The sequence below is a fragment of the Arthrobacter sp. MDT1-49-2 genome (assembly GCF_059090185.1).
Genome location: NZ_JBNHFK010000006.1, coordinates 113,023 through 167,700 on the forward strand (window position 1 = coordinate 113,023; position 54,678 = coordinate 167,700).

Sequence of the window (54,678 nt, forward strand, 5' to 3'; positions counted from 1 at the left end):
CGGCCGAGGACGTCGCCCTGTAAACCCAGTCGCCCTGTAAGACCACAGGCCGCCAAACGCGAACGGCGCCGCTCTCCGGTTCAAACCGGAGGCGGCGCCGTCGTCGTTCTGCCGGGAAGTGGGAAACCCGGGAACTGCCGGTTAGCGGAAGTTAATGAACCTCTAGCCCATTATTGGGCGTGACGGTCTGAGTCGTTTTACCGCTAGTTTCCGGGCTTCATATGGTTGGCCGTGCATGCCTGAATAGGTGTGTTTGTGGACCTGTTGCGGACTTTCTGCGGACTAGGGGATCATCCCTGAGCCCGGCGGACGGCCACGGGCGTCATGGCTCGGGATCCGGTGAGGACACTGGTTTCCGGCATCGGCTGGCCCTCGATGCTGTATTCCTGACCGCGGAGGATCAGCTTGTCCTCAGGGGTGAGCTGGTCCGCATACTGGGCCGGCACGAAGACCACCATTTCCGTTATGACCAGGTGCGGGCGTCCCGGCTCTGTGGGCTCGGTGCTGACTCCCTGCTGTATTGAGCAGCCCGGAATGGTCTGGTCCGTATCCATAGCGTTCCGGGCCTTGCGGGTAATCGTTTCTGCGAACAGGTACGGTGCCCCGATCATGATGCCCGCCTGCGGTACTGGTTCAGGACAGCTTTCTCGGCCAGTGTGAAGCCTTCCAGTGCGGCGTAGCTTACGGACTGGTTTCCCAGTGTCTGCCGGGTGAGCTGCTGCGGGTTCAGGAGGTAGCGGGCTGCAGCGGAAACGATCACGTCCGCCAGATCCACGCCGGGAAGCCCGTCCAGATCGAAGCCCTTGCCTCTGGTGTACGCCCGGACAAATGTGGTCACCACGCGGACGTGTTGCCGTGCCAGTGCGAGCGTTTCCGGTGTTGCCGGGATTCCCATAAAGGCCAGGACCGTGGGCGGAAGGTCGCCCGGTGCAGGGTCTGACGGCGCGGGGTCTTCCGTGGGCGGTTCCGGTTCAGGGGCGGGCGTCGGGTCCACCACTGTGAGGGGGAAGTCGACGGGGTTGCCGTAGCGGTCTGCGAGGGGGAGCGTCCAGGATCCGGCCTGCGTCGGCGTGCCGGTGAGCATTTCAGAGGTGAGCCACATTCCCGGAATCTCAGGAACGTCGCCATAGGCCGTTTCGAAGGTGTAGCCGGTGCCTGTTTTCCCTAGAGCTGCTGCAGCCTGGGCGGCGGTGAGGGTCGCCGGCGTGTTGATGATGAGTTCCATATGGTCCCCTTTCCCGGAACCAGAGGAAGGGTCGCGTTTCAAACGCGACCCTTCCCGCGGCGGGTCTCTAGCGGCTGATCCCGGAGAACGTGACGATTGCCTCAGGGTTCACTGGGGCGGCGTCCAGGCGGTAGACAACTCGGATGGCCTGCTGGTCGTAGTCCCCGAACGTCTGGTCGAGGAGCTTCACGGCCGGGGCGACGTCGCGGGCCACGGTAATCTGTGAGAAGTCCACCAGCGCGGCGCGGCCGGTCGGGGTCGCTCCGGTCGTGTTCGGGACGCGGTTGGAGATGATGACCGGGACTCCGAAGAGGGTAAAGCCTGCGCCGCGTGCGACGTCGGGCTGCACGAGGTAGTGGCCCTGGGTGTCCTTCAGTTTCCGCAGCTTGATGAAGTCGCCCGAGGTGAATACCCACTTGGCGGCGTCCACGTTCGCGTTGGCTCCCATGAAGAGGCCCTGGGCGTCGAGGAGGTGGTCCAGCGTGAGGGCTCCACCGACAGCGAGGGCCTGGGTTCCCGTGTAGGCAAAGAGGCCCTTGGGAGTCGTGATGCCATCACCCGAAGCGGAGAAGAGCTGGGTATCCATCGCCGCAGCGACGTCGGAAACCAGCTTCTGCTGAATGGCAGCATCCAGGGCGATCACCGACTGCCGGCTGAGTTCGTTGCTGAACTTCGTCAGCGTCTTGAGGGACTTCATTGTGGAGGGCAGGAGCTGGATCTCATCGAAATCGATGTCGGAGTCGGGGATGAGTTCGTTCTGCGCGATCCACGGGGTGGAGACTGTGGAGCTTCCCAGCTTGGGGATGCGGACGGGGCCGGCCGTGTCGATGATGCGGGGGCCGGCGGCGAGGAACTGCGAGGAAGCCGAGAGCGGCTGGACAAGCTGCTTGATGACCGTTTCCTGGGTCAGTTCCGCAGCGTCGGTAGTGGAGTCAAGTGCCATGAGGGTGTTCCTAACGTGAAAAGGGGTTTGGGTTTTCACGCTGGCCACCGGGACAAGCGAAAGGGACAGGCACCGGGCCTGTCCCTTTCATGATACCCCTAGGGGTATACGTTCACAACTACTGCTCTGACTGGCCTATGCCGTGCTGAGCGATCAAACTCAGCTCCTCGGCGATGGCAGCCAGTGCGATCACGTTCGCGGCGGCAATCCTTTGGTCGACAGTCAATCCGTCGAGCCTTTCACCGATCCACGAACTACTCGGACCGCCGTTCAGCACTTCGTAGATTTTCTCGTAGCTTGCCACTGGTTCCCCTTAGCTCGCGTGGGCCCTGAGTAGCCCAGCAAGACCAACAGTAGCGCCAGCCTCAGGTGTGGCTCCCTGATGGATGAAGCCGGAAGGGCGGCGGCTGGCAAGGTGGGGCTTCGCTGCCAGCAGGGCGTCAATGGCCGCTGTGAGGGCTTCGGGATCGTCCAGGTGTTCCAGCTCGTAGGGCAGGTCTGAGGGATCCTGCAGCCGTCCGTCCGTCTTGACCAGGGCAGTGTGCAACCGGGCTCCCAACTCGTCCACGCGCTTGGCCTTTTCCCGGTAGCCGGCTGATTCCTTCCGCAGCGCTTTGACGTAGCTCTCGTCATAGGTCTTGGGCTCCGGTGCAGGTTCCGGCGTGGCTTCCGTTTCCTCAGCGGCGGGGGCGGTTTCCTCAGTGCTTTCCGGGGCGGTTTCTTCGGTCTGCTCGGTGATCTGATCAGTCATGGGTTATACCTTTCGATTGACTACGGGAACGGGGTGACAGGTGCAGCCGGGATGCCGGTGCATAGGTTTGGTGGCGGGGTATTCGTAACCGTCTTTGTAGAGCCAGACGCAAAGCTCGCACGCGTTGGATTCCAGTCCGCGGGTGTACCTGTCCACGTGCGGGCTGCGCCTGACAGCTTCCTCGAAGCCGGTGGCCGCAGCGTCCAGGACTTCCGAGCGGGCCAGCCGGTCCAACTGCATCCCGGTATCCAGGTCCGATGCCGTGATGGTGGCCAGCGCCTTAACCAGCCGGGACGCGGCATCTTCCGGGGTGATCCCGGCGAAGGCCGGCACGTATCCCAGTGCCTTTTCCAGATAGCCGCCTAGGGTCAGCTCTGCCAACGTCACGCCTTTGGCCTTGGCCGTGTTGATCAGGGTGGATGCGGCGGTGCTGAAGTCGTCCTCGTCCAGCCGGTCTGCGGCCAGTGCCTCGAACAGGGCTCCCACGGCGCTGGCGGTCTGCTCTGCCAGCGCCGTGACGTTGTCCTCGTAGGTCATGCCACCAGCCGCCCCAGGTCCGCTGCAGCCGTTGTGAGCTGCTCAGCGCGGCGCTTGTCCATGATGTCCTTGACCTTGTCCGGGTCGTATCCCAGTTCCTCGCTCAGCAGGGATTCCAGCGGGACGCCGATGCCGGCCAGCTTGGCGGCACTGTCCGATGCCTGCGCCTGGGTGCGGGTTTCCGGGTTGGCGAACACACTCTGTATGTCCACGGTGTAGGGGTCCACTCCATCCCTGACCGCGATTGCCAGGGCGGCGATCCATGCGAAGTCAGCACCGAACATGCGGATCAGGGCGTGTGCGTGGCTGACCAAGGATGCCTCAGCGGAGCGGATCGCGTCGGCGCTCGGGGGCTGATCGGTCTGCAGTCCGATGTAGTGGGAAGGGAGTCCCTTGATCGCGCCGATCTGGCAGATGATCAGGTTTGCCATTGTCTCGAAGCCGGACATATCCGCCTGGGTGAACTGACCGAACTTGCCCTCGGTGGCCTCGTTGGTCCAAACCTTCCGGGGGCCGTCACCGAACGGATCCACCGGATTCCCGTCCTCGTCCTCCATGATTTCCAGCCCGGTGGCCCAGCGGCGCGGGCGGGCATAGTCCTCACTGGTGACCATTGCATCGGCAAGGATCTTATTCAGCGCGTCGGTCAGGTCCAGGATGCCGGACATTTCGCTGATGCCGTCGAAGTCGAGCAGCCGGTCACGGTTCAGGATCTGCCCGATGGGCGGGACTCCCAGAGGATTGGGGAGCGGTTCGCCGTGCTGCTGCCAGTCCCCGGCGCCCACGCTCTCCCAGTCGTCCGTGACCTTGTTGGCGGTGCGGTAGGTGGTGATTTCCGTGCCGGTGTAGAGGGTGCACCAGCCATAGCCGTCAGCCTTCCAGCGCTTGATCCCGTCCACGATTTCACGGGTTGCCGGGTCACGGCGGACGGTCATCTGCCGGGGGGATTCCACGGTGATCTGTACGCCGCGGGGGCCGGCCCAAACCACCACGTAGCCGCGCCCGTAAACAAGTGCGTCCTTGATTGCCTCGTTCTGGCCCTCAAGCATCCCGTTCATGCGCCAGAGCTTCCAGAGCGCCGGGTCTGCCTGCGTGCCGCCGTCCAGGATGAAGCCGGTCAGCCGCAGTCGGTCCACGATGGACGTGACGGCAAGGCGGGGATAGTTCACGCAAAGGGACCGCAGCCGGCCACCGATAGCCTGGGCGGACTTGGGGCTCAGGAAGGCTGCAGCCTGCTCACCCTTCCAGTAGGAGTCCAAGAGGTTGAGGCGGGGCTGTTCCCCGGTCAGTTTGGTGTGCAGCTTGTGCAGGTTAGATTCAGTCATTAGAAGGCCATTACCCGTTTCTTTTTTGAGGTGTTGGAGTGGTGCTGTGCCCGGTCCACGGCGGCAATGGTTGCCACCGCGGCATCGATCTTCTTCTTGCTCATGCGCTTGTCCTTGGTCACGACGGTTCCCTGAGGGGTCGACTGGGCCACGCAATTCGAGAAGTGCTTTACCAGGGCCGGATCCCCGTCATGGGTGATCTGCTTGGAGGCGATCAACTGATAAAGCCGGTCAGTTGCCGGTGCCATACGTGTCCGGCGGCTGGTGTCCCATTCGAGGATCCGTTTACTGCCGTGCTTACTGGCCCACTGCTCCATCTCGGAGCGCCAGCCCCAGGGATCGCAGGCCATGTCCACCACGTCGAACTGGTCAAAGGCCATCTCTACGTGAGCGGTAACCTCCTCCCGCGGCACCCTCCAACCGGGCGTGCCGGGGTTCTCCCAGATGCCGATAACGAAGATGTGCGGGTCAGGCTCCACGGTGCAGGCAACGAGGGCTGTGGAGTCCCCGGAGCTGGAACCGTCGAAACCGAGCGTGACTTTCATCCGGTCAGGAACCGAGCGCATAGGGTCCGCCAGCGCCTCGAACTGACCAAACTCCAACCAGGAATCCACCTGCTTGGCCCACAGGCCCATTCTTAGCTGGCGAAAGGCCGGCTCGCGCAGCGTCTTACGCGCCGCCAGCAGCCCGTCAGGGCTCAGGAACGGCTTAGCGCAGGTCATGGCAGGGTTGGCCTGCTTCCACGCTTCCCGGTCGTCGCTGCTGGCATCCTCAGGGGCGGCAAACTCGATCAGGAAGAAAGCAGGATCCTCACCTGAGCGGCCCAGCTTCACCAGATCCCACATGATGCTGTCCTCAGAGGTTCCCGGCGTTGAGATAGCCAGGGTCAGGGACTGCGGACGCTTGCCCGATGCGGACGTGATCGCTTCCCAGACAGCGCGGGTCACCACGTGCAGCTCATCCACGATGATCAGGGTTGCGTCCCACGAGTTCAGGGCGTCCGGTTCCGCCGGCAGGGGCGTCAGTGTGGAGTCCGTATGCGGGACATAGATCCGATCGCTGAACACCTGAACACGCTCACTGAGCAGGGGGTTCAGCTTGATCATGCGCTCAGCCTGCTTGACCGTCACCGCCGCCTGACGCTGATCTGAGGCCACCACCAGCACCTCAGCGGAGAACTGGCCAACAAACATCTCAGCCACCGCCAGCATGGCCGCCAGGGACGTTTTTCCATTACCCCTGCTCATGGAAGCAAGAGCGTTACGGATACCGGGTGCGAAGCTGCCCCGGATGATTTCCTGCTGGAAGTCCTGCAGCTCTACCGGCTCACCCTGACCATGACCGCGGGGCACGATCAGATAGTCATGGATGAACCGGATACGGCGCTCTGCGGGGTCCGCAGGATAGTCCGTGAAGTCCAGGGGCTCAGCCTTAATAGAGGCCTTAGGACCGGCTACCAAGTGCTGCTCAGAGCAGGGTCAGCGGGCGTGCCAGGAGAGTTACTTAAACTTTGCCTTGCCCCGGGGATCAAAGACTGTGCGGTTGACCCCTTCCCCCCTGGGCGCAGCAGCCGGCCTGTTGGTCGGGCGCGAATCTGTACGGGTTCGGGACGGTCCTCTGAGGTCCGTTGTCCGGGTCCGGGGCGTGCTTGTCCTGCTGCTCTATTGCATGGGCCGCAAAGCACGCGCAGATCCTGCAACCGGATTGCCAGTCCTTTGGCGCGGCGTTCCCATGCTTCGGGGGTGTGGTCTGCCTGCAGGTCTGTGGTGGCGTTGCACCAGAGGCAGAAGGGCTGTTCCTTGCGTGCCTGCTTGCTGATGCGGTTCCACTGGGAGTCGTAGGCTGCCTGGTTGGCCTTGGGTTTGGGCTTGGGTGTGGGCCGATGCTCGGGGCAACGCGACTGCTCGCTCAGCTCGTCGCATACTTCGCAGGGCTTCATCATGACGCCAGTCCTGTGCGTTCCTCGTACTCCGGGAACAGTTCAGGAACAGGGACCATGTGCCGCGTTGGCGCTGTTCCTGTTCCTCCACCCTCTGTGTGAGGAACAGGAACAGGAACAGGCGATCCCTGCTGACGGAATACCCTCAGGGCTGCGCTGGCGCGGTCGCTGCTCCACTTGAGACGGTCTTTCACATCTCGAACACTGGAAGGAGGAGGGGCAAGTCGCTGCAGCTCGGCTAGGTCGATTGCTGGGACTGCTTCGGGTGCGCGTTCACCGTCGGTTGCTGGGTAGATGGAGAAGTGGTTGTCCGGGAACAGCTTGAACGTTCCGCCTAGAGGTTCTTTGTCCCCTCGTGGCGAGGAGGCCCGTAGACCGCCGTGCCGGTCCTTCTTGACGTTTAGGTAGCAGGCTCCGCCGTGACCAGGAGTGAAAGCGTCCTTGATCGTCACACGCAGCATGGTTCCGCCCACGGCTCGGGATTTCGCAGCCGTTCCTGTTGGGCCTTGCGCCTTGGAATCAGTGTTCTTGGCTACATGGTCAATCGCCACGACGGCGGATCCCACCATGGCTAGGGGTTTCATCACGGATGTGTGAGCCAGGGTGAAATCATCCGGGCTGTTGGAGCTGAGGCCCATGGTTGGCATGAGTTCTCCGATACTGTCCAGGACAGCGATGTCAGGCCTCCAGCGTTTTAGATCCCAGATGGTCTCCATGAGGTCTTGGCGGTCTTCAGGCTCCTTGTACCGGAAGCGCTCAGTGTCGGCCAGTACTGAGGCATCGGCTCCCAGATCCAGTAGGCGCACGATCACCGACTGCATCCCGTTGTGGTCCATATCCAGGAACACGGCGCGGCCTCCGACGCTCAGGCATTCCACGATCCCGGCGAGAGCAACAAACGTTTTGCCCGATTCAGGCTCACCAAAGATGATGTTCACCTGGCCGCTGTAGAACAAACCGATTCCATCGGTCCTCTGGAGGACTTCAGGAAGGGGAGCAGGGGGCAGGTCTCCGCTGAGGAGGGCAGCGACGTCGCCGTACTGGATGTTGGTGTTCCTCGTTCCTGACACATGGGGTGCAGGAACAGGAACATCGCTGTAGCTCTCAGCGGCAAAGTAGTCCGGGACAGTGGTTTCAGAGTTCAGCAACGGGGGCTCCCTCCAAAAGGTTGCGCCACTCCATGAGCGCCTGGGCGTCCCTCCCGATGACCTGCCAGATCAAGTCCTTACGGAAGAAATCCGAAGTGGACAATGGTCGGTAGCGGTGGATGTTTAGCCGGACGTAGGTTCCGGGGGCGAGTTCGGCGATCTGACAGTACTCGTGGCGCTCGAACTGGTAGGCGTCGTACCAGCCGGCACGGTCGCCGGGGTAGTCGGCTAGGTCGAGTTCAAGGACGGTCTGGATCATTTGTGGCCCTGCCCTGTAGTCTTCATGTTGAGACCTGCTCCCAAGTAGTTGTCTTTGCCCTCACTGGAATTGCCGTTCCGGTGGGGGTTTTTTGCGTATGCAGCGTCTGAGTTGCCCATACTCAATTGCCGGCCTCAAATGCCTGGTTTACCCAGTCGATGACGTCAGCTTCCCTGTAAACGATTCGGCCACCGAGGCGGGCGGATCGGGGGCCAGTCCCGTTGTGGCGCATCCAGCGCATCTGTGCGGGTGACTTCCGCAGCATCTCTGCCACCTCGTCCAGAGTTAGCAGTTTCATGGCGCGTACCGTTTCCATCCTGATCCCATCAGTTTGTGTTGAGGAGCGAACACAAAGGACCGTAACACTAGTTTGTGTTGACTGTCTAGTCTGATCTGTGGGACCGTTGGGGAATGATGAAGAATGAAGACACTCGTGGTCCAGGAGCGGATGAAGAAGCTAACTTCATCGCGTCTGTGAAGCGGATCCGGGAAGAGCACGGTTGGTCTCAAGGCGAGCTGGCTAGGCTGATGACTGAATCTGGATGGGAGGGTTTCCACCAAACAACCATCTCCAGAATCGAAAAAGGAGAGAGGCCGGTACGGCTCGGGGAAGCCCGCGGTTTAGCAAAGGCCCTGGGTGCTCTAGTGGGACAAATGATTCTTCCGGCAGAGGAAAGCAAGATGCTGCGGGACGTAGAGCTTTCAGTCATGGCTGTTGAGCGGGCTGCCAACAACCTCTCACGGAATGTTGAGGACCTATTGGGGCAACAGATGACCCTCAGGCATGACTTGTTGGAGGCGAGCAACATTTCTGTCAGTGACAGCACCGACGAGTGGGTCAAGGAGCGTTACAGCTTCGTCATGGAAGCGGCTGATCGGGTTCTCAAGCTGACCCCTGAAGGCGTCTTGAAAGAATGCTTGGAGGCCTACTATGGCCAGCATCAAGAAGAGGCCTGACGGGCGCTGGCGTGCCCGCTACCGTGACGAAACCGGCAAGGAGCATGCCAAGCATTTCCCTCGAAAGATAGACGCGAAGCGGTGGCTGGACGAAGTCACGGCGTCTGTTGTCACGGGGACCTATGTGGATCCGAAAGCAGGGACCATCACCTTCGCGCAATGGTTCACGCAGTGGGAAGAGCGTCAGATCTGGTCCCGTGGGACAAAGCTGTCCGCGGCCCAAGCGCTGCAGTCGACAACGTTCGCCGACGTGCAGATGAAGAAGATCATGCCGTCGCACGTACAGGCGTGGGTTAAGTCGATGACGCTGCCCGCGGAGACGCGAAAGTCCGGGTTGTCCCCGGCTACCGTCAAGGTCCGCTACAACCTGGTGCGTTCCGCTTTCAAGGGCGCCGTAGCAGATCGAGTGATCGCACTGGATCCATCCGACAATATCAAGCTGCCCAGGGAGCGCCGGGCCGAAGTTGCGATGACCATACCGACTACTGAGCAGGTGGCAGCCGCCCTAAGCGCTGCCCCGGAATGGTTTGAGGCCTACATCGCGGTGTGCGCTTTTGCTGGTCTCAGGCTTGGTGAGGCCGCCGGCCTGCAGGTGGGGGATATCGACTTCCTGCGACGGACGCTGACGGTCAACCGGCAGGTGCAGGGCGAGAACCGCAAGGTGGCGGAAGTGGTAGCCCCTAAGCACGGTTCAGAGCGAGTCATCTTTGTCTCTGCCCGCCTCACCGAGATGATCGCCCGACACATTGAGCAGGTAGGTGTTCACGGTGATGAACAATGGCTGTTTTCAACCGGAGGGCATCTCTGGAATCGGGGAATGGCCGGATATTACTGGCGCGAGGTCCGCGAGGCCTGCGGGATGGAAAACTTCACCCTGCACGATCTCAGGCACTTCTATGCCTCGGCCCTGATCGCCTCAGGCTGCGACGTCGCAACCGTTCAGCGCGCCCTGGGCCACGCACAACCATCCATCACACTGAATACCTACACGCACCTGTGGCCGACTGCGGAAGACAAAACAAGGACCGCAGCCGATGAACTCATGGCTGCGGTCCTTGACGGTCCTGCGGACTCTGTGCGGACTGAGGTCCAATAATCCGCGTCTGACTAGGTGATACGCGCCCTACCTAGCGGAAGTTAATGAACTGCAGGTCCACGTCCAGTTCCGCGCCCTTCAGCAGCGCCATGGTGGCCTGCAGGTCATCGCGGGACTTGGAGCTGACCCGCAGTTCGTCGCCCTGGATCTGGGACTTGACGCCCTTGGGGCCTTCATCGCGGATCAGCTTGTTGATCTTCTTCGCCTGGTCCTGGGCGATGCCCTCCTTCATGGAGGCCTCAATCCGGTATTCCTTGCCGGAGGCGAACGGCTCGCCCGCGTCCAGGGACTTCAGCGAGATGCCGCGCTTGACCAGCTTGGACTGCAGCACGTCCAGGACGGCCTTGACCCGGTCCTCGGAGTTGGCCTTCATCAGGATCTTTTCGCCGCTGAAGTCCACCTCGGCTCCGACGCCCTTGAAGTCATACCGCTGGGCGATTTCCTTCTGCGCCTGGTTCAGGGCGTTGGCTACTTCCTGCTTGTCGATCTTGCTGACGACGTCGAACGTGGACTCGCTGGCCATGTCTGGGCTCCTTGGGTCGGTGGCTTTTCCTGGTACTTAGCGTAGTAGGTTCGCCGTCCGGATGCGCCCGGTTCCCAGTCTGTATCCAGTAAACGCCCGGCGATGTCCCATGGGCATGGGAAAGGCTGAGGGGGTGGAAAACATGCAGTTACCAGCTCCCCGCCCTTCAAACCGCCGTCCCGCAGCGCTGCGGTTGCGCACTGCTGCCGCCGGGTCGTTCCTTGCCGCGGCCGCGGGATTGGGGACTGCGGCCGCCGTACCGGCGCAGGCGGCCGACAGCAGCCCTGTCTCCGCCCTGGCGCCAAGCCCCTCGGCCCTCCCGGAGCCCGACGTCGAACGCGCCGACAGTGCCGCCGAGCGGCTGGGCGGTGTACGGGCGGACCTGGCGAACGCGGTGGCATGGGGATCCGTGACGCAACTGCAGGCGGACCGCTTCTATGCGCAGGTTCAGGCCCGGATTGAGCGCGGACTGTAGGCCGTTTTCCGGGCGGGCAGGCGGTGTGGAACCCCCGATTCGTAACTTCGGAAAATGTTCGGTAAAGTTGTCTTGCCCGCAGTTACTGCGGACAAAGTCTTCACTTGAAGACGTTCGGCAGATTACCCGAGCGGCCAAAGGGGGCTGACTGTAAATCAGCTGGCAACGCCTACGGGGGTTCGAATCCCTCATCTGCCACCGACTAACCCGTCCTCGCCTAACCGGTGAGGGCGGGTTTTTCCGTACTCCGGGGTGCTTGCGCCCACCGCCCCAAAGACATTAGGCTCCCTAAATATGACGACCGATCCCGCTCTGGATGAACTCGCGGAGAATTTTCGCGAAGCGCTCCGGCTGGCACTGTACATTGCCCGCAACATGGATGCGGATACAGATCTCAGCTCCAGTCAGCTCAGCGTCCTGAGGATGGCCTCCGGCGACGGCATGCGGGTTACGGGGATAGCCCGGAACCTGGGGGTCAAGGTCCCCAGCGCCACGGAGCAGATTATCCGGCTTGAAGCGGCCGGACTGCTGCTGCGCAGCCCGGATCCCGCTGATTCCCGCGGCGTCCGGGTCACCCTCACTGCCGAGGGCGCCAAGGCGCTGGCGGAAGGTGAGCGCAACCGGACGGCCCTGATGGCGGGCCTGCTTCAGCAGCTTGGTCCGGAAGACCGGGCTGCGCTGGCGGCAGCACTGCCGGTGATCCACCATCTGACCGAGCTGCCCCGGGCCTAGGGCCGCTTCACCGGTCAGCGAACAGCTAGAGACATTGCCCGTCCTCCCCGCTAGCGTTGGGGGATGGCTACTATCGACATCACCGAAGCAACCTTCCCTGAAACCATCGAGGAAAACGACATTGTCTTCGTGGACTTCTGGGCGGATTGGTGCGGGCCCTGCAAACAGTTCGCACCGGTTTATGACTCCGTTTCGCAGCAGCACGAGGACATCACCTTCGCCAAGGTGGACACCGAGGCCGAACAGGGGCTCGCCGCCGCCGCCGGAATCACCTCCATCCCCACGCTGATGGCGTTCCGTGAAAAGGTCCTGGTGTTCTCCCAGCCCGGTGCCCTCAACGCCAGCCAGTTCAGCGAGCTGGTGGATGCAGTGAAGGGCCTGGACATGAAGGCCGTACACGAGCAGATCGCCGCGCAGGAACGCGAAAGCGCCGCCGGTTCGAACGGGCAGCCCACCCAGAGCTAGCTCCCGCAGGATTTTGCGCCTGAAGGCAGGCACCCGCTCGGGGTGCCTGCCTTCAGGCGCTTAATGCGGAACCGGCTGAATGAGATGCCGCTGCCTTCCGCTACTGTCTACCGCCGCTGCCCCGACGGTTGTACCCTCTCTCGCAAGGGCGCTCTGCCCGGGGGAGGAACGCCTGCAAGCAGTCAACGACGACAAGAGACAGCGAGGCCGCCATGAGTTCCAACCGAGGAATTGCCTACATCGAACCCGGTGTGGTGGAAGTGCAGGACATCGACTACCCCACCTTTGAACTGCGGGACGGTCCGGGCGTGAATCCCGCCAACGTCGGCAGGAAACTTCCCCACGCAGCCATTCTGAAGGTAGTCACCACCAACATTTGCGGATCGGACCAGCACATGGTGCGCGGCCGGACGACGGCGCCGCCCAACCTCATCCTGGGCCACGAAATCACGGGCGAAGTAGTGGAAACCGGACCGGACGTGGAGTTCATTAACGTGGGGGACCTGGTGTCGGTCCCCTTCAATATCTCCTGCGGGCGCTGCCGCAACTGCAAGGAACGCAAAACCGGGATCTGCCTCAACGTGAATCCCGACCGGCCCGGCAGTGCCTACGGATACGTGGACATGGGCGGCTGGGTGGGCGGACAGGCGGAGTACGCACTGGTCCCGTATGCGGACTGGAACCTGCTGCGCTTCCCGGACAAGGACCAGGCGATGGAGAAAATCCTGGACCTGACCATGCTTTCGGACATTTTCCCCACCGGCTACCACGGAGCGGTCACGGCGGGAGTGGGTGTCGGCTCCACCGTCTACATCGCCGGTGCCGGGCCTGTCGGGTTGGCCGCCGCGGCGTCGGCCCAGCTGCTGGGCGCTTCAACCGTCATAGTGGGCGACCTCAACAAGGAACGGCTGGAGCAGGCCCGCAGTTTCGGCTGCGAAACGGTGGATGTGTCCCTGGGTGACCCGAAGGACCAGATCGAATCGATCCTGGGTGTCCCGGAAGTGGACTGTGCGGTGGACGCCGTGGGGTTCGAGGCACGCGGACACGGTTCCGGTTCCAACTCCGAGGCACCGGCCACGGTCCTGAATGCGCTGATGGACGTCACGGCCGCCGGCGGCGCGCTGGGTATTCCCGGCCTCTACGTGACGGGGGACCCGGGTGGAATCGACGAGGCAGCCCGCAAGGGATCACTCAGCCTGGATCTGGGGACGGGCTGGGCAAAGTCCCTGTCCTTCACCACCGGCCAGTGTCCGGTGATGAAGTACAACCGGGAACTGATGATGGCGATCCTGAGTGACCGGGTCCAGATAGCCAAGGCGGTGAACGCAACCCCCATCAGCCTGGACCAGGCACCGGAGTCCTACCGGGAGTTCGACTCGGGCGTGGCCCGGAAGTACGTGATTGATCCGAACGGCATGCTCTCCGGACACTGACGGACCTGCAACGGCCGGCGGGACCCACGCACTAAATGGGTCCTTCCGGCCGTTGTCTGTGCCTGCACTCTTCTGATGCCCATCTGCCCGGCGGTACGCTCATTTGGCTATCGGAGCCGGATTCCGCGGCCCCGGCCACCTGAATACTCACACCTGATGGACGAGTCGGAAGCGGGGACAGCATGTGCTGTAGCAGCGGAAAGAATCGGAACACGGCGGGAGGCTCCTCATGAACGGAGCGGATACCGCCTGGGTCCTGGTCTGTGCCGGACTCGTCCTTTTTATGACACCGGGGCTTGCCCTTTTCTACGGCGGCATGGTGCCTGTGCGTAACGTGCTGACCATGATGATGCAAAACATCATTCCGCTCGGAGTCATCTCGGTGACCTGGGTCCTTGTCGGGTACACGCTCGCCTTCAGCAACAAGGGCAACTCCGTACTCGGCGAGTTTGACGCTTTCGCCCTCATCGGCGTCGATACACCGCAGTTCCATACCGTGGCCACCGGCGTCACCATTCCGGCGCTCGCCTTCGTGGCCTACCAGATGATGTTTGCGATCATTACCCCGGCATTGCTTACCGGTGCCACGGCGGGACGGCTGCGGTTTGCCGGCTGGGTAGTGTTCCTGGCGGCCTGGTCCATCCTGGTGTATCCCCAGGTGGCCCGCTGGCTGTGGCATCCGAAGGGCTGGCTGGGCCAGCTCGGTGCCCAGGACTGGGCGGGCGGGATGGTGGTCCATGCCTCGGCCGGTGCCGCTACCGTGGCGGTCCTGCTGGTGGTGGGCCGCCGCCGGGGCTGGCCGAACCTGAAAACCTCGCCGAACAACCTCCCGCTGATGCTGGTGGGCGGCGGCATCCTGTGGTTCGGCTGGTTCGGCTTCAATGCCGGGGACGGGCTGCAGGCGAACGGGATTGCCGCCCAGGCGCTGATCAACACCCATATTGCCGGCGCGGCGGCCATGCTGACCTGGTTGCTGGTGGAACGCCTGACCAGCGGCCACAGCACCCTGGTCGGCGCCGTTTCCGGAGCGGTGGCCGGCCTGGCAACCATCACCCCCTGTGCCGGCTTTGTCGGTACCGGGGCTGCCCTGCTGATCGGTCTCATCGCCGGGTGCGTGTGTGTGCTGGCCGTGCGGCTCAAGCAGATTTTCCGGTACGACGACGCGCTGGATGTTATTGCCGTGCACTTTGTGGGCGGCGTCCTGGGCTCCTTCCTGCTGGGGTTCTTCGGCGACAGCACGGTCAACCCCGTGGGTGCCGACGGCGTGTTCTCCGGCGGCGGCGGAACGCTGTTGTGGCACCAGGTGGTTGCCATCGTGTGCGTTGTACTGTTCTCGTTCGTGCTGAGCTGGGTTATCGCGGCGGTTATCTCCCGCACCATGGGGCTGCGGGAGCCCGGACCCGAGCAGGAGGATCTGGACCGCGTCCAGCAGGGAGCCTCGGCCTACTCGCTCAACGGCATCACGGCCCGGCCCACGGCTGCGGGCCGGGCCGCGGACTCCGGCACCGCCATCGAATCCGGGAAGCGTTCACGGCCCAACCACCTGGTCAGCGCCGTGGTCAACACGGAACGGCTGGACGGGCTGCGTGACGCGTTGCTCATGGCCGGGGCGCGCTCCCTGGAGCTCGCCGAGGCCTCCGTATACACCGGACGAATCCGCACCGAGGCATTCCGCAGCGAAAAGCGGCGGATGGACTTCGACGACTGGCTGCGCGTGCAGGTAGCCGTGGATGACGAACACGAGGAGGCCGTGGTGGCCGTACTGAAGCGTTTCGGTGCGGAGCCCGATTCGATCTACCGCGTGGCCATCACGCCGTACTGAGTCAGCGGACCTGCTCCACCTTCAGGGGCTCGGCGAGCAGGGCGCTCAGCGACTCCTGCAGGTCCTGCAGTGCAGGACCGCGGGCATGGCGTTCGAGGTCCTCTTTGGAGGCCCACCGCTCGGCGAGGACTATCTCCTGCTCGGAATCCTCCACAATTTCGTACCGCAGGCAGCCCGGCTCGGCGAGGACCTGTTCCACGGCAATATCCAGGGCAAGCCGGACCCGGGTACGCTCACCGGGGTTCGGGACCAGGGTGGCACGGAGATCAATGGCGTTATTGGCATCAGTCATGTCCCTACCTTAGGGCCCGGTCCGGTGCCGGACGCGGCTGCCCACGCCGCTCTTCGCAGGAAGAGCAACTCTTGGTAGCGTGGCGCCACTGTATGTTCCGCAGCCGAAGGAGTCTGCCTTGCCCTCATATGCCGCTTCCGCTTCCGATACCCCGCTGTTGGACGAGACCATCGGTGCCAACCTGGAGCGCACCGTACAGCGCTTTCCGCACGCCACCGCCCTGATCGATGTCCCCACCGGCCGCACCTGGACATACGCGGAATTCAACGCTGAGGTCAACGCCGTAGCCGCCGGGCTGCTGGCACGGGGGATCGGGGCGGGTGACCGGGTGGGCATCTGGTCACCGAACTGCCCCGAATGGACCGTGGCACAGTATGCCACCGCCAAGGCCGGGGCCATCCTGGTGAACGTGAACCCGGCATACCGGCAAAGCGAGCTGGACTTTGTGGTCCGGCAGAGCGGGATGCGGATGCTGCTCACCGCCCCCAGCGACACCCGCAGCGACTATGCAGCCATGGCGCAGGCCGCCCTCGAAAACGGCGGGACCCTCACCGACCTCGTGGTCCTGGCCGGCGGGGGAGGCGACAGCTTCAATGCCCTGGCCCGGGCGGGGCGGGATATCGGCGCCGCGGGGGAAGCTGCGCTGACTGAACGGATGGCGGGGCTGCAGCCCGGGGACCCCATCAACATCCAGTACACCTCCGGAACCACGGGTTTCCCCAAAGGCGCCACCCTGACGCACACGAACATCCTGAACAACGGATTCTTCATCGGCGAGATGCTGGGCTATACGGAAGCGGACCGGGTGGTCCTGCCGGTGCCGTTCTATCACTGCTTCGGCATGGTGATCGGGAATCTGGCAGCACTCTCCCACGGGGCCGCCACCGTTATTCCTTCCCGCACGTTTGACGCCGGGGCCGCCCTGGCCGCGGTCCAGAAGCACGGGGGGACCTCGCTGTACGGGGTGCCGACCATGTTCATCGCCGAGCTGGGCCTGCCGGACTTCGACCGATATGACCTCTCCTCGCTGCGGACCGGCGTGATGGCGGGCTCACCCTGCCCCGAAGAGATCATGAAGCGCGTTATTGCGGAAATGAACATGGACGAAGTGGCCATTTGCTACGGGATGACTGAAACCTCACCGGTTTCCACCATGACCCGGCCCGGGGATTCACTTGCCCGCCGCACCCGTACCGTGGGGCGCACCATGCCCCACCTGGAAAACCAGGTGGTGGATCCGGGGACGGGTGAACAGGTCCCGGTGGGGGAGATCGGCGAACTGTGCACCCGCGGCTACAGCGTGATGACCGGGTACTGGAACCAGCCCGACGCCACGGCCGAGGCCATTGATGCCGATGGCTGGATGCACACCGGAGATCTGGCCCGGATGGACGGGGACGGCTATGTCAGCATCGAGGGCCGGATTAAGGACATGGTGATCCGCGGAGGAGAGAACATCTATCCGCGCGAAATCGAAGAGTTTCTCTACACCCATCCGGACATCCAGGACGTACAGGTGATCGGCATTCCGGACGAGCGCTACGGAGAGGAACTGATGGCCTGCATCATCCCCGTCCCGGGCGCACCGGCACCGGATGCCGACTCCATCGCCGCCTTCTGCAACGGAGCGCTGGCGCACTACAAAATCCCCAGATACGTGCAAATCCGGGGCAGTTTCCCCATGACGGTGTCGGGAAAGATCCGGAAAGTGGCGATGCGGGAAGAAGCCGTCAGCCGGTTGGCCGGCAGCGGGCCGGCAGTGTCCTAGCGGCGGCGGTGGTCCATGGGTGCCAGCTTCGGTCCGTAGGTGGGTTTGCGGTAGCCGCTGAGCATGATCATCCGTACTACCCGCTGACGGTGCCCGCGCCAGGGCTCAAGCAGTTTCAGCATGCCGGCGTCATCGGTGCGGCGGCCGGTCAGGGCGGCTCCCACATAGGCAGCGAGGTGATAATCGCCCACGGACACCGAGTCCGGTGCGCCGTGCGTGCGCTGGGTGATTTCCGCTGCACTCCAGGGGCCGATACCGGGGACCGAGCAGAGCTTCGCGGTCAGGTCCTCCCCGAGCGGGAGATCCGCCAGGCGTTCCAGACCGGATGCCAGCGAGCAGGCCCGCAGGATGGTGGTGGAACGGGAATGGTCAACGCGCGCCTTGTGCCAGTCCCAGCTCGGGATCCGCCGCCAGGTCTCCGGTGCCGGTGCCGCCTTCATGCCGGCCGGTGCCGGGCCCGGTGCATCCGTTCCGTACCGGGTAACCAGGTAGCGCCAGGCGTAGTACGCCTCCAGCACCGTGACCTTCTGCTCCAGGACCACCGGAACCAGCGAATCCATGATGCGGCCCGTGCTGGGCAGGCGGAGGGAGAGGTTCCGTCGGCGGGTTTCGCTCACCATGCGTGGCAGGCCGGCACGGAAATCCTCGTTATCGAAGCCGGACCAGTCATCCTTTTCGCCCAGCAGGTCCGGTACGGATTCCAGTGCCCAACGTGCACCGGGACCCCAGGCGCGGGCCTGGACCCGGGCGCCGGGAGCAGGCACGGGTTCTTCCCGCAGGTTCAGCGTTGCCGGACCCTCGGGGGTAAGGAACGCCAGCCAGGCAACGCCGTCACCAAGCCGGATGGTGGGGTCCTGTTTGCCGCGGACCAGGATGCGCAGCGAGGTCTGCAGGCAGTACGGCGCGGGCGACTCCCAATACGCCACCGCGGGGCCGGACGGACCCGAAAGGTTCGCCCCCGGAGAAGACGGCACCACGGGAACAGCTGCGGTGAAGGACATGCAACCATGGTCGCACGCGCCACCCCCGGTCCTGCGTTCCCCGCAGGTCCGGGCGGGTGTGGGATTTGCTACGCCGCGTTCCGCCCCCGCTGTCCGGAGACGGGATAAGAAGTAACGTGGGGCACATGAAGTATGCGAACACCGTCATTGACCTGATCGGCAACACACCTCTGGTGAAGCTGCACAACGTGACCGAGGGAATCAGCGCCACAGTCCTGGTGAAACTGGAATACCTGAACCCGGGCGGCTCCGTGAAGGACCGCATTGCCGTGAAGATGATTGATACGGCGGAGCGTGAAGGCAAACTGAAGCCCGGCGGCACGGTGGTGGAACCCACCAGCGGCAACACCGGCGTTGGACTGGCTCTGGTGGCCCAGCAAAAGGGCTACAAATGCATCTTCGTCACGCCGGACAAGGTTGGCGTGGAGAAGCGTGACGTGCTGCGGGCCTACGGCGCCGAAGTAGTGGTTACCCCTACCGCGGTCGCCCCGGACAGCCCGGATTCCTACTACGGTGTCTCGGACCGGCTGGTGCGCGAGATTGACGGCGCCTATAAGCCGGACCAGTTCTCCAACCCGTCCGCGCCCGCAAGCCACTACGAATCCACCGGACCCGAGATCTGGGCGGACACCGATGGGCGGGTGACGCACTTTGTGGCCGGTGCAGGGACCGGGGGCACCGTCACCGGCACCGGACGCTACCTCAAGGAAATCTCGGCGGACCGTGCCTCCGGGCCGGTGCGCGTCATCGCCGCTGATCCGGACGGCTCCGTCTACTCTGGCGGCACCGGACGGCCCTACTTTGTGGAGGGCGTGGGTGAGGACATGTGGCCGGACAACTATGACCGGTCCGTCCCCGACCAGGTGGTTGCCGTGAAGGACGCCGATTCCTTCGCGATGACCCGCCGCCTTGCCCGCGAAGAAGGCCTCCTGGTAGGCGGTTCCTCCGGCATGGCCGTAGTGGCGGCACTGGAGGTGGCCCGCGGCCTGGGGCCGGACGACGTCGTGGTGGTCCTGCTGCCGGACAGCGGCCGCGGCTACATGGGCAAGATCTTCAACGACGAGTGGATGCGCTCCTACGGGTTCCTTAAGGACGACGGCGGGCAGGCCACCGTCCGGGACGTCCTGGCCACCAAGAACGGATCGCTGCCCGATCTGGTGCACACCCACCCGAACGAGACCGTCCGCGACGTCATTGCCATCCTCAATGAATACGGCGTCTCCTACCTGCCGGTGCTTTCGCAGGAACCGCCCGTGGTCCTCGGAGAGGTTCTGGGCTCAGTGGATGAGCGCTCGCTGACAGAGAAGCTGTTCCGCGGCGAGGCCAAGCCCACCGACCGGATCAGTGAACACATGGGCGCCCGGCCCGCGCTTGTGGGTGCCGGCGATTCGGTGGACGCCGCCCGGGAGAAACTGCAGGACGCCGACGCCGTCATGGTTACCTCCGATGGCGCGGCCGTTGGCATGCTCACCCGGCACGACCTACTTTCGTACCTAAGCCTCTAACCGGTAGAGCCCTTCACCGGTAGAGCCTCTCAACGGCACAGCCGCTTGCGTTCCGGGGCTGCCGGAACGGTTGCGCCTACGCATCAACCCGCCGGCCGCGCCGCCGGCTCCAAGGAGTAAACCATGACGAGCTTCAGCACCCGCGCCATCCATGCGGGGCAGGCACCCGATCCCACCACCGGTGCGGTGATTCCGCCGCTGTACCAGAGCACCACCTATGCCCAGGACGGAATCGGCGGACTGCGCAACGGCTACGAATACGGCCGGGGCACCAACCCCACGCGGGACTCGCTGCAGGAGCAGCTTGCCGCCCTGGAGGGTGGCCGGCACGCCTTCTCGTTCAGCTCCGGACTCGCTGCCGAGGACGCACTGATCCGCGGACTGCTGGCCCCGGGGGACCACATTGTGCTGGGCAATGACGCCTACGGCGGCACCTACCGCCTGATTAACAAGGTGCTGGGCGCGTGGGGGATCACCAATGCAGCGGTGGACATGTCCGATGAGCAGGCCGTGGCCTCGGCCATCGCGGCGTCGAACACCAAGCTCGTCTGGCTGGAAACGCCGTCGAACCCGATGATGAAGATCTCCGACATCGCTGCCACCGCCCGGGCAGCACACGACGCCGGGGCGCTGCTCGTCGTCGACAACACCTTCGCGTCCCCGTACCTGCAGCAGCCGCTGTCCCTGGGGGCGGACATCGTGGTGCACTCCACCACCAAGTACATCGGCGGACACTCGGATGCCGTGGGCGGGGCGGTGATCCTGAATGACGATGCCCTGGCGGAAAAAATCGGCTTCATCCAGTTCGCCGTGGGTGCGGTCTCCGCTCCGATGGAGGCCTGGCTGACGACGCGGGGGCTGAAGACCCTTGCCGTGCGGATGGACCGGCACTCCTCCAACGCCATGGCCGTGGCCCGCTGGCTGCGCGAACAGCCCGCGGTGGAGAACGTGCTGTATCCGGGGCTGGAGGAGCATCCGGGCCACGACCTGGCCAAGGCCCAGATGAAGGATTTCGGCGGCATGGTGTCCGTGTCCTTCAAGGGCGGCGAAGCCGCCGCACGGAAGGTGGCGGAGTCCACGCGGCTGTTCCTGCTGGCCGAATCCCTGGGCGGTGTGGAGTCACTGATGAACTACCCCTCGGAAATGACGCATGCCTCGGTCAAGGGCACGGACCTGGCTGTTCCGGAGAACCTGCTGCGCCTCTCCGTGGGCATTGAGGACATCGAGGACCTCATCGCGGACCTGGACTCCGCGCTGGGTCAGCTCTAGCCCGACGTCCCGGCCGGCGTCCCAGCGCGGGCCGGGGCGTGGTGCCTTAGCGGGAGCCGGGCCGCCGGGGCGCAGCCTTGACGGACCCGCGCTTCCCCGCCGCGCGCTTCTTGGGATCACGCTGCTGAAAGAAGCGGTTGCTCGCCGGCAGCCACAGCAGTGCCGCGGATGCCAGGAGGACTACGCCCACGGCAATCAGGGCAGGCCCGCGGAAGAGGAGCGGGAACCCGGCGATCAGGGCGATGGAGGTCAGCGTTTCCCGTGCACTCCGTTTACCCGAGCGCAGCCGCAGGACGCTGTACACGCTGACCGCGGACAGAACCAGGACCAGGGAGCCGAGCAGGATCAGCGCCGTGCTGTCCTGATGCTGGGTGCGCGCGGACACAATGAAGGAAATGCCGGCAGTGGCCAGCAGGATTGCGGCCACCAGCCAGGTAGCGGCAGCGACCCGCAGGATCGACGGCGGGGGAGTGCGGACCGGGGTGCGGACGGGAGTGCCCGGAGCATCGGGAGCCGGAGAAATGTTGCCTGGACGCATCAGCGGGGAGCCACCCTCTGCTCGCGGGCGTCCTCGTCATAGCGGTAGACTTCCCGGCCGCCAATCCACACCGTCAGCGCGCGCTGCATGACGTCCAGGGGATCTCCGCTCCACAGCACCAGATCGGCATCCTTGCCCGGTTCGAGGGAACCCAGCCGGTCCGCGAGGCCGAGTACCCGGGCCGGATTGATGGTGACTGCCCGCAACGCCTCGTCCCGGTCCAACCCTTCCTTCACTGCCAGGGCCGCCTGGTAGATCAGGAAGTTGATCGGCACTACCGGATGGTCGGTAATGATGGAAATCTCCACGCCGGCTGCAGCCAGCTTCCCGGGATTGGCCATGCTGCGGCCGCGCAGCTCCACCTTGGACCGGGTGGTGAACAGCGGGCCGATCAGCACCGGCACACCGCGTTCGGCCAGGACGTCGGCCAGCAGGTGCGCCTCCGTTCCGTGGTCCAGCACCAGGTCGTAACCGAACTCGTCGGCCAGCCGCAGCGCGGTGGCTATGTCATCGGCACGGTGGGCGTGCTGCCGCCACGGAATCTCGCGCCGCAGCACCATCGCCAGCGCTTCCAAATGCGGGTCCCGCGCGTCCGGGTCCGCCTTGGCAACGTAGTTCTGCGCATCCATGAACGCCTGCCGGATCACCAGCGCGGTACCCAGCCGGGTGGACGGTGTCTGCTTCTTCTCGCTGTAGATCCGTTTCGGATTCTCGCCCAGGGCGGATTTCAGGCCGCTGGGTGCACGCAGGATCATTTCCTCCAGATAGCGGCCGTGCGTGTGCAGGGCTACGGCCTGCCCGCCAATCGGATTGCCGGAACCCGGGTTCACGTTGGCGGTGGTCACTCCGCCGGCAAGGGCGTCGTCGAATCCGGTGTCGAACGGGTTCACGGCATCCATCGCACGCACACCGGCCATCACCGGGTCCGTCATCTCATTGGAGTCGTTTCCGGCCCAGCCTTCTCCTTCTTCATGGACACCGAGATGCGTGTGGGCATCCACAAGGCCCGGCAGCAGCCACTTTCCGCCGGCGTCGATCACCTGCGCATCCGCCGGCACCGCCACATCCGGGCCAAGGTCCCTGATGCGTCCGTCCTCGATCAGCACGGTGCCGTCGAAGGGCGGATGCGTGACGGGAACCACACGGGCATTGGTGAGGGCCAAAAGCGCGGGGGACATGGCGTACCTTTCGCTGCACTGTTCGTCTTCGGCCAGCCTATCGCCTGCCCCGGCGGGGAGCAGGCCGGGACAGCCGGCCGGTAGACTAAGGCCACATCAAGATCGCAAAAAAGACACGCTATGTGGCGCCACACGCGCGGCCTGCGGTGCTAACAGGGAGAACAATGGGCCAGATCCACCGATCCGCCGTCGTGCGGACCGCTGCGACCCTGGGGGCGCTGGCAGTTGCCGGGCTGCTCGTATGGACAGCTTTTGATCTATCGCCGCGCCACGGCCTGGATTTCCGCGTGTACCTTTCCGGCGGGCAGAGTGTTCTGGACGCCGCGGGGGAGCTGTATACCAAGTCGGTCCAGTACGACGCCGACAGCAGCCTGCTCTTCACCTATCCGCCCTTTGCCGCGCTCCTTTTTGCGGTGCTCGCTCCGTTCGGGCAGAACCTGGGCATCAACATATTCACGGGTATCTCGCTCGGCATTGCCGCCGCAACATCGGTTTGGGCCGTTAGGTACGTATTCCGCCGTGAAAGCGTCCGCGACGTGCTGCGCCAGCCCTGGCTTCGCGCCCTGGCCATCGCCGGCACCGGAGTCATCATTGTGCTGGGTCCCTGGCGCGAGACGCTGGCCTTCGGACAGATCAATATCCTGCTTTTCGGGCTGATCATGGCGGATTTCGTGAACAAGCGGGAAGGCTGGCCCACCGGACTGCTGACCGGCGTCGCGGCCGGCCTGAAGCTGACGCCGCTGGTTTTCGGCCTGTACTTCCTCGCGCGGGGCGACTGGCGCGGGCTGCGGAACATGGCCTACGGCTTCCTGGCGACCTTCGGCCTGGGGTTCCTTATCCTTCCCCGCGAATCGCGGACCTACTGGACGGATCTGCTGCCTGACACCTCCCGCATTGGCGGCGCCGGATACGTGGACAACCTTTCCATCAAGGGTGTCATCCTCCATTTCGGCGGCCCCGACTTCCCGGTCGACCTCCCGTGGCTGATCCTCTCACTGCTGTGCGTGGCCGCCGCCGCCGTAGTGATCCGCATTGCCGGTAACCGCGGGCAGACCTTCACCGCCCTGGCCGCCACCGCACTGCTGATGCTGCTGATTTCCCCCGTGTCCTGGTCCCACCACTGGGTGTGGGTGGCACTCTTCATTCCCGTCCTGGCGCGGAACCTGCTGGACCTGCCTTCCGGAGCGCGGACATTGAAGATCACCGGCCAGGCCCTGCTGCTGTCCGCGCTGGTTATTTTCGTTTATTCGCCCAAGACGATCGGTGAATTGTTCAACTCACCCAACCTGGACTCGCAGATTCCCGAGCCCTGGCTGATGGCTTCCAGTATCGGGGTTTTCTGGGGTGCGGGGCTGCTGGCCTGGTGGCTGGTTGCCTACTGGCGAAGCCGCCCGCGGGACTGGTGGCGCAACACCCCGCCGGGGCTGATGCGGACGGCCGAACCGCAGCCCTAGACTGCTGGCATGAGAACCGGTTCCCTGCTGGCTGTCTGCGTGGTGCACGGGCTGCTGCCGACCAAGGACGCCACCGGCGTCACCGCCATCGACAAGCGTCCGGTGGACGGAGCCGTGAAGGTGCACCCCCTGGGGCTGACCGGAGACCTGCAGGCCAGCCGCAAGCACCACGGCGGGGAATCCAAGGCGGTCTACGCGTATTCACAGGTGGACGCCGACTTCTGGGCGCGGGAACTCGGACGGGACATTCCGGCCGGTCTTTTCGGTGAGAACCTGCGCCTGGCCGGCATTGATGCCACTACGGCGCTGATTGGGGAACGCTGGCGGATCGGGGCCGACGTCGAGCTGGAAGTAACCTGCCCGCGCACGCCCTGCCGCAATTTCCAGCGCCGCATGGGTGTGCCAAACTGGGCGCGCCGGTTCGCGGAGGAAGGGCGCGTGGGTGCCTACCTGCGGGTGCGCCGGCGCGGCAGTATCGCGGCCGGAGACCCGGTGCAGGTCCTGAGCCGGCCCGGCCACGGGGTCCGTGTCCTGGACGTTTTCCGTGGCCTGGACCCGGAACAGTCCGCTGCCCTGCAGGCTTCCGCCAGTGCGCGGGAGGTCACGCTGTCACCGGAAATCCTCAAGGCGCTGCGCACGCTGTCCGTCAGGGCAGCCGCGGCAGGCGCCTGAGCCGCCCCCGGATGGGTGCTGTGCCCAAGCTCACCGCCCCCGAATGGCCACCCGCCGCCCCGATGCCGTACAGTGGAACGCATCCCCCACTCCGGTATTCCCTTATTTTCCTACGGGTCATCGATTAGTCGCAGAAACCGTACGGTACGTTGTGTTGGGGCCCGCATCATATGCGGGCAGATTCATCTTTTGGGGAGCGCCGGCAAAGAAATCGTCACACCGGTCGTAGGCACAATCCAGTGAAATCGGCCCACAGCTGTGACGGAAAGTCCTGCCTGGGATTGCAACAGCGCCGGACTTACGTCCCGCAGCCGCCTGGTTGCCCGGTCCCCGATTGAATGAGGATTACCTCTTGTCTGAAGCCACGCTGGAAAACACCCAAAACGCCGAGAGCACCGCTGCGGCCGCCCCCGAAGCAGAAGAGAACACTGTTCTTTTCAGCGACTTCGGACTGGACGAGCGCGTCCTCGCAGCCCTGAAGGATGTCGGCTACGTCAAGCCGTCACCCATCCAGGCTGCCACCCTTCCCCTGCTGCTTGAAGGCCGCGACGTCGTGGGCCTGGCCCAGACCGGCACCGGTAAGACCGCAGCGTTCGCCGTTCCCGCCCTGTCCCTGATGGCCGGCCGCCCGGCAACCAAGGACACCCAGGTGCTGGTGCTCGCTCCCACCCGTGAACTTGCTCTGCAGTCCGCCGAGGCATTCACCTCCTACGCCGCCCACATGGACGGCATCACCGTGCTGCCGGTGTACGGCGGATCCGCCTACGGCCCCCAGCTGGCCGGCCTGCGCCGCGGTGCACAGGTTGTTGTAGGCACCCCGGGCCGCGTGATCGACCACATCGCCAAGGGCTCCCTGGACCTGTCCAACCTGGAATACCTGGTGCTGGATGAAGCCGACGAGATGCTGCGCATGGGCTTCGCCGAAGATGTGGAGCAGATCCTGTCCTCCACGCCTGCAGAGAAGCAGGTTGCCCTCTTCTCCGCGACCATGCCTCCGGCCATCCGCAAGATTGCCAAGAAGTACCTGAACAACCCCGCCGAGGTCACGGTCAAGTCCAAGACCACCACCGGCGCCAACACCCGCCAGCGCTACGTTCAGGTCATGGGCCCGCACAAGCTTGATGCCATGACCCGCATCCTGGAGACCGAAGACTTCGACGGCGTCATTGCGTTCGTCCGGACCAAGGCTGCCACCGAGGACCTGGCTGACAAGCTCAAGGACCGCGGCTACAGCGCTGCCGCCATCAACGGCGACATCCCGCAGCAGCAGCGCGAACGCACGGTCGAGGCGCTGCGTGACGGCAAGATCGACATCCTGGTTGCCACGGATGTTGCCGCCCGCGGCCTCGACGTCGAGCGCATCAGCCACGTCGTCAACTACGACATCCCGCATGACACCGAGTCCTACGTGCACCGCATCGGCCGTACCGGCCGCGCCGGCCGCACCGGCGACGCGATCCTGTTCATGACCCCGCGCGAGAAGTACCTGCTGCGGGCCATCGAAAAGGCCACCCGCCAGCCGGTTGAGCACATGCAGCTGCCCAGCGTTGACGTAGTCAATGAGAAGCGCCTGGCCAAGTTCTCCGAGAAGATCACTGAAACCCTCGCCTCCGAGGACGTTTCCATCTTCAGTGACCTGATCTCGAAGTACATTGCCGAGAAGGACGTTCCCGCCGAAAAGGTCGCCGCAGCACTGGCCGTCATGGCCCAGGGCGGGCGTCCGCTGCTGCTGCAGGAAATCCCGCAGGCTCCGGCCCGCCAGCGCGAACGGTCCGAAGGACGGGGAGACGGCTTCGGCTCACGCGGCCCGACGCGCCCCCTGACCGAAGGCAACGCCACGTACCGGATCGCCGTCGGACGCCGCCAGCGCGTCCTTCCCGGCTCCATCGTGGGTGCGATTGCCAACGAAGGCGGCCTGTCCTCGGCGCAGATCGGCGGCATCGATATCCGTGCCGACCACACCCTGGTGGAGCTGCCCGCAGACCTGTCCAAGGACCAGCTGCGTGCCCTGTCCCGCACCCGGATCGGTGGAGAGCTGATCCACCTGGAACTGGACAAGGGACGCAAGCCCTCGCGTGAGCGCGAAGGCGGCAGCTTCAACGACCGTGCCGACCGCGGGTTCAAGAAGGACTTCAAGAAGCGCGACGGCGAGCGCTCCTTCGGTGACCGCGGCAGCGACCGCCCGTACAAGAAGCGTGAAGGCGGATTCCGCGACAGCGCCGGTACCGGAGCCCGCAAGCCCCGCTTCCGCGACTAGGAAACACCCGGCGCCGGGACTCCGGCGCCGGCCCGGGCCGTAGGCCGGATACAGGAAGGGCGCCTCCCGCTTCGGGAGGCGCCCTTCCTGTATCTGCTGCCGGGTGAGGTACGGCTATCCGGCCGCGGGCTCCACGGCATGGGCTGCCCGGCGGCTTTCGAGGCGCAGCTCGAGGTCATTCATGACAATGGCCGCCAGATCCGCCAGTGTGCCGGCTTCCTCGGCGGAGAAGCTCCGGGGCTTGGTGTCCAGGATGCAGAACGTGCCCAGGTTGTATCCGTCACTGGTTTCCAGCGGTACGCCGGCGTAAAACTGAAGGCCGAACTCGCCGGCCACCAGCGGGTTGGACAGGGTCCGGGGATCCTGCCGGGCATCGCCGACCACATAGACGCCGTCCTGAAGGATGGCGGAGGCGCACAGCCCCGGGTCCCTGCCGATTTCCGTGGCCTCCGTGCCGTGGTGGGACTTGAACCAGATCCGGTCCGTGTCCACCACGCTGACAATCGCCACCGGAACATTGAAGATCCGGGAGGCCAGCGCCGTGACCCGGTCAAAGGCGCCGTCCGGGGGAGTGTCCAGCAGGTCATACCGGCGGACGGCGTCCATGCGCTGGGCCTCATTGTCCGGCAGCAGCTCAGGATCCACGCGGTGCCGCCCGCGGGCGGCGACGATCATGTCGTACAGCACCCTGGAGACGTCCAGCGCTGCGGGGCGCTCTGCGGCGTCCTGGGCGGTCATGGCGCGCAGGAGGGCCACCCAGTCCTCTCCGAGGGCTGCAGGAATCTCAGGGTCGCGCAGGAGGCGTGCCAGGGCACTCTCCAGCGCCGGTCCGGGGAACGCCTGCTTCCCGGTCAGGCACTGGAGCAGGACAAGTCCCAGGGAGTACACGTCGCTGGCCGGGACGGCTTCCTCTCCGCGGGCCTGCTCGGGGCTCATGAATCCGGCTGTGCCGGAGAAAGTGCCGTGCTGGGGTTGCGGCTCGTTGGCCACCAGGGCAACCCCGAAGTCGGTGAGCTTGGCGCGGATCCGGGCATCGTCGCTGCCGTAATCGAACAGCATGACGTTGGCCGGCTTCACATCCCGGTGCACCACGTTGCTGCCGTGGATGTAGTCCAGGCCCAGCGCCAGGTCATAGCCGATCAGCGCTGCCTGGCGGCGCGGAAGGGGACCCCGCCGAAGCCGGTCCCGCAGATCCAGTCCCTCGACCAGTTCCATCACCAGATAGATCAACGGGTACCGGGGATTGGATGTGTCCGACCCCGCGTCCAGCAGGGTGACAAGGCTGTGGTGGTTCAGGCGCGCCAGAATCTTGGCCTCGGCATCGCTGCGCCGCAGGTCCAATTCGCTGGTTGCCGTGGGGCGGATGATCTTTACCGCCACGTCGCGGCCAAGGAATTCATCCCGGGCCCGGTGGACGGTGCCCATTGCACCGGCCCCGATCTGGTTCAGGAGCCGGTATCTTCCACCTAGGAAGAGGCCGTCAGAATCCTGGTTCGGCACTGTATTCACGTGCCCTCGCTTTCTCGTAGCCTAAGCATACTGAGAAAACGGCCCCGTAGTTTACCTCCATAACGGGCCGAGACCATGGTGCAGGGGGTGCGAAAGTGGCTCTTGTCACGTTCGCCGTTTTCGATTTCATCTTCCAGAAAAGTGCTGGTAGAGTTTTATGTCGTTGCCCCGATAGCTCAGTGGTAGAGCGCCATCTTGGTAAGATGGAGGTCCCGGGATCGATTCCCGGTCGGGGCTCTCAATGGGAGGGCCCGCGTTGCTAAGGCTGTTTGTTTTGCAGAGGCCATTTTAGATGACGCGGGCTTTACTCATTTATGGCGGTGTAGCTCAGTTGGTTAGAGCGCACGACTCATAATCGTGAGGTCGGGAGATCGAGCCTCCCCACCGCTACACATCAGGGCAGGCATGGAAGTTGCAACTTCCATGCCTGCCCTTTTTGTTTGCCCGGATTGCGTCGGGGATGGGAATGGCGAGCGCTGCCCATGCCCGGTTGCTTCATCCCGTGCCTGCGTCTCAACACATTGGAAACATCCGAAACATTGGAAACAATGGATCATCAGGGCCGGGCCCGTCCAGATCAATCGCCACCCCCACGGAACGAAAGACGAAGACCATCCATGACTGAGAATTACCCCCATCCCGCCGCCGACGAGAATGACCTGCCCACCCGGCGCGGCCTGCGGGCCCAGACGGTCACGGACAGTGCTGCACAGTGGTGGAACCAACCGCCGCTGGGCGGGGCGGAGGAAGTTTCCGGATACGGACACGAGGCCGGGCAGGCCGGGCTGAACGGCATCGACGGGTTCGCGGGTGAGGAGCAGGCCGGCGTGGGGGCGCACGGTCTTGGCGAAGGATATGAGACCGGCCGGTCTGCGGGCAGCGGAACCGGCGCCGGTGCTGACGCCGGTTTCGGACACAGCGCGGACGGCGCGGCGCAGAGCGGGTTCCATTCCGGCGGCCTGTCGGGGGAGTACCTGCCGGAATTCCCGGCCCCGGTCATCCCGCCTGCCGCCGGCGAAGCCCAGCAGGAAGCGGGCTTCAGCCCGGCGGGATCCGTGGCAACCCTGCCTCCCCTGCCGTCAGGCATGCCGGAGCCGGCACGCCTGCCCGTGGCCGGGCCGGTCGATCCCGTGCAGGAGGACTACGCGCTGCAGGAAAACTACACGCTGCAGGAAAACTATGCGCCGCAGGGGAACTACACGCCGCAGGAAGCCGATCCGGCCGACGACGGCGAGTGGGCGGGGAACCCGGAACCGGCGCATCAGCCGGTCAGCCGCGCCGAGGCCCGCACTGAACGCAGCCGCCAGGAGGGCCGGCGCGCATCCTTCCTGGACCTGCAGCCCGCTGCCATCCCGGCGACCAAGGGTTTCCGCGGCCTGCTGGCCGGCCTGGGGATGCGGGTTGGCCCGTCCGCTGACGAACTCGCGGAACGCCGCGATATGCGCGCAGTCAGCCAGCACTGGCCCGGTCCCCGGACCGTTTCGGTGGTCAACGGCAAAGGCGGGGCCAACAAGACACCCAGCACGGTGATGCTTGCCGCGGTTTTCGCCCGCAACGGCGGCGGCCCGGTGCTGGCATGGGACAACAACGAAACGCGCGGCACCCTGGGCTGGCGCACCGAACAGGGTCCGCATGAAGCGACGGTCATGGACCTGCTGCCGCAAACCGCGGACCTGTTGTCGCCGTCGGCGCAGTCGGCCCTCCTTGCACGCTTTGTCCATCATCAGATCGAGGACAAGTTCGACGTCCTGCGCTCCAAGCCGGACGTCCTGGCCTCGGAACAAAAGATCACCGCCGAGGACTTCGACGCACTGCACGAGGTTGCTTCGAAATACTTCCGCCTGAACATCGTGGATTCGGGCAACGACGAAAGTGCCGAGCGGTGGCTGCGGATGATCGACCACACGCACCAGCTGGTCATCGCCACCACCACGGTCGAGGAGCATGCCGAAGCCGGTGCACTGCTGCTTGAGGCGCTGGCAGCACGGGGCGGCCGCTATGCGGAACTGGCACGTAACGCCGTCGTTATCGTCAGCCAATCGGACCGCAACGGGACGGACAGCCAGGCCCGCCGCGTGGCTGACGGCTTCGGCCAGCTGGCCCGCGCCGCCGTGACCATCCCGTATGACCCGGCCCTGCGCAAGGGCCAGATCCGCTACGATTCCCTGAAACCCGGCGCCCGGCGGGCCTGGCTGGCTGCAGCGGCTGCTGTCGCCGAGGGACTGTAGGCGACCCGGAAAACGCCGTCTCCCGGCAGGACGTTGTGCGGAGGCTGCCGCCGGCCGAGTTCTTGCAGGGCTAAATAAGGTTGCTGATTATCAGCAACCTTTCATAAGGTGGGTACAGCGGAGGCCGCAGGGCTTCCGGAAACCGTAAAGCACCGCCGCGGTCCCGGGGCACCCCGGCCCGCGGCTGAATGAACGGAGACACCATGGCAGAGCACGATATTTCCGGTAAGAAGGTTGCCTTCCTCCTCACGGACGGGGTGGAGCAGATTGAGCTGACCAGCCCGTGGGAGGCCGTGAAGGATGCCGGCGGGCAGCCGGTCCTCGTCTCACCCAAGCAGGGGACCGTCCAGGGCTTCGACGGCGTGGACAAGGGCGAGACCTTTACGGTTGACCTCAATGTTGCCGATGCCAAGGCCGAGGAGTTCGATGCGCTGGTGCTTCCCGGCGGCGTCGTGAACGCGGACTTCCTGCGCGTGGACAAGGACGCCCAGAAGTTCGCCCGGGCCTTCTTCGAAGCACACAAGCCGGTGGCCTCCATCTGCCACGGTCCGTGGCTGCTGATCGAAGCGGACGTGGTCAAGGGCCGTGACATGACCTCCTACCACACCCTCGCGACCGACCTGAAGAACGCCGGCGCCAATTGGAGCGACGAGGAAGTGGTGGTGGACCAGGGCCTGGTCACCAGCCGCAACCCGGACGACCTCCCGGCGTTCAACGACAAGCTCGTTGAGGAAATTGCCGAAGGTGAGCACGAGGGCCAGCACGCCTAACGGCCTGACGCATCACCGCCAAGGGGTGGGGTAACGTGACATCGTTACCCCGCCCCTTGGCGTTTAAGGAGCTGCATTCCTTGACTGCCGCAGAATCCGCAGCGGTGGACGCCGCCGCCGGCCGGTTCCTCTGCTCCGGTACCGCTTGGGACGACTCCGGAGCGCGGCTGACGCTGCACACTCCCGCCGGGGATCCCCGCGCGCTGCGGCTGGATCCGGGCACGGAGCTGCGTTTCCGGATCCTGAACGGACCGGACGGCTCCGGACGTTTCTGCCTCGGGTTCTGGCAGGTCACGAGTGACGGCATCCAGGTCCACACACCGTGTGGGGCACAGGCACCGGCCGGGCGCGGTTACCAGTGCGGTCCCTGCTTTGCACGGCACGAGGTACGCGGCATCCACAACAGCCACCGGTCCGTCACTTTGCCCGAACCGCTGCGCCGCTACCTGGACCAGCCGCACTGGCTCTACATCGCCACCTTCGCTGACGGGACCACCAAGGTCGGTACCGCCGCGAATCCGCGCAAGCAGCTGCGCCTCATTGAGCAGGGCGCCATCTGTGCGTCCTACGTTGCCCGGGCCGTCAACGGACTGACCGTACGGGTACTCGAAGACGCCGTGACCTCCCTGGCCGGGCTGCCGCAGGCCGTCCGTGCCGGCGCCAAAACCGCGGCCCTGACCCGGCCCCTGCCCGTCTCCACGCTCGACGCCATCAACGTAGAGGCCGCCGGTGCCGTCCGTGCACTGCTGGACAACACCGGGATGGACGGGTTCTCCACCGTGGAGGAGCGGTGGGAGCCGCCTGCACAGTTCGCCGCCGTGCTTCAGACGCCCTGCGAGCCCTATCCAACGGATCCCGGCGCGGGTGAGCACGGCATGATCATTGAAGCGGTTCTGGGGGCCGCCGCGCTGGTCCGGGTGGACGGTGAAAACGGGTTCTTTGCAGCTGATCTGTCCCGGTTGAAGGGCCGGCGCCTGGAGGCGGGCGCCTACCGCACGCGCGTGCCCGCGCTGCAGACGGCACTGTTCTAGCCCGGGCAGGAGGGGAAGCCGGGCCGCCGGGGTCAGGGCCTCCTTGCTGTGTGGGCCCGCGTCATGGACGCGAACTGGCGCGGTGTCCATCCGGTGGCCGCCCTGAAGTCGCGGCAAAAGTGCGCCTGATCCGCATAGCCAAGCGCCGCGGCGAGATCGCTGAGTGTTCCGCCGGTGCGCAGCTGCACGGCCGCGTCCTGGAGCCGGCGCTGCCGGATGATCCAGCGCGGGCTGACGCCCAGGAACCGCATGCAGAGGCGTTGCAGCGTGCGTTCCTGCATCTGGACGGCGGCGCAGAGCGAACGGACGCTGGTAACGGAGGGGTCCTCCTCCACCCGTGCCACAACCGAGTTGAGCAGGGCGGCATCCGGGGCCGGGGTGCCCAGGCAGGAGAGCCGGTGTTCCAGCAGCGCCCTGGCACGGCGGTGTGAAACGGAGCTGGAGGGGGCGGCGGCCATGATGGCTCGGATCTTCGGGATGAGGTCCGCCAGCTGCGGGATTCTCTCCGCATCGAGGTGGGTGTCCAGGAGTCTGCCGGTGTCTTCCTGCAGCAGGGCCCGGCCGGCGCCGGGCATCAGCAGCGCACCGAAAGCCCAGCCGCTGCCGGACAGCGGAGTGCGCGCCGCCCTGGTGCTGGGTCCCAGCAGACGGGCGTATGAATCGGTGACACTGAGCACGCATGCGGGATGCGAGAGCACCCGCTGTTCACGGATTTCCCCGGCAGGAACATGCCAGACGGGGATCCAGAAAACCCTCACCCAGTGCCGGCAGGGCGGTTCAGGAACATAGCGGTGCATCGTAAAGGACCGGTCGCCCGGGTCGCTGAGATGGCTGCGGCCGATCTCGGTCGGCGGCGCGGGCAGATCCATGGCTGCTGGCTCCTCCCGGGGGCGGTGGATGTCGGTTTCATTCAATACAGCCGGCGCGCCGCAGTCTAGGGTCTGGGTACTTGGATCCGTACCAACAGAAAGAGACGGTCATGACCGCATCAGCCCTGCTTGAATGGCGCGAGCGCGCCGATCCCTTCTCCGCCGTCGTCACCGCCGTGACGGACTGGAGTGCCTCCACCCCCTGCACCGAATGGACGGCGCGGGAGCTGGTGGAACACGTTGTCAGCACCCAGCGTGAGTTCCTGGACGCCCAGCGGCTGCTGTCCGGGCCGGCCGGCACCGCGGGCCCGGAGGCACTGTGGAAGGAACACGACGGCCTGGTGGCCGGGCTGCTCGCAGACCCGTCCGTGGCCGGCCGGGAATTCGCCGGGTACTTCGGCCCGAGCACCATAGGGGCTACCCTCACCGGGTTCTACGGAGTGGACCTCCTGACCCACCGCTGGGACCTGGCCGTCTCGCAGGGCCTGGATGCGAAGCTGACCGGCAGGGATCTGGACGCGATTGATGCCGCCATGGAGACCTTCGGCGAGCAGGCGTACGCTCCCGGGCTGTTCGCACGCCCCGTGCAGGTACCGGAAGGCGCGGACCGCTGCAGCATGGTGCTGGCCAGGACCGGGCGCCGGGCTGCCTGAGGGCCGGGCTGCCTGAGGGCCGTACCCGGTTCCGGGCCGCGGCGCCCGTCCCTGTATTCTGAAGACATGCTAAATACCCCCTGGGAAACCGGCTCGCCCCTGTATCGGAAACTGGTAGTAAGCGCACTGGCGATCAGCGGCGCCGGGGTGCTGCTGGTGCTGCTGGGCGCCCTGATGGACAACCAGGTGATGATGTACATCGCCCTTCCCCTGATAGTCGTGGGTCTGAGCACGCACCTGAGCGGTATGGTGGTGCGGGCCAGGGACACCCGCCGCCGAATCAAGGGAACCAAATGAGCATCAACCCGGATCTGCAGGGCCGCACCTACCCGGCAGGAGAGGTCTACCAGGTGGGCCGCGAGAAGATCCGCGAGTTTGCCGCTGCCGTCAAGGCCACCAATCCCGCGCACTACGACGTCGCCCATGCCCGCGAGCTGGGGTACGCCGACGTGGTGGCGCCCCCCACCTTTGCGGTCATCGTGGCGCAGCGGGCCGACGCCCGGCTCGTGGCCGATCCCGAAGCAGGCATCGACTTTTCCCGCGTGGTGCATGCCGACCAGCGGTTCACCCACCACCGTCCCATAGTGGCCGGTGACGAACTGGTGGCGGAGCTGCACGTCGATTCGGTCCGGGCCATGGGCGACGGCGCCCTGATCAGCACCCGTGCCGAAATTTCCACGCCCGAAGGGGAACACGTGGCCACGACCCTTTCATCCATCCTCGTCCGCGGAGAGGGCCAGTAACCGTCATGTCGATTGCCCTGAGTGAGCTTTCCACCGGCGCTGAAATCGGGTCCGCAACCCTGGAGATTTCCCGCGCCGACCTCGTCCGTTATGCCGGCGCCTCCGGTGACTTCAATCCCATCCACTGGAATGAGCGGTTTGCCCGGGAGGTGGAGCTGCCCGGCGTGATCGCCCACGGCATGTTCACCATGGGTGCGGCCGTGCAGCTGGTCAGCGACTGGATCGGCGATCCGGGAGCCGTGATCGACTACCAGACCCGCTTCACCCGGCCGGTTACGGTGGAGGACACCGACGGTGCCCCCGGTGCCGTAGTGAATGTCACCGGCACCATCGGCGCCATCGACCTGGATAATTCCACGGCGCGCGTGGACCTGACGGTGACCTTCAACGGGCAGAAGGTACTGGTCAAGGCCCAGGCAGTGGTGCGGGTCTGGTGACTGCACTGACCCGGATGCCGCTGGCATCCCTGACTACCGCCCGCGTGGGCGGACCCGCCAGCCGCTACCTTGAAGCGGAAACCGAAGACGAGCTGATCATCGCCATCCGCGCGGCGGACGAGGCCCGCGAGCCCCTGCTGATCATCGGCGGTGGCTCCAACCTGCTGATCTCCGACGAAGGCTTCGACGGCGCGGTGATCCATATTGCCACCCGCGGCCTGCAGATCACCCGGACCGACGACGGGCAAGCCGTCCTCCGGGCCGAAGCCGGACAGCCGTGGGACGAACTGGTCGCGTACACGCTGAGCGAGGGCTATTCCGGGCTGGAAGCCCTTTCCGGAATCCCCGGGCTCGCCGGCGCGACGCCGGTGCAGAACGTGGGTGCCTACGGCGCGGATGTGTCCCAGTCCATCCGTTCGGTGCAGGCGTGGGACCGGACCGAACGCACCGTGGTGGACTTCAGCAACGCCGCGCTGGAGTTCGGTTACCGGGACTCCCTGCTCAAGCGCAGCACCGTCAACGGCTCACCGCGCTACGTGGTGCTCAGCGTCGAGTTTGGCCTGGCCGAAGGCCATACCAGCGCTCCGGTGCGTTACGCCGAACTGGCCCGGGCACTCGGCGTCGGGTTGGGCGAAACCGCCGACGCCGTAGACGTGCGCCGGGAGGTGCTGCGGCTGCGGGCGGGCAAGGGCATGGTGCTGGACGCTTCCGATCCGGATACCTACAGCACCGGCTCCTTCTTCACCAACCCGATTGTCGACGCGGAAACGGCTGCCCGGCTGCCCGACGACGCGCCGCGGTACCCGGTGCAGGAACCCGGCCGCGTGAAGCTCAGCGCGGCGTGGCTGATCAGCCATGCCGGTTTCCGCAAGGGCTTTGGACTGGCACCGGAGGATGGCACCGGAGGACGCGCTTCGCTGTCCACCAAGCACACGCTGGCCGTCACCAACCGGGGGAGTGCCTCCGCCGAGGACCTGCTGGCTGTGGCACGCTCCGTGGCCGACGGCGTGGAGAAAGCCTTTGGCATCCGGCTGCATCCTGAACCGGTCCTGGTGAACTGCTCCCTTTAGGGCGGCTCTCCGGGACGCCGGTGTCCCGAAGGCAGCCGTGTTTTAACGGCGGCCCGGTCCTTTCCGCGCCTCCGCCGCTGCTGCCCGCGCACTGCGGATGGCGGGACGGTGCCGGTGCGGGTCCAGCAAATGGCAGTTGCACAGCCACTGGATCAGCCGCGGCGTCAGGCTGACCTGGGTGCGCCGGTCCTGCAGGTCCGGCAGCAGCCACTCCGGTTCCAGGAAGCCGGTCAGGGCGTACGCCAGCTCCTCGGCACCGAAGAGCCGTGCGAAGGCGCCCTGACGCTCCAGGGAGCGCTCCAGCTCCAGCAGCGCGGCATCCTCCGGACGGAGCACCGCCGGACCTTCCACCTCCAGGTATGTTCGCAGCTGCGCCGCCACCCGCAGGTAGCGCGCACGCGTGGGAGCCTGCTTGCCGGCGCAGCTGAAGCTGAAGAAACCGGTCAAAATGACATCTACTGGCTACCCTGCAGGGTGCTCTTCCATGGGAACACCATGCCCGCGGGCACTGACATTTTCGTACCGCTGTCGTCATGCCGGCCCAGCGGACCGCGAACTCCTACAGGTTGCCGGTGGCGATGCGCAGCATCCGGCGCAGCGGTTCCGCAGCACCCCACAGCAGCTGGTCACCGATGGTGAAGGCGCTGATGTACTCCGGGCCCATTTCCAGCTTGCGGATGCGTCCCACCGGGATCTGCAGGGTTCCGGTGACGGCCACCGGTGTCAGCGCGGCCATGGTGGCTTCCTTGGTGTTGGGCACCACCGTGGCCCATTCGTTGTCCGCGTCGATGATCTTTTCGATCTCTTCCACGGACAGGTCCTCGGTCAGCTTCAGCGTCAGCGCCTGGGAGTGCGAGCGCATGGCCCCGATCCGGACGCACAGTCCGTCGAACGGAATCCGTCCGGAGGAGTCGCGGCCGAGGATCTTGTTGGTCTCCGCCCCGCCCTTCCACTCCTCCTTGGACATGCCGTTGCCCAGGTCCGCATCGATCCAGGGGATAACCGAGCCTGCCAGCGGCACGCCGAAGCGGGACGAGTCCATCTCCGGGTTCTTCTGCTGGGCCAGGACGGCACGGTCGATCTCCAGGATGGCCGACGCCGGGTCAGCCAGTTCCGAGGCGACGGCACCATTGAGGGCACCGAACTGGTTCAGCAGTTCGCGCATGTGCCGGGCGCCGCCTCCGGAGGCTGCCTGGTAGGTCATGGACGTGCCCCACTCCACCAGGCCGTTGCGGAACAGTCCGCCCAGGCCCATCAGCATGCAGGAGACCGTGCAGTTGCCGCCCACGAAGTTCTTTACGCCCCGGGCCAGTCCGGCGTCGATGACGTCGCGGTTGACCGGATCAAGCACGATGATGGCGTCGTCTTCCATCCGCAGGGTGGACGCGGCGTCGATCCAGATCCCGTCCCAGCCGGCTGCGCGGAGCTTCGGGAACACCTCGGCGGTGTAGTCCCCGCCCTGTGCCGTGACGATGATCGGCAGCTTCGCCAGCGCATCGACGTCGTAGGCGTCCTGCAGCGCCCCGGCACCGGCCGCGAAGGACGGAGCGGCACCGCCGGCGTTGGACGTGGAGAAGAACACCGGGTTGATCAGGTCAAAGTCGCCCTCGTCCTGCATGCGCTGCATCAGGACGGAGCCAACCATGCCGCGCCAGCCGACGAAACCTGCAGTGGGAACGGAGGAAGAAGTCATGCGTTCCAGTTTAGGTCAGCGGGGCTCCGGCGTCTTGGTCGGTTACGTCACTGGCAGCCGGATCGCGGGTCCACAGGGCAATCCGGTAGTTGGTGCCGTTTGCGGCCGTGTACCAGCCGCTGGCCGGGCTGACACCGGCAAAGGTCCAGTCCGGTCCCAGGTGCGGGGCATAGGTGTCGCCCTCGGCGGCAGTGTCGATCACGGTGACCACTGCCGTATGCGCCACGGGGACCGCCGCTTCATACAGCTGGGCGCCTCCGATAACCCAGATCTCCTCGCTGCCGGGGCTGGTCCGCGCGGCTGCGAGGGCGTCCTCAAGCGAGCCGACGACGACGACGCCGGCGTCCGCTGCTTCGTCCCGCAGTTCGGTGCTGGAGGACACAATGATGTTGGTCCGCCCGGGCAGCGGACGGTACGCGGAGGGGAAGGATTCCCACGTGCGCCGGCCCATGATGACGGGGTGTCCGGCAGTGGTTTTCTTGAAGTGCGCCAGGTCTTCGGGCAGGTGCCAGGGCATCCCGCCGTCCCGCCCGATGACGCCGTCGGCCGTCTGTGCCCAGACCAGGCCGATGACGGGCCCGTCGTCCGGAGCGCCGCCGCGGGCCCGAAGCACCTGGTGCAGGTCTGCGCCTGCGCCTGCGGTGCCGGCGCCGCCGCCCACGGGGTAATACAGCGTGCGGCCGGCCGGGGCTGCCGGGGTCTCGGGCGCTGCGGTGCCGGGGAACTCAGTCATGAACGTCCTTTCAGACGGCGATCGGTGCTTTGATGCCGGGGTGGTGCCGGTAATCCAGGACCTCGAAGTCCTCAAGGGCGTAATCGAAGATGCTATCCGGGGTGCGGCGGATACGCAGCTTGGGGTAGGGGAAGGGTTCCCGGCTCAGCTGTTCCCGAACCTGGTCGACGTGGTTGTCGTAAATATGGACATCTCCGCCGCTCCAAATGAATTCACCCGGTTCCAGGCCCGTCTGCTGGGCGACCATCAGGGTCAGCAGGGCGTAGGAGGCAATGTTGAAGGGCACACCCAGGAAGGTGTCCGCGGAGCGCTGGTAGAGCTGGCAGGAAAGCCGCCCGTCGGCCACGTAGAACTGGAACATCGCGTGGCACGGGGGCAGGGCCATGTTCTCCACCTCGGCCGGGTTCCAGGCCGTGACGATGTGCCGGCGCGAATCCGGGTTCTTCCGAATCCCCTCCACCAGCTTCTCGATCTGGTCGATATGCCCGCCGTCGGGGGTCGGCCAGGAGCGCCACTGGACACCGTAGACCGGTCCCAGTTCGCCGTCGTCATCCGCCCATTCGTCCCAGATGCTCACGCCGCGCTCCTGAAGCCAGCGGACGTTCGAATCGCCCCGCAGGAACCAGAGCAGCTCCAGGGCCACTGATTTGAAGTGCACCCGCTTGGTGGTGATCAGCGGGAAGGATTCGCTGAGGTCAAAGCGCATTTGGCGGCCGAACACGCTGCGCGTGCCGGTACCGGTGCGGTCCGACTTCTGCGTGCCGTTGGCCATGACATCACGCAGCAGGTCTTCATACGGGGTAGGAATGCTCACCCGGTAAGTCTAGAACAGGTCAGTCCGCGAGCAGCGGCAATGCGATGCCCGCCACCAGGCCCGCCAGGCAGAGCACACCGATCACCGAGTAGAAAACCAGCCCGGCAGGGCGGCCGGCATTCAGCGTCACGCCCACGCCTATCCGCTTCGGGACCAGGACCCGGGGATCAGCGCGGTTGATGTAGATGCCGGCGCGGTAATTGCTGCGGTTGTACACGGGATCCCCGTCAGCGGGTGTTCCGGCGGCCGGTTCCCCGGCGTCCGTCCCGTCAGTGCCATGTTCTGCCGCGTCGGCCGTCTCCCGGTGGTACCGGCGCAGTGCCGCGAACCCCAGGCCCGCCATGGCCAGGAAAAACGCCAGGGTGGGAAGGAGGAATTCAAGCGTGGAGCCGTCCGGCGGAAGGAGCCAGCCCCGCAGCGCCACCCAGGCGAGCAACAGGCTGAGTGCGAGCGTGCTGCCGCCCAGAAAGAACTGGGTTGCCCGGAGGTTGGCGGAATGGGCTGCCGCATCATCGCGAACCTGCCCGGACCACTGTGCCAGCCGCGGGGCGAGTGCGGCGGTGCCCAGCAGGAACAGGATCAACCCGAGGGCAATCAGCGGCACCGCAAAAACGGACAGGAAGGACTTGTCAGCGAAGCTGTCCGCCTGCCCGGCACCGTTCCAGTGCACCGGCAGGGACTGCGGCAGTCCCGGGTAGAGACCGGCACCCGCGACGGCGACGGCAGCCGTCACCGCGCCCGCAGCCAGATACCACGCGTAGGCGGGACCTGTTCGGAGCGTGGACGCAGTCCTGCTGTCCTCCGTAGTGCCGGTCATGAGACTGTTGTGCCGGTCATAAGACATCCCCCTTAATGAGGTGACAGCCTAGCAAAGCAGCTGTCCGTGCGCGGGCCTCATGGTCCCGGAGGCTTAGTCGTCGAAGGCCCGGTATTTCTCCAGCGAGAGGATCCGGCCTTCGTCGGCCTGGCTGACCTGGCAGATCACGGCCTCGCCGGGGGCAAGGTAGGGATCCTTATCAGGCAGTCCGGCCGCCATATCCGCGGGCATGTGCTTGGCCAGGGTGTCGAAGACCAGGGGCAGCACGGGACGGTGGGTGCACACCGCCACCGGCTTGGCCTTGTCGAACAGCGCTTCGATGGAACTGCGGGCCTTGCCCGGCTTGCGGCGTGCGTTATGTTCCGTCAGTGCGTCGACGGTCTTGAACTTGGTCCCCTCGGCTTTTACATAGGGACGCACGGTCTGCACACAGCGAAGCCACGGGCTGGACACCACGCGTTTGGGCCGCCAGGCCACCAGCAGGCGTGAGACGGCCAGGGCCTGCCGCAGCCCGCTGGCCACCAACGGACGTTCCCCCTCCGCCCGGGTCCAGGAGGAGCGCGGTTTGGCCTTGGCATGCCGGACGATGATCAGCGGCCAGCTGTGCAGGCGCTGTTCGTCATAGGCCAGCACCAGTTCCTGCAGCGGAAGCCGGTCCGTGGGGTTGGTCAGTGCCTCCATGGCCTCCTCCGGGCTGCACCAGCGGACTCCGTCCACCTCCCTGCCGTCCGGTGTGGGCTTATCGGAGTTCACCCGCGAAGCCCAGTAATGGACGATCTTCATGCCGGAGGCCACCGGATACACGGTCGCCGGCAACGGGATGCCCAGGGTGATGCTGATGCCGACCTCTTCACGGACTTCGCGCACGGCGCACTCCGGGGTTGTTTCACCGGCGTCGAGCTTGCCCTTGGGCCAGGACCAGTCGTCATACCGGGGACGGTGGATCATCAGGACCTGCAGTTTTCCCTCCCGCACGCGCCAGCACAGGGCGCCCGCCGCCACCACCTTGACGGGGACGTCCTCCTTCGCGGCTGCTGCGGTCCGGGGCTCGGTTGCTTCCATCAGCGGCGGGCCACCGAGCGCTGGCGGGAACGCGACGCGAGCAGCCAGGACTGCACATCCTGCAGCGGGTTGCCTTCCGCGTCCTTGTGGTGGCGGGTCCAGATCCCCTCCGGGTCCAGATGCCAGCTGGCGGTGCCGGGATCCATGTACCGGTCCATCAGGGCCACGAGGTCGGCGACGTCCTCCTTGGACGCCAGCTGAACCAGTGCTTCAACCCGGCGGTCCAGGTTGCGGTGCATCATGTCCGCGGAGCCGATGAACACCACCGGGTCGCCGCCGTTGGCGAAGGCAAACACCCGGGAGTGTTCAAGGAAGCGGCCCAGGATCGAGCGCACCGTGATGTTTTCGCTCAGTCCGGGCACGCCGGGCCGCACGGAGCAGATGCCGCGCACAATCACGTCCACCTGCACTCCGGCCTGCGAGGCCCGGTACAGCGAGTCAATGATCGCTTCGTCCACCATCGAGTTGACCTTGATGATCACCCGGGCGTTGAGGCCGGCCTTCTTGTTCGCGATTTCCCGCTCAATCCGGTCAATCAGGCCGGAGCGCACCGAACGCGGAGCAACGAGCAGTCGCTTGAAGGTGGACTTCGGTGCGTATCCGGAAAGCTGGTTGAACAGTTTGGTGAGGTCCTCACCGACCTGCTCGTTGGCGGTGAGCAGGCCCAGGTCCTCGTAGTAGCGGGCCGTGCGGGGGTGGTAGTTGCCGGTGCCGATGTGGCAGTAGCGGCGCAGGCCGTCCACTTCCTGCCGCACCACCAGGGAGAGTTTGCAGTGTGTTTTGAGGCCCACGATGCCGTACACCACGTGCACGCCCGCCTGCTCCAGCTTGCGCGCCCAGGAGATATTCGCCTGCTCGTCGAAGCGGGCCTTGATTTCCACCAGTGCCAGCACCTGTTTGCCTGCCTCGGCGGCATCGATCAGGGCGTCGACAATGGGGGAGTCGCCGGACGTGCGGTACAGGGTCTGTTTGATGGCCTGCACGCGCGGATCTGCCGCAGCCTGCTCCAGGAAGGCCTGGACGGAGGTGGAGAAGGAATCGTACGGGTGGTGCAGCAGGATGTCGCGGCGGCGCATGGCGGCAAAGACATTCGCCGGTTTGGAGGTCTCGGACTCCTTCAGATGGCGGTTGGTATGCGGCACCTGCTTGGGGTAGTGCAGGTCCGTCCGGTCAATCCGGCTGATGTTGGAGAGGCCGCGCAGGTCCAGGGGAGCCGGCAGGACGTACACCTCGTCCGATTCCACGCCCAGCTCGCGCTCAAGCAGTTCGCGGATGTTCGGGTTGATGTCCGGCGTGACTTCAAGACGCACGGGCGGCCCGAACCGGCGGCGCAGGAGTTCCTTCTCCAGTGCCTGCAGGAGGTTCTCGGCGTCGTCCTCTTCCACCTCGAGGTCTTCGTTGCGGGTGACGCGGAAGGTGTAGTGCTCAATGACGTCCATGCCGGGGAACAGCTGGTCCAGGTGCTGGGCAATGATGTCTTCAAGCGTAATGAAACGGGCGGTCCGCCCTGCCACGTTGCCGGCGCGGGGGCCGTCCACCGAGATGAGCCGCGGCAGCTGATCCGGAACCTTGACCCGGGCAAAGAACTCCTTGCCGCTGACCGGATTGCGGACTACTACTGCCAGGTTCAGTGACAGGCCGGAAATGTAGGGGAAGGGGTGCGCCGGATCCACAGCCAGGGGTGTCAGGATGGGGAAGACCTTGGCGGCGAACTGTTTGTGCAGGTTCGCCTTGGCGGCATCATCGAGTTCGTCCCAGCTGACCAGGTAGATCTGCTCCTCGGCCAGCGCAGGCCGGATCTGCTTGGCGAAAACATCCGCGTGCCGCTGCTGCAGCCGGTACCCGGCCGCCACGATCTCCTCCAGCTGTTCGATGGGGCTCATCCCCGCCGCTGAAGGGACCGCCAGTCCGGTGGCGATGCGGCGCTTGAGGCCTGCGACCCGGACCATAAAGAACTCGTCCAGGTTCGAGGCGAAGATGGACAGGAAGTTCACCCGCTCCAGCAGGTACAGTTCCGGATCCTCCGCCAGTTCCAGGACGCGGGCGTTGAAATGCAGCCAGCTGATTTCCCGGTCCAGGAACCGCTCGGGTGAGATATCCCCGCTGGGCAGCAGGGCTGGGCCAAAGTCCGGGATGTCGATGCGGTCCTGGGTTGCCCGCGGCGCCGACATGGCCTCGGCAGACCCGAAGGTCGAACGGGGCTCGGCGGCGGTATCGAAATCCATAGTGTCTCCCTGAGGTACTGGCGGCGGGGCAGGGCCAACGGGGCGGACAGCCCTTCCGGGCCCTGCTTCAACAACATTACAAGCTGCCGGCGCGCTAGGCGGGGGCGTACATCACGTCCTGGTCCCAACGCACGAATCCGAGCCGCTGGTACAGGGCCACAGCGGCCGCGTTGTCCGCGTCCACGTACAGCATGACGGCGTCAAGGCCGGCCCGGTGCAGGTGCTCAATTCCCGCGACGGTCAGGGCCTTGCCCAGCCCCATGCCCTGCGCCCGGGGGCTGACCCCCACCACGTACACCTCGCCGATGGCCGGGTGCCCGGCCGTGCCCGGGTGGACCTTCGTCCAATGGAAACCCAGGATTTCACCGCTCTCGTCGACGGCCAGGAGGAAACCTGCCGGATCGAACCAGTCTTCCTGCATACGGGCCTGCAGGTCCGACAGGCTCATGCCGCCCTGCTCGGGATGGTGCGCGAAGGCGGCGGCGTTGACGGCAAGCCATGCCTGTTCGTCCTGGCCGGGCACAAAGGTACGCAGCGTGACGCCCTCCGGCAGTATCGGCTCGGGCAGGGATTCCTGCAGGGCGGAGCGGCTCAGGCGCATTTTCCACAGATCGCGCACAGGCCGGTAAGCGAACCGGGCGGCAAGTTCCACGGCCGCTTCATGGTTGCCGTGCGACCAGGCAGCGGGCCGGGCATCTGCCGCCCCCTGCACGGCCGTTGCCAGTGCGGTGCCCACCCCCTGGTTGCGGTAGTTCGGATGCACCACCATTTCCAGGACGCCCGCGCTGCCGGGTGCCTCGGACACCAGGACGGCGACGCCGGCCAGCCAGCGGCCGCTGCCGGTATCGGAACCGCCGTCGTCGGCGTAGGTGGTGAATACTGTCAGCGAGCCGGGATCGGCATCGGCGGAACGCAGGTCAACGAGCGTCTGCTCGGACAGCGGCGGATTTCCGTCCGCGTCCTGCGCTGCGGACGCCAGCTCCAGGATGTCCGCCAGCGCACCGGGATCGGGGGTGCCGCGGGTTTCAAGTACCGGCCAGGCTGTCTGCTGTTCTTCACTCATGTCGAAAGCCTAGCGCGGGAGCCGGTGCCCGGCGCGGTCCCGTGCCCGGCGAATCAGGCATCCTGGCTGGCGGAGGCGGCGCTTTCCGCACGGGTGCGGGTGAAACGGTACCCAACGTTGCGGACCGTGCCGATCAGGGTTTCATGGTCCGGGCCGAGCTTGGCCCGCAGCCTCCGGACATGGACATCCACCGTCCGGGTGCCTCCGTAGTAGTCGTAGCCCCACACTTCGTGGAGCAGCTGATCGCGGGTAAACACGCGGCCGGGGTGCTGGGCGAGGTACTTAAGGAGTTCAAACTCCTTATAGGTCAGGTTCAGGGCCGTCCCGCTGACCCGGGCGGTGTAGCTTGCTTCATCGATCACCACGCCGGAGGCATGGATTTCCGAAGTGGCTTCCTCGGTTTCAGAACGGGTGCGGGCCGACGCGAGGCGGAGCCGGGCTTCCAGCTCGGCGGGGCCCGCGGTGTCCAGGATGACGTCGTCGGAGAGCCAGTTCGGTGCGACGGCGGCCATCCCGCCCTCGGTCAGGATGAGGATCAGTGGAGTGCCGAGGCCGGTGGCCTTGATCAGCTGGGTCAGTGAGCGGGCGCCCACGAGGTCCCGGCGGGCATCCACCAGGATGACATCGCAGGGCTCGGTGTCCAGCAGGGCCGTAGGCTCGGCGGGAACAACGTGCACCTTGTGGTTCAGGAGCTCCAGGGCAGGCAGGACGTTCACTGACGAACCGGAACTGTTGGTCAGGAGCAAAATGTGCGACATAGGTCCTCCGAATGTTGGGCGCACATCATTGGGCACAATCTTCGCCGATCCGCGTGGCAGGAAGTGATCGAAAGTATACCCATCGGGCCTTCGCGGGCCTGTCGCTTTTCACCTGTGCTCCGTAATAAGGCAGGATAACTAGGGTGAAACTATGGAGCTTAGCGGTGCCGGCGGCGCTCGCCACTATCGGTATCGTGGGTGCTTCCTACCTGTCCGTGCCGGTGGTCGCGGTCTTCTGCGGGCTGGCTGCAGCCCTCACCGGCATCTGCTGGCCGCATCTGATCGGCGTACCCGCGCGTAAAACCCAGGGCGGCGTGCTGGCCCTGGTCGGTGCCGGAGCCGTGGCCGGCGCATACTTCGCCCCCGCCGCCGCCATGCTGAGCTGGCTGCCGGCAGCCGTCGCAGTGGGCGTCGGGGCAGTGTTCCTGATCCAGCTGCTTCGCGGCACCGGACAGGCGCACCGGCTCGAATCCATTGTCGGCATTATGTCCGGTGTCCTGGTCACGGCCATGGCCTCGGGCTGGGTGGCAGCGGACCGGCTGGCAGGTACCGCAGGCAATCCGGCTCTGCTCACCGTCACCGGCGGCGCTGCACTGGCCGCAGTGGCCGTCTCCCTTATTCCCGTCCCGGACCGCATGGCAGCACCCCTGGGCCTGGTGGTCGGAGCGCTGACTGCCGCGCTGACGGCACTGCTGGTTTCCGGGGTGGCCTGGCAGGGGGCGGCGTTCTCCGGACTGGTGGTCGCCGCAGTGGTGATGGCCTTCCGCCGCCTGATCCTCTCCCGCAGCGGGCAGACCAACACGGCCGGGCAGCTGGCCCTCGGCCTGGCCCCGGTGCTCGTCCTGGGATCCGTGGTCTATTTCCTGGGCAGCCTCCTGCTTTCCTGACCTGCCCGGATATCCCGGCCGCGGTTTTTGCCCCGGGACGCCTGCCGTGATCGAATGGCAGGAAGGAAACTGTTCCTCCCGCGCGTTAGGATGTAGCCATGCTTGCTCTCGAAATCTTCTTCATCGCCCTGCTGGGTGTCACCGGTCTTGGTATGGCTGCCTTCGCTGCACTGGTTGTCTCCCGCCTGTACAAGGGCCAGAAGTAACTCCCTGTCGCCTAAGAACCGCGTAGTACCGGCCCCCGCCCGCAATACCGAAGGACAGGTTGCGCCATGCCCATGGAGATCCCCACAGATCTGACACCCGAACTGGTTCCCCTGTCCTGGCTGATCGGCACCTGGGAAGGGTCCGGACGGCTGGGTGAAGGCGAGGCCGATTCGGAGCACTTCGCTCAGAAGGTCACCTTCACGCAGAACGGCCTGCCGTACCTGCAGTACACGGCAGAAAGCTGGCTCACCGATGAGCAGGGCACAGTGCTGCGCCCGCTCGCCGTCGAGACCGGCTTCTGGGCCCTGGACCGGCCGCTGAACGACTCCGACGGCGGGCCGGGGCTGGTTCCCGCAGATATTGTGCCCGCCCTGCGCAGCGCGGACGAGGTCGAGGAGCTGCGCAACGATGCCGGCGGCTTCGACATCACCGCCACCATCGTGCACCCCGGCGGGATCTCCGAACTCTATTACGGACAGATCAAAGGCCCGCAGATCCAGCTGGCCACCGATCTGGTGATGCGCGGCGTCAACTCCAAGGAGTACACCGCCGCCACCCGGATCTACGGGCTGGTCAACGGTGATCTCTACTGGCGCTGGGATGTGGCTTCCTCCGGAGAGACGCTGCAGGCCCATGCCTCGGCGATCCTGAAGAAGACGGCGTAGGCCGTTCCCGGAATACCCCGGCGTGAAAAGGACGTTGCACCTTTTATGACGTATTCCAGCCCCCTGCTCTCCCGCCACGGTGCCGTTGCTGCCGGCGGACTCGACGCCGGAACAGCGGCCCACTACGGCGATCCGCTGCGTGAACAGCGCGCCCTGGCCCGCGGTACGGCCGTCACTGACCTTTCCTACCGCGGAGTAGTGACCGTCAGCGGCGAAGACCGCCTCAGCTGGCTGAACACCCTGTCCTCCCAGCAGGTAGGCAACCTGCAGCCCGGCGTCAGCTCGGAACTTCTGCTGCTCACTGTGCAGGGCCGGATTGACTACGATGCCCGGATCATTGATGACGGAACCACGGCCTGGCTGTTGGTGGAAGCCGCCGAAGCCCCCGGCCTGACGGAGTGGCTCCAGCGGATGAAATTCATGCTCCGGGTCGAGGTAGCCGATGTCTCCGACCAGTGGGCGGTGGCCGGCACCACCGCTGAGGTTCCCGAATGGGAGCAGTACCTGCGCTGGACCGACCCCTGGCCGCATATTGCCCCCGGCGGATTCGCCTACACGGCCGTCCCGGAGGACACGCACCCGGGCCTTGAGCGCCCGTGGTTTGAATACCTCATCCCGAGCGGCGACTTCGAAGCAGCCATTGAGGCTTCCGGACGGACGCTGGCCGGATCGATGGCCGCTGAGGCGCTGCGCATCGCCGCCTGGCGGCCCCGGCTGGGCGCGGAAACAGATGAGAAGACCATTCCGCACGAACTGGATTTGATCCGCACCGCGGTGCACCTGGCGAAGGGCTGTTACAAGGGCCAGGAGACCGTGGCCCGGGTCCACAACCTTGGCCACCCGCCGCGCAGGCTGGTCTTCCTGCAGCTGGACGGCTCCCAGCACACACTGCCGGCGGCCGGGAGCCCCGTGCTGCTGGGGGAGCGCACGGTGGGAACCCTGACCTCGGTGGGCGGGCACTATGAAATGGGCCCGGTGGGTCTGGCCCTGATCAAGCGTTCCGTTGATCCCGCTGCCACGCTCGTGGTGAACGACGACGGCGAACTGTACGCCGCGGCGCAGGAACCCATCGTGGCTCCCGACGCCGGAGCCGTCGTGGGACGCGCCACCGGCTTCCTGAAGGCGCCCCGTCCCTAGCGCGGGCACGCGCCCCGCAGTTCCAAAACGATAGACCTGTACCTGCCTGTTTAGAGGAGAAGTGATGAGCACCCCGGAACCCCGTCCAGAGATCGACAACGACATCATTGAGCTCGCCGGGCTGGTGTTCGATGCCGCGCGGGCCGGAGATACCGAAGGGATCCGCGGTTATTTGGACGCCGGCGTGCCCGTTAACCTGACCAACGGCTCCGGTGACACGCTGGTCATGCTCGCGTCCTATCACGGACATACCGAACTTACCGCCCTGCTGGTGGAACGCGGCGCCGATGTGAACACCCGCAATGACCGCGGCCAGACCCCGCTGGCCGGAGCAGTCTTCAAGGGCTACCCGGAGATCTTCCGCATCCTGCTCGAGGCCGGAGCGGACCCCGACGCCGGTTCGCCCACGGCACGCGACACCGCCGGTTTCTTCAAACGGCAGGAAATGCTGGACCTGCTGAGCTGACCGGCCCCGCCGGCGGAGAAGCGCCCCTTCCGGTTTGGCGGAAGGGGCGCTTCTGCGTTAAGCGGAAAGGGACACCGAGGTGCGGACGCCTGCAGGGATGAAGCCGGAGCCCACCGCGGTCCGTGCCGCACCGACATTGTCCAAAGGGGCCCGCCACTGCGGGATCAGTCCGCCGGCCATGGCATCCTCAAGGGCCACCGAACTGATGTAGCTGCCCAGACCGCGCAAACGGTAGCCCGGTGCGGTCAGCACGCACATATCAGCCAGAATGCCGTCCGCAATGCTGTAGCCGGCCCCTGCGACGGGGCAGGGCTCGGCCCCGGAATCATCCACCAGGATGAAAACGTCTTCCTTGGCGGCCAGCCCGGCCTCCGCGACGTCGTCGGGCGGGCACAGCCGCTCCAAGGCAACCGCCAGGCCCGGATCATTGGCCACCGCGAGGTCCTCGAGCGGGGTCAGGGTAGGGAAGGCGTCGGCGAAAAAGAGCTGTTCAGCCCCGAGCGCGCGTCCGCCGAATTCCATCGACATCTGCATCAGGCCGGAATGACGGGTCAGCTCGACGGCGGATTTCGTCCGCGCCTTGGCTGCCGCCCATTCCGGGCCGCTGAAAACCTCCGTGCCGAAAAGCCGGAGGAAGCAAACGGTCTCCGACTGCTCGCGGACACTGTAGATGCGCTCGTCGGCATCCGTTCCCGCCAACGCGTTGTCGGCGAGACCCAGATGCCGCGAGAAGGCCAACTGGATGATCGCGATGGTTCCCGGGTCCAGGTTCATTTTTTCAACCTACACCCGGGTAGGTGGGCCAAGGCAAACGCCAAAGTGTGCACCGGCGGCCCCTTTGCGGGGACTACCCGCTCCGTTCCGCACGGCCGGAGCAGTGCGGAACGGGGCCTGGGAACTAGCCGAAAAGAATGGCTGCTTCGTCGTAACGGCTTTCGGGAACCGTCTTCAGATTGTCCAGTGCCTTCTCAAAACCGACATGGACAATATCCGTGCCGTGCAGCGACACCATGGTTCCCCAGAGTCCGTCCACTACGGAATCCACGGCCGCCATGCCCAGCCGGGTGGCAAGAACCCGGTCATAGGCAGTGGGAACACCACCGCGCTGGATATGGCCCAGCACAGTGGCACGCGTTTCAATACCCGTCCGCGCCTCAATCTCGGGAGCAAGGAGTTCGCCGATACCGCCCAGCCGTGGCCGGCCGAAGCTGTCCAGCCCGCGCTCGGAATGGGGAGACTCCATGTCCGTGGTGACAAAGCCTTCCGCGACCACTACCAGGGGTGCACGGCCGCGGTCGTGGGCCTCACTGACCCACTGGGCAATCTGGTCCAGGCTGACCGGGCGCTCGGGAATCAGGATGGCGTGGGCCCCCGCAGCCATACCGGAATGCAGTGCAATCCAGCCCACGTGCCGGCCCATCACCTCGGCCACCATGCAGCGGTGGTGGGACTCGCCGGTGGTGCGCAGACGGTCGCACGCCTCTGTGGCAATCTCCACCGCGGTATCAAACCCGAAGGTGTAGTCAGTGGCGTCAAGATCGTTGTCCACGGTCTTTGGCACGCCCACAATCTGCAGCCCGGCATCGGTGAGCCGCTGCGCCGCAGCGAGGGTGCCCTCGCCGCCGATCGCTATGACGGCGTCGATACCCAGGCGCTTCAGCGTGGCCCTGATGTTGTCCGGGCCGCCGTTGGGGCCTTCGAAGGGGTTCGTCCGGGACGTCCCCAGAATGGTGCCGCCCTGCTTGGAGATGCCGCGGACCCGGGAGCGGGGCAGGTCCATGATGTCGCCGTCGACCACGCCGCGCCAGCCGTCACGGAACCCGACAAACTCAATGTCCTCGTATTCCTTGATGCCTTTCAGCACGGCTCCGCGGATCACCGCATTCAGGCCGGGGCAGTCGCCTCCGCTGGTGAGAATACCGATCTTCATGTGAATACCCCTGGATCTGGTCGCGGCTGGTGGGTGCTGTCTATGATTCTAGCCAGCCATGTGAGCTGCGCTAAGTTCAGGGGCTTACCAGGCGATGCAGGAGGATGCTTCCGTCCTGTTTCGGCAGCAGCAGCCAGGCGACCACATACGTGCCGATGCCGACAAACGGCAGCAGGAAGCTGAGAAGAACAGCAATCCGGACGAGCGAGACGTCCCAGCCGTAGGTGCCTGCTATGCCCGCGCAGACACCCCCAAGCCAGCCTTTGCGCCGTTTAATCGGGGAGGAACGAAGGACCGAGAAGAACTTTTCCATGAATCAAGCCTTATCTGATAGTGCCGGAATAGGGAAACTAGTGCCGGAATAGGGAAACGGAACCGGGCGGGCCCGGTCCGGTGTGCGTCGAGGGGTGGGGGGAGAGAGAGGCTAGCGGCCGCGGTTTTTGGCCATGGCAGCCAGGAAACCGCCGGCCAACAGGGCGAAGCCTGCGCCCAGGGCGACCCCGAGGATGACCAGCACCGGATCCACCGCCAGGTTCGCGGTGGTGGCGAGCAGCAGCAGTACCGCAAGGGTAACCAGCACCAGGCCCCAGACCACGGTGCCGACCTGCAGGTGGCGGGGGGCGGTCCCCGCTGCCGGAACCGTCTCGTCCGCCGGCTCCGACGGCGCGGGATCCGAATCCCGGGTATCCGCGCCCGGAGGGGTTGCCGGCGGGGACCCGGCAGCACCGCCGTCGTCGCTAAGCGCAGGGGAGTGATACTGGTTCGCTGACGCATCCGAACTGCCCGTGGCGTACTGCCGGCCGAGGTAGTCCCTTTCGCTGTCCTGCTCCATGGCTACAGATCGCTTTCTTCAGTGGTGATCAGTACGTTGCCGGCGACACTGCGGATATCGATGGTGATCCGTTCGCCGGAGGCATTCCCGTTAAGGGTGCGTTCGGTGGAGGCCTGCCACAGCCCGCTGTAGTTCCGGCTGTTTGTTCCGTCGTTTGTCTCGACGTTCCCGGCGACAGCGGAAAACCGGACGGTGACCGGCGAATCGTCGGGCACCAGGACACTGATGTTCCCTGCCGCAAGGCTTACGGGAACCTCGTAGTCTCCTGACACCTTTGTGTCCCGCAGATCCACCGTGCCGTTGCCCGCAATGGCGGTATAGCCGCCGGATGCCTGCTGTGCATCCGTGGGGGACCAGTCGCCGTTGCTTGCGACCGCCAGGTTGGAGTGGGTCATGCCGGGCTGGGCCAGGAAGGAAATGATGAGGGCAACGGCAGCGGCGGACCCAACCCCGCCCGAGTGCCGTCCGATGAGGCCGAGGATCACGACACCGGTGCCAAGGACTGCCGCCGTGGCTGCCAGCGCCACAGACAGCGGGGCCACCAGGTCCAGGACATTCACATAGTCCAGCGCGAGCACCGTCCCGCCCGCCAGCAGCGCCGCACCGAACAGGGCGGCCAGGTAAGCGCCCGGCGCACCGGGAACCTTGGGGGAGCAGTCCTTGTGCTTGTCAGAAGCGGACGACGCCGCAGCGGAGGTTCCCGGCGTCGCCGACGACGCTGCGGGTCCGTTTCCCGACGCCGACGGCGGGAATGCTTCAGACGACGGTGCGGGGGACGGCGCGGCGGACGCCGGGGAGGCGGTGCCCGCATTGGTGCCGGCGGGAGGCATTCCGGTCTTGGCCAGTGATACGGGACTGCCGCCCGTGGACGCACCGGGCGTATCCGCGGACCCGGAACCGGCGTCGGAGTCGGTTCCTGATCCGGCACCTGACCCGGAACCGCCGCGGCCGGCAGCGCCGGAGACGAGGTGCTGGAACTGTGCCTTGCCCTTCGGGGTGGAGAACCAGTACAGGGCACCCACCCCGGCAGCAATCCAGAACAGGGTCCACACCGTCGCACCGAACCAGCTGTCCATGCCGAGGAAGGAGACGCTGGGACCGCCTGTACCAAGAACCACGAAGACCACGGCCCCTGTCATGCCGGAGGTCCAGTTGCCGCGGATTGCCTCTTCGGCATGGATGCGGCCGTCGGGCTCGGGCAGCAGCCCCCAGGCCACGCCGTAGATAAGGAACCCGACACCGAAGACACCGAGGACAACAAACAACCCGCGGATCAGTACGGGGTCCAACCCGGTGCGGGCGGCAATTCCGGAGGCCACGCCGCCAAACCAGCGCTCGCCGCCGCGGATGATGCCCAGTGAACGGATCCACTCGAAGAATCCGTTGTGCGGCCCGCCGGACGCCGGCGTTCCGGAAGCGGAGCTTCCAGCCGCGGGATGCGTCTGCGGGGCGGGGTCGGGACGCCCTGGTTCTGATGCTGGTGAAGGATTCATGTATCCAGTCTTCCGGCCTCGGTGCCCCGCCGCATCAGGGACCACCCTGAGATGCCCCTGAAGAGTCCGGCCGGGAACCCGGATCTTAGCTCAGGAGCCGGTGAACACCGCTCCAATCGTGCTTGGATAGCATCATGAGAGAACCGTTGGTGCGTCCCCGGGACCGGATTGTCGCCGGTGTGTGCAGCGGATTGGCCGCTCACCTGGGCTGGCCGGTCAAACTGACGCGTGCCGTGATGGGTGCCATGATCCTTGCCGGCGGGACCGGACTCCTGCTCTACGGCTGGCTGTGGATTATGGTTCCCACCCAGGAAGAGCACGAAAAGAAGGAACAGGTCCAGGCCGGCCCGCTCAGCATTGCCGACAACTATGAACGGCAGGTCCGGGAGGCAGCCGCCCCGGCGTCCAGCGCCTTCCGCGGACTGGGCAAGGCGGGCCAGCGCGAGGTGGCCGCCGGAATTGTCCTCCTGCTGGTTGCCGCCGTGTTCATTGCCCAGCGCCTTGGGGCAAACCTGAACTGGGGGCTGTTTGTTCCCGTGGCCGCCATCGCCGGCGGTGCCGTACTGGCCTGGACACAGCTGGATGAGAGCCGGCGGGCCGGGCTGGTGAACAGCGCCGGGGCGGACCGTGTCTCCGGCATTATCCGGCTGTCCGCCGGGCTGTTGCTGGTGGTCTCCGGCGTACTTGTGGTGGTCTCCGGTTCCGTGAGCTGGGATGTGCTGGTGGCCGGATTGCTTGCTTCCGCCGCGGTCCTGGCCGGAGTGGCCCTGGTGTTTACGCCCTGGGCAGTGAAGCACTGGCGGGACCTGGAAGCGGAGCGTGCCGGACGCATCCGGCAGACGGAGCGGGCGGAAATAGCTGCCCACCTTCACGACTCGGTGCTGCAGACCCTGGCCCTGATCCAAAAGCGTGCCGGGTCCGAACAGGACGTCATCCGCCTTGCGCGGGCGCAGGAGCGGGAACTGCGCCAGTGGCTGTACACCGACAGGGCACGGGCGGAAGACCACCTGGTGGAGTGCCTG

At 65.6% G+C, this 54,678-nt stretch carries 59 protein-coding genes and 3 tRNA genes (2 of these 62 cut by a window edge); 30 read left to right on the forward strand and 32 right to left on the reverse strand.

Annotation, left to right across the window (positions count from 1 at the left end; all coding sequences use genetic code 11):
- On the forward strand, positions 1-23 hold the 3' end of the coding sequence (locus tag AC5RTS_RS09995) for a histidine phosphatase family protein (protein ID WP_493991912.1). It extends 655 nt beyond the left edge of the window; only the last 23 of its 678 coding nucleotides appear in the window; its start codon lies beyond the left edge, outside the window; the stop codon is at positions 21-23.
- Between the two features lie 267 nt (positions 24-290).
- On the opposite strand, the gene AC5RTS_RS10000 is transcribed toward AC5RTS_RS09995, so the two are convergent.
- The 11 genes from AC5RTS_RS10000 to AC5RTS_RS10050 all read right to left on the reverse strand — a co-directional run bounded on the left by AC5RTS_RS10000 (position 291) and on the right by AC5RTS_RS10050 (position 8,425).
- Positions 291-611, reverse strand: a complete 321-nt coding sequence (locus tag AC5RTS_RS10000; RefSeq protein ID WP_493991913.1) for a hypothetical protein — start codon at positions 609-611, stop codon at positions 291-293.
- The gene (locus tag AC5RTS_RS10005) at positions 608-1,225 is read right to left on the reverse strand and encodes a hypothetical protein (RefSeq protein WP_493991914.1); all 618 of its coding nucleotides are present in this window, start codon (positions 1,223-1,225) and stop codon (positions 608-610) included. The genes AC5RTS_RS10000 and AC5RTS_RS10005 overlap by 4 nt, the downstream gene beginning before the upstream one ends.
- A gap of 67 nt (positions 1,226-1,292) precedes the next feature.
- Positions 1,293-2,168 carry a phage major capsid protein gene (locus tag AC5RTS_RS10010; RefSeq protein ID WP_493991915.1) on the reverse strand — a complete coding sequence of 292 codons (876 nt, stop codon included), beginning with the start codon at positions 2,166-2,168 and terminating at the stop codon, positions 1,293-1,295.
- Between the two features lie 118 nt (positions 2,169-2,286).
- The gene (locus tag AC5RTS_RS10015; protein ID WP_493991916.1) at positions 2,287-2,472 is read right to left on the reverse strand and encodes a hypothetical protein; all 186 of its coding nucleotides are present in this window, start codon (positions 2,470-2,472) and stop codon (positions 2,287-2,289) included.
- Between the two features lie 9 nt (positions 2,473-2,481).
- Entirely contained in the window at positions 2,482-2,919 is a 438-nt protein-coding gene (locus AC5RTS_RS10020) for a hypothetical protein (protein ID WP_493991917.1), read from the reverse strand.
- Between the two features lie 3 nt (positions 2,920-2,922).
- Complete coding sequence (locus tag AC5RTS_RS10025) at positions 2,923-3,456, reverse strand: VG15 protein (protein ID WP_493991918.1); 534 nt, start codon at positions 3,454-3,456, stop codon at positions 2,923-2,925.
- On the reverse strand, positions 3,453-4,781 hold the full coding sequence (locus AC5RTS_RS10030) for a phage portal protein (protein ID WP_493991919.1): 1,329 nt from the start codon (positions 4,779-4,781) through the stop codon (positions 3,453-3,455). Before AC5RTS_RS10030 ends, AC5RTS_RS10025 begins: the two co-directional genes overlap by 4 nt.
- Positions 4,781-6,133, reverse strand: coding sequence for a terminase large subunit domain-containing protein (locus AC5RTS_RS10035; RefSeq protein WP_493991920.1), 1,353 nt, complete (start codon positions 6,131-6,133; stop codon positions 4,781-4,783). Before AC5RTS_RS10035 ends, AC5RTS_RS10030 begins: the two co-directional genes overlap by 1 nt.
- 586 nt (positions 6,134-6,719) lie before the next feature.
- Positions 6,720-7,868 carry an AAA family ATPase gene (locus AC5RTS_RS10040; RefSeq protein ID WP_493991921.1) on the reverse strand — a complete coding sequence of 383 codons (1,149 nt, stop codon included), beginning with the start codon at positions 7,866-7,868 and terminating at the stop codon, positions 6,720-6,722.
- Positions 7,855-8,127 (reverse strand): hypothetical protein, encoded by a 273-nt coding sequence (locus AC5RTS_RS10045; RefSeq protein WP_493991922.1) that lies wholly within the window; start codon positions 8,125-8,127, stop codon positions 7,855-7,857. Before AC5RTS_RS10045 ends, AC5RTS_RS10040 begins: the two co-directional genes overlap by 14 nt.
- A gap of 121 nt (positions 8,128-8,248) precedes the next feature.
- Complete coding sequence (locus AC5RTS_RS10050; protein ID WP_493991923.1) at positions 8,249-8,425, reverse strand: helix-turn-helix transcriptional regulator; 177 nt, start codon at positions 8,423-8,425, stop codon at positions 8,249-8,251.
- Between the two features lie 113 nt (positions 8,426-8,538).
- Between AC5RTS_RS10050 and AC5RTS_RS10055 the strand changes: the two genes are divergently transcribed.
- Both AC5RTS_RS10055 and AC5RTS_RS10060 read left to right on the forward strand, forming a co-directional pair.
- Entirely contained in the window at positions 8,539-9,084 is a 546-nt protein-coding gene (locus tag AC5RTS_RS10055; RefSeq protein ID WP_493991924.1) for a helix-turn-helix domain-containing protein, read from the forward strand.
- The gene (locus tag AC5RTS_RS10060; RefSeq protein WP_493991925.1) at positions 9,059-10,180 is read left to right on the forward strand and encodes a tyrosine-type recombinase/integrase; all 1,122 of its coding nucleotides are present in this window, start codon (positions 9,059-9,061) and stop codon (positions 10,178-10,180) included. The genes AC5RTS_RS10055 and AC5RTS_RS10060 overlap by 26 nt, the downstream gene beginning before the upstream one ends.
- A gap of 31 nt (positions 10,181-10,211) precedes the next feature.
- Here the strand turns inward: AC5RTS_RS10060 and AC5RTS_RS10065 are convergent, their stop codons facing one another.
- Positions 10,212-10,703: a YajQ family cyclic di-GMP-binding protein gene (locus AC5RTS_RS10065; RefSeq protein ID WP_493991926.1), complete on the reverse strand. Its 492-nt coding sequence runs from the start codon at positions 10,701-10,703 to the stop codon at positions 10,212-10,214.
- Between the two features lie 133 nt (positions 10,704-10,836).
- On the opposite strand from AC5RTS_RS10065, the gene AC5RTS_RS10070 reads away from it, so the two are divergent.
- The 6 genes from AC5RTS_RS10070 (at position 10,837) to amt (ending at position 15,630) form a co-directional block, all read left to right on the forward strand.
- Positions 10,837-11,178 carry a hypothetical protein gene (locus AC5RTS_RS10070; protein ID WP_493991927.1) on the forward strand — a complete coding sequence of 114 codons (342 nt, stop codon included), beginning with the start codon at positions 10,837-10,839 and terminating at the stop codon, positions 11,176-11,178.
- A gap of 116 nt (positions 11,179-11,294) precedes the next feature.
- Positions 11,295-11,376, forward strand: a tRNA-Tyr gene (locus tag AC5RTS_RS10075).
- A 96-nt stretch (positions 11,377-11,472) separates the two neighbouring features.
- Positions 11,473-11,910: a MarR family winged helix-turn-helix transcriptional regulator gene (locus AC5RTS_RS10080; protein ID WP_493991928.1), complete on the forward strand. Its 438-nt coding sequence runs from the start codon at positions 11,473-11,475 to the stop codon at positions 11,908-11,910.
- Positions 11,911-11,973: 63 nt separating this feature from the next.
- A complete protein-coding gene (gene trxA / locus AC5RTS_RS10085; RefSeq protein WP_493991929.1) occupies positions 11,974-12,375 on the forward strand; it encodes a thioredoxin in 402 nt (133 codons plus the stop codon).
- A 212-nt stretch (positions 12,376-12,587) separates the two neighbouring features.
- Positions 12,588-13,808: a formaldehyde dehydrogenase, glutathione-independent gene (gene fdhA, locus AC5RTS_RS10090; RefSeq protein WP_493991930.1), complete on the forward strand. Its 1,221-nt coding sequence runs from the start codon at positions 12,588-12,590 to the stop codon at positions 13,806-13,808.
- A 229-nt stretch (positions 13,809-14,037) separates the two neighbouring features.
- Positions 14,038-15,630: an ammonium transporter gene (gene amt / locus AC5RTS_RS10095; RefSeq protein WP_493991931.1), complete on the forward strand. Its 1,593-nt coding sequence runs from the start codon at positions 14,038-14,040 to the stop codon at positions 15,628-15,630.
- Between the two features lies 1 nt (position 15,631).
- On the opposite strand, the gene AC5RTS_RS10100 is transcribed toward amt, so the two are convergent.
- Positions 15,632-15,922, reverse strand: a complete 291-nt coding sequence (locus AC5RTS_RS10100) for a putative quinol monooxygenase (protein ID WP_493991932.1) — start codon at positions 15,920-15,922, stop codon at positions 15,632-15,634.
- A 118-nt stretch (positions 15,923-16,040) separates the two neighbouring features.
- Between AC5RTS_RS10100 and AC5RTS_RS10105 the strand changes: the two genes are divergently transcribed.
- The gene (locus tag AC5RTS_RS10105; protein WP_493991933.1) at positions 16,041-17,690 is read left to right on the forward strand and encodes an AMP-binding protein; all 1,650 of its coding nucleotides are present in this window, start codon (positions 16,041-16,043) and stop codon (positions 17,688-17,690) included.
- On the opposite strand, the gene AC5RTS_RS10110 is transcribed toward AC5RTS_RS10105, so the two are convergent.
- Positions 17,687-18,691: a DNA-3-methyladenine glycosylase family protein gene (locus AC5RTS_RS10110; RefSeq protein ID WP_493991934.1), complete on the reverse strand. Its 1,005-nt coding sequence runs from the start codon at positions 18,689-18,691 to the stop codon at positions 17,687-17,689. The two genes, AC5RTS_RS10105 and AC5RTS_RS10110, sit on opposite strands and share 4 nt — an antisense overlap.
- Positions 18,692-18,816: 125 nt before the next feature.
- Here AC5RTS_RS10110 and AC5RTS_RS10115 point away from each other — a divergent pair, with 125 nt between their 5' ends.
- Together AC5RTS_RS10115 and AC5RTS_RS10120 are read left to right on the forward strand one after the other, a co-directional pair.
- Positions 18,817-20,196 (forward strand): cystathionine beta-synthase, encoded by a 1,380-nt coding sequence (locus AC5RTS_RS10115; protein WP_493991935.1) that lies wholly within the window; start codon positions 18,817-18,819, stop codon positions 20,194-20,196.
- 123 nt (positions 20,197-20,319) lie between these two features.
- Positions 20,320-21,465 carry a cystathionine gamma-synthase gene (locus tag AC5RTS_RS10120; protein ID WP_493991936.1) on the forward strand — a complete coding sequence of 382 codons (1,146 nt, stop codon included), beginning with the start codon at positions 20,320-20,322 and terminating at the stop codon, positions 21,463-21,465.
- Between the two features lie 46 nt (positions 21,466-21,511).
- On the opposite strand, the gene AC5RTS_RS10125 is transcribed toward AC5RTS_RS10120, so the two are convergent.
- Both AC5RTS_RS10125 and AC5RTS_RS10130 read right to left on the reverse strand, forming a co-directional pair.
- Positions 21,512-22,003: a hypothetical protein gene (locus AC5RTS_RS10125; RefSeq protein WP_493991937.1), complete on the reverse strand. Its 492-nt coding sequence runs from the start codon at positions 22,001-22,003 to the stop codon at positions 21,512-21,514.
- Positions 22,003-23,181 (reverse strand): amidohydrolase, encoded by a 1,179-nt coding sequence (locus AC5RTS_RS10130; protein WP_493991938.1) that lies wholly within the window; start codon positions 23,179-23,181, stop codon positions 22,003-22,005. Before AC5RTS_RS10130 ends, AC5RTS_RS10125 begins: the two co-directional genes overlap by 1 nt.
- A 164-nt stretch (positions 23,182-23,345) precedes the next feature.
- Here AC5RTS_RS10130 and AC5RTS_RS10135 point away from each other — a divergent pair, with 164 nt between their 5' ends.
- The 3 genes from AC5RTS_RS10135 to AC5RTS_RS10145 all read left to right on the forward strand — a co-directional run bounded on the left by AC5RTS_RS10135 (position 23,346) and on the right by AC5RTS_RS10145 (position 27,564).
- On the forward strand, positions 23,346-24,635 hold the full coding sequence (locus AC5RTS_RS10135) for a glycosyltransferase 87 family protein (RefSeq protein ID WP_493991939.1): 1,290 nt from the start codon (positions 23,346-23,348) through the stop codon (positions 24,633-24,635).
- Between the two features lie 9 nt (positions 24,636-24,644).
- A complete protein-coding gene (locus tag AC5RTS_RS10140; RefSeq protein WP_493991940.1) occupies positions 24,645-25,307 on the forward strand; it encodes an MOSC domain-containing protein in 663 nt (220 codons plus the stop codon).
- Positions 25,308-25,659: 352 nt separating this feature from the next.
- Entirely contained in the window at positions 25,660-27,564 is a 1,905-nt protein-coding gene (locus AC5RTS_RS10145; protein WP_493991941.1) for a DEAD/DEAH box helicase, read from the forward strand.
- A gap of 114 nt (positions 27,565-27,678) precedes the next feature.
- On the opposite strand, the gene AC5RTS_RS10150 is transcribed toward AC5RTS_RS10145, so the two are convergent.
- On the reverse strand, positions 27,679-29,073 hold the full coding sequence (locus AC5RTS_RS10150) for a protein kinase domain-containing protein (RefSeq protein ID WP_493991942.1): 1,395 nt from the start codon (positions 29,071-29,073) through the stop codon (positions 27,679-27,681).
- A 165-nt stretch (positions 29,074-29,238) separates the two neighbouring features.
- Between AC5RTS_RS10150 and AC5RTS_RS10155 the strand changes: the two genes are divergently transcribed.
- From AC5RTS_RS10155 to AC5RTS_RS10175, 5 genes are all read left to right on the forward strand, one after another.
- Positions 29,239-29,310, forward strand: a tRNA-Thr gene (locus AC5RTS_RS10155).
- A 79-nt stretch (positions 29,311-29,389) separates the two neighbouring features.
- A tRNA-Met gene (locus AC5RTS_RS10160) sits at positions 29,390-29,463 on the forward strand.
- 227 nt (positions 29,464-29,690) lie between these two features.
- Positions 29,691-31,301, forward strand: a complete 1,611-nt coding sequence (locus tag AC5RTS_RS10165) for a MinD/ParA family ATP-binding protein (RefSeq protein ID WP_493991943.1) — start codon at positions 29,691-29,693, stop codon at positions 31,299-31,301.
- Positions 31,302-31,504: 203 nt separating this feature from the next.
- Positions 31,505-32,071, forward strand: coding sequence for a type 1 glutamine amidotransferase domain-containing protein (locus tag AC5RTS_RS10170; RefSeq protein ID WP_493991944.1), 567 nt, complete (start codon positions 31,505-31,507; stop codon positions 32,069-32,071).
- Positions 32,072-32,151: 80 nt separating this feature from the next.
- Positions 32,152-33,102: a DUF2797 domain-containing protein gene (locus AC5RTS_RS10175; protein WP_493991945.1), complete on the forward strand. Its 951-nt coding sequence runs from the start codon at positions 32,152-32,154 to the stop codon at positions 33,100-33,102.
- 32 nt (positions 33,103-33,134) lie between these two features.
- Here the strand turns inward: AC5RTS_RS10175 and AC5RTS_RS10180 are convergent, their stop codons facing one another.
- Entirely contained in the window at positions 33,135-33,971 is an 837-nt protein-coding gene (locus AC5RTS_RS10180; RefSeq protein WP_493991946.1) for a helix-turn-helix transcriptional regulator, read from the reverse strand.
- 110 nt (positions 33,972-34,081) lie between these two features.
- On the opposite strand from AC5RTS_RS10180, the gene AC5RTS_RS10185 reads away from it, so the two are divergent.
- The 5 genes from AC5RTS_RS10185 (at position 34,082) to AC5RTS_RS10205 (ending at position 36,874) form a co-directional block, all read left to right on the forward strand.
- Complete coding sequence (locus AC5RTS_RS10185) at positions 34,082-34,624, forward strand: maleylpyruvate isomerase family mycothiol-dependent enzyme (RefSeq protein ID WP_493991947.1); 543 nt, start codon at positions 34,082-34,084, stop codon at positions 34,622-34,624.
- 66 nt (positions 34,625-34,690) lie between these two features.
- Positions 34,691-34,921, forward strand: coding sequence for a hypothetical protein (locus AC5RTS_RS10190; protein ID WP_493991948.1), 231 nt, complete (start codon positions 34,691-34,693; stop codon positions 34,919-34,921).
- Positions 34,918-35,367 (forward strand): FAS1-like dehydratase domain-containing protein, encoded by a 450-nt coding sequence (locus tag AC5RTS_RS10195; protein ID WP_493991949.1) that lies wholly within the window; start codon positions 34,918-34,920, stop codon positions 35,365-35,367. The genes AC5RTS_RS10190 and AC5RTS_RS10195 overlap by 4 nt, the downstream gene beginning before the upstream one ends.
- A gap of 5 nt (positions 35,368-35,372) precedes the next feature.
- Positions 35,373-35,804 carry a MaoC family dehydratase gene (locus AC5RTS_RS10200; protein ID WP_493991950.1) on the forward strand — a complete coding sequence of 144 codons (432 nt, stop codon included), beginning with the start codon at positions 35,373-35,375 and terminating at the stop codon, positions 35,802-35,804.
- A 5-nt stretch (positions 35,805-35,809) separates the two neighbouring features.
- Positions 35,810-36,874 (forward strand): UDP-N-acetylmuramate dehydrogenase, encoded by a 1,065-nt coding sequence (locus AC5RTS_RS10205; protein ID WP_493992015.1) that lies wholly within the window; start codon positions 35,810-35,812, stop codon positions 36,872-36,874.
- A 42-nt stretch (positions 36,875-36,916) separates the two neighbouring features.
- On the opposite strand, the gene AC5RTS_RS10210 is transcribed toward AC5RTS_RS10205, so the two are convergent.
- The 9 genes from AC5RTS_RS10210 to AC5RTS_RS10250 form a co-directional block, all read right to left on the reverse strand.
- Positions 36,917-37,321, reverse strand: coding sequence for a hypothetical protein (locus tag AC5RTS_RS10210; protein WP_493991951.1), 405 nt, complete (start codon positions 37,319-37,321; stop codon positions 36,917-36,919).
- Positions 37,322-37,433: 112 nt separating this feature from the next.
- The gene (gene asd / locus AC5RTS_RS10215; RefSeq protein ID WP_493991952.1) at positions 37,434-38,567 is read right to left on the reverse strand and encodes an aspartate-semialdehyde dehydrogenase; all 1,134 of its coding nucleotides are present in this window, start codon (positions 38,565-38,567) and stop codon (positions 37,434-37,436) included.
- 10 nt (positions 38,568-38,577) lie between these two features.
- Positions 38,578-39,300 carry a dihydrofolate reductase gene (locus AC5RTS_RS10220; protein ID WP_493991953.1) on the reverse strand — a complete coding sequence of 241 codons (723 nt, stop codon included), beginning with the start codon at positions 39,298-39,300 and terminating at the stop codon, positions 38,578-38,580.
- Positions 39,301-39,310: 10 nt separating this feature from the next.
- A complete protein-coding gene (locus tag AC5RTS_RS10225) occupies positions 39,311-40,114 on the reverse strand; it encodes a thymidylate synthase (protein WP_493991954.1) in 804 nt (267 codons plus the stop codon).
- A 19-nt stretch (positions 40,115-40,133) separates the two neighbouring features.
- Positions 40,134-40,931, reverse strand: coding sequence for a DUF1648 domain-containing protein (locus AC5RTS_RS10230; RefSeq protein ID WP_493991955.1), 798 nt, complete (start codon positions 40,929-40,931; stop codon positions 40,134-40,136).
- 93 nt (positions 40,932-41,024) lie between these two features.
- Positions 41,025-41,993 (reverse strand): NUDIX hydrolase, encoded by a 969-nt coding sequence (locus tag AC5RTS_RS10235; RefSeq protein WP_493991956.1) that lies wholly within the window; start codon positions 41,991-41,993, stop codon positions 41,025-41,027.
- The gene (locus tag AC5RTS_RS10240) at positions 41,993-44,218 is read right to left on the reverse strand and encodes an RNA degradosome polyphosphate kinase (protein ID WP_493991957.1); all 2,226 of its coding nucleotides are present in this window, start codon (positions 44,216-44,218) and stop codon (positions 41,993-41,995) included. Before AC5RTS_RS10240 ends, AC5RTS_RS10235 begins: the two co-directional genes overlap by 1 nt.
- Before the next feature lie 94 nt (positions 44,219-44,312).
- Positions 44,313-45,281, reverse strand: coding sequence for a mycothiol synthase (gene mshD / locus AC5RTS_RS10245; RefSeq protein WP_493991958.1), 969 nt, complete (start codon positions 45,279-45,281; stop codon positions 44,313-44,315).
- A 53-nt stretch (positions 45,282-45,334) separates the two neighbouring features.
- Positions 45,335-46,039 carry a winged helix-turn-helix transcriptional regulator gene (locus tag AC5RTS_RS10250; protein WP_493991959.1) on the reverse strand — a complete coding sequence of 235 codons (705 nt, stop codon included), beginning with the start codon at positions 46,037-46,039 and terminating at the stop codon, positions 45,335-45,337.
- Between the two features lie 143 nt (positions 46,040-46,182).
- Between AC5RTS_RS10250 and AC5RTS_RS10255 the strand changes: the two genes are divergently transcribed.
- The 4 genes from AC5RTS_RS10255 (at position 46,183) to AC5RTS_RS10270 (ending at position 49,401) form a co-directional block, all read left to right on the forward strand.
- On the forward strand, positions 46,183-46,926 hold the full coding sequence (locus tag AC5RTS_RS10255) for a hypothetical protein (protein WP_493991960.1): 744 nt from the start codon (positions 46,183-46,185) through the stop codon (positions 46,924-46,926).
- A 272-nt stretch (positions 46,927-47,198) separates the two neighbouring features.
- Positions 47,199-47,798, forward strand: a complete 600-nt coding sequence (locus AC5RTS_RS10260) for a heme-binding beta-barrel domain-containing protein (protein WP_493991961.1) — start codon at positions 47,199-47,201, stop codon at positions 47,796-47,798.
- A 45-nt stretch (positions 47,799-47,843) separates the two neighbouring features.
- On the forward strand, positions 47,844-48,935 hold the full coding sequence (ygfZ, locus tag AC5RTS_RS10265) for a CAF17-like 4Fe-4S cluster assembly/insertion protein YgfZ (protein WP_493991962.1): 1,092 nt from the start codon (positions 47,844-47,846) through the stop codon (positions 48,933-48,935).
- A gap of 64 nt (positions 48,936-48,999) precedes the next feature.
- Entirely contained in the window at positions 49,000-49,401 is a 402-nt protein-coding gene (locus AC5RTS_RS10270) for an ankyrin repeat domain-containing protein (RefSeq protein WP_493991963.1), read from the forward strand.
- Positions 49,402-49,458: 57 nt separating this feature from the next.
- Here the strand turns inward: AC5RTS_RS10270 and AC5RTS_RS10275 are convergent, their stop codons facing one another.
- The 5 genes from AC5RTS_RS10275 to AC5RTS_RS10295 form a co-directional block, all read right to left on the reverse strand.
- Positions 49,459-50,175, reverse strand: coding sequence for a GNAT family N-acetyltransferase (locus AC5RTS_RS10275; protein ID WP_493991964.1), 717 nt, complete (start codon positions 50,173-50,175; stop codon positions 49,459-49,461).
- Positions 50,176-50,299: 124 nt separating this feature from the next.
- The gene (locus AC5RTS_RS10280; protein ID WP_493991965.1) at positions 50,300-51,331 is read right to left on the reverse strand and encodes a 6-phosphofructokinase; all 1,032 of its coding nucleotides are present in this window, start codon (positions 51,329-51,331) and stop codon (positions 50,300-50,302) included.
- Between the two features lie 76 nt (positions 51,332-51,407).
- Entirely contained in the window at positions 51,408-51,644 is a 237-nt protein-coding gene (locus AC5RTS_RS10285; protein ID WP_493991966.1) for a PspC domain-containing protein, read from the reverse strand.
- A gap of 111 nt (positions 51,645-51,755) precedes the next feature.
- Entirely contained in the window at positions 51,756-52,163 is a 408-nt protein-coding gene (locus AC5RTS_RS10290; RefSeq protein ID WP_493991967.1) for a hypothetical protein, read from the reverse strand.
- 2 nt (positions 52,164-52,165) lie between these two features.
- Positions 52,166-53,656: a PspC domain-containing protein gene (locus tag AC5RTS_RS10295; protein WP_493991968.1), complete on the reverse strand. Its 1,491-nt coding sequence runs from the start codon at positions 53,654-53,656 to the stop codon at positions 52,166-52,168.
- A gap of 134 nt (positions 53,657-53,790) precedes the next feature.
- Here AC5RTS_RS10295 and AC5RTS_RS10300 point away from each other — a divergent pair, with 134 nt between their 5' ends.
- On the forward strand, positions 53,791-54,678 hold the 5' portion of the coding sequence (locus AC5RTS_RS10300) for an ATP-binding protein (protein ID WP_493991969.1). It continues 579 nt past the right edge of the window; 888 of the gene's 1,467 nt are visible here — the first part of the coding sequence; its start codon is at positions 53,791-53,793; its stop codon lies beyond the right edge, outside the window.

Coding starts and splice junctions, on each gene's coding strand:
- AC5RTS_RS10180 (WP_493991946.1), bottom strand. CDS start 33,971: ATGGATCTGCCCGCGCCGCCGACCGAGATCGGCCGCAGCCATCTCAGC.
- AC5RTS_RS10110 (WP_493991934.1), bottom strand. CDS start 18,691: ATGTCCTTCACCGCAGCTGTTCCCGTGGTGCCGTCTTCTCCGGGGGCG.
- AC5RTS_RS10170 (WP_493991944.1), top strand. CDS start 31,505: ATGGCAGAGCACGATATTTCCGGTAAGAAGGTTGCCTTCCTCCTCACG.
- AC5RTS_RS10125 (WP_493991937.1), bottom strand. CDS start 22,003: ATGCGTCCAGGCAACATTTCTCCGGCTCCCGATGCTCCGGGCACTCCC.
- AC5RTS_RS10030 (WP_493991919.1), bottom strand. CDS start 4,781: ATGACTGAATCTAACCTGCACAAGCTGCACACCAAACTGACCGGGGAA.
- AC5RTS_RS10000 (WP_493991913.1), bottom strand. CDS start 611: ATGATCGGGGCACCGTACCTGTTCGCAGAAACGATTACCCGCAAGGCC.
- AC5RTS_RS10025 (WP_493991918.1), bottom strand. CDS start 3,456: ATGACCTACGAGGACAACGTCACGGCGCTGGCAGAGCAGACCGCCAGC.
- fdhA (WP_493991930.1), top strand. CDS start 12,588: ATGAGTTCCAACCGAGGAATTGCCTACATCGAACCCGGTGTGGTGGAA.
- AC5RTS_RS10275 (WP_493991964.1), bottom strand. CDS start 50,175: ATGAACCTGGACCCGGGAACCATCGCGATCATCCAGTTGGCCTTCTCG.
- ygfZ (WP_493991962.1), top strand. CDS start 47,844: ATGACGTATTCCAGCCCCCTGCTCTCCCGCCACGGTGCCGTTGCTGCC.
- AC5RTS_RS10055 (WP_493991924.1), top strand. CDS start 8,539: ATGATGAAGAATGAAGACACTCGTGGTCCAGGAGCGGATGAAGAAGCT.
- AC5RTS_RS10270 (WP_493991963.1), top strand. CDS start 49,000: ATGAGCACCCCGGAACCCCGTCCAGAGATCGACAACGACATCATTGAG.
- AC5RTS_RS10100 (WP_493991932.1), bottom strand. CDS start 15,922: ATGACTGATGCCAATAACGCCATTGATCTCCGTGCCACCCTGGTCCCG.
- AC5RTS_RS10230 (WP_493991955.1), bottom strand. CDS start 40,931: ATGACCGGCACTACGGAGGACAGCAGGACTGCGTCCACGCTCCGAACA.
- amt (WP_493991931.1), top strand. CDS start 14,038: ATGAACGGAGCGGATACCGCCTGGGTCCTGGTCTGTGCCGGACTCGTC.
- AC5RTS_RS10115 (WP_493991935.1), top strand. CDS start 18,817: ATGAAGTATGCGAACACCGTCATTGACCTGATCGGCAACACACCTCTG.
- AC5RTS_RS10165 (WP_493991943.1), top strand. CDS start 29,691: ATGACTGAGAATTACCCCCATCCCGCCGCCGACGAGAATGACCTGCCC.
- AC5RTS_RS10240 (WP_493991957.1), bottom strand. CDS start 44,218: ATGGATTTCGATACCGCCGCCGAGCCCCGTTCGACCTTCGGGTCTGCC.
- AC5RTS_RS10020 (WP_493991917.1), bottom strand. CDS start 2,919: ATGACTGATCAGATCACCGAGCAGACCGAAGAAACCGCCCCGGAAAGC.
- AC5RTS_RS10005 (WP_493991914.1), bottom strand. CDS start 1,225: ATGGAACTCATCATCAACACGCCGGCGACCCTCACCGCCGCCCAGGCT.
- asd (WP_493991952.1), bottom strand. CDS start 38,567: ATGACTTCTTCCTCCGTTCCCACTGCAGGTTTCGTCGGCTGGCGCGGC.
- AC5RTS_RS10200 (WP_493991950.1), top strand. CDS start 35,373: ATGTCGATTGCCCTGAGTGAGCTTTCCACCGGCGCTGAAATCGGGTCC.
- AC5RTS_RS10050 (WP_493991923.1), bottom strand. CDS start 8,425: ATGAAACTGCTAACTCTGGACGAGGTGGCAGAGATGCTGCGGAAGTCA.
- mshD (WP_493991958.1), bottom strand. CDS start 45,281: ATGAGTGAAGAACAGCAGACAGCCTGGCCGGTACTTGAAACCCGCGGC.
- AC5RTS_RS10260 (WP_493991961.1), top strand. CDS start 47,199: ATGCCCATGGAGATCCCCACAGATCTGACACCCGAACTGGTTCCCCTG.
- AC5RTS_RS10195 (WP_493991949.1), top strand. CDS start 34,918: ATGAGCATCAACCCGGATCTGCAGGGCCGCACCTACCCGGCAGGAGAG.
- AC5RTS_RS10290 (WP_493991967.1), bottom strand. CDS start 52,163: ATGGAGCAGGACAGCGAAAGGGACTACCTCGGCCGGCAGTACGCCACG.
- AC5RTS_RS10295 (WP_493991968.1), bottom strand. CDS start 53,656: ATGAATCCTTCACCAGCATCAGAACCAGGGCGTCCCGACCCCGCCCCG.
- AC5RTS_RS10285 (WP_493991966.1), bottom strand. CDS start 51,644: ATGGAAAAGTTCTTCTCGGTCCTTCGTTCCTCCCCGATTAAACGGCGC.
- AC5RTS_RS10130 (WP_493991938.1), bottom strand. CDS start 23,181: ATGTCCCCCGCGCTTTTGGCCCTCACCAATGCCCGTGTGGTTCCCGTC.
- AC5RTS_RS10045 (WP_493991922.1), bottom strand. CDS start 8,127: ATGATCCAGACCGTCCTTGAACTCGACCTAGCCGACTACCCCGGCGAC.
- trxA (WP_493991929.1), top strand. CDS start 11,974: ATGGCTACTATCGACATCACCGAAGCAACCTTCCCTGAAACCATCGAG.
- AC5RTS_RS10065 (WP_493991926.1), bottom strand. CDS start 10,703: ATGGCCAGCGAGTCCACGTTCGACGTCGTCAGCAAGATCGACAAGCAG.
- AC5RTS_RS10060 (WP_493991925.1), top strand. CDS start 9,059: ATGGCCAGCATCAAGAAGAGGCCTGACGGGCGCTGGCGTGCCCGCTAC.
- AC5RTS_RS10250 (WP_493991959.1), bottom strand. CDS start 46,039: ATGTCGCACATTTTGCTCCTGACCAACAGTTCCGGTTCGTCAGTGAAC.
- AC5RTS_RS10135 (WP_493991939.1), top strand. CDS start 23,346: ATGGGCCAGATCCACCGATCCGCCGTCGTGCGGACCGCTGCGACCCTG.
- AC5RTS_RS10190 (WP_493991948.1), top strand. CDS start 34,691: ATGCTAAATACCCCCTGGGAAACCGGCTCGCCCCTGTATCGGAAACTG.
- AC5RTS_RS10235 (WP_493991956.1), bottom strand. CDS start 41,993: ATGGAAGCAACCGAGCCCCGGACCGCAGCAGCCGCGAAGGAGGACGTC.
- AC5RTS_RS10140 (WP_493991940.1), top strand. CDS start 24,645: ATGAGAACCGGTTCCCTGCTGGCTGTCTGCGTGGTGCACGGGCTGCTG.
- AC5RTS_RS10220 (WP_493991953.1), bottom strand. CDS start 39,300: ATGACTGAGTTCCCCGGCACCGCAGCGCCCGAGACCCCGGCAGCCCCG.
- AC5RTS_RS10120 (WP_493991936.1), top strand. CDS start 20,320: ATGACGAGCTTCAGCACCCGCGCCATCCATGCGGGGCAGGCACCCGAT.
- AC5RTS_RS10185 (WP_493991947.1), top strand. CDS start 34,082: ATGACCGCATCAGCCCTGCTTGAATGGCGCGAGCGCGCCGATCCCTTC.
- AC5RTS_RS10280 (WP_493991965.1), bottom strand. CDS start 51,331: ATGAAGATCGGTATTCTCACCAGCGGAGGCGACTGCCCCGGCCTGAAT.
- AC5RTS_RS10010 (WP_493991915.1), bottom strand. CDS start 2,168: ATGGCACTTGACTCCACTACCGACGCTGCGGAACTGACCCAGGAAACG.
- AC5RTS_RS10080 (WP_493991928.1), top strand. CDS start 11,473: ATGACGACCGATCCCGCTCTGGATGAACTCGCGGAGAATTTTCGCGAA.